Source organism: Synechococcus sp. R55.3, from assembly GCF_047461975.1.
In the GTDB taxonomy this organism is placed as follows: Bacteria; Cyanobacteriota; Cyanobacteriia; order Thermostichales; family Thermostichaceae; genus Thermostichus.
Genome location: NZ_JANSIG010000017.1, coordinates 1 through 44,458 on the forward strand (window position 1 = coordinate 1; position 44,458 = coordinate 44,458).

General features: G+C 58.2%; 43 protein-coding genes, 1 tRNA gene and 1 riboswitch. Of the genes, 28 read left to right on the forward strand and 16 right to left on the reverse strand.

The window, feature by feature from the left end; all coding sequences use genetic code 11:
* Positions 1–460 precede the first annotated feature (460 nt).
* The 3 genes from NW849_RS04350 to NW849_RS04360 all read left to right on the forward strand — a co-directional run bounded on the left by NW849_RS04350 (position 461) and on the right by NW849_RS04360 (position 3,486).
* Positions 461–1,747 carry a serine hydrolase gene (locus NW849_RS04350; RefSeq protein ID WP_414356116.1) on the forward strand — a complete coding sequence of 429 codons (1,287 nt, stop codon included), beginning with the start codon at positions 461–463 and terminating at the stop codon, positions 1,745–1,747.
* Positions 1,748–1,873: 126 nt separating this feature from the next.
* Positions 1,874–3,235 (forward strand): NAD-dependent succinate-semialdehyde dehydrogenase, encoded by a 1,362-nt coding sequence (locus NW849_RS04355; protein ID WP_414356118.1) that lies wholly within the window; start codon positions 1,874–1,876, stop codon positions 3,233–3,235.
* Positions 3,235–3,486 (forward strand): RNA-binding S4 domain-containing protein, encoded by a 252-nt coding sequence (locus tag NW849_RS04360; RefSeq protein WP_414356120.1) that lies wholly within the window; start codon positions 3,235–3,237, stop codon positions 3,484–3,486. The genes NW849_RS04355 and NW849_RS04360 overlap by 1 nt, the downstream gene beginning before the upstream one ends.
* Before the next feature lie 5 nt (positions 3,487–3,491).
* Here NW849_RS04360 and NW849_RS04365 read toward each other — a convergent pair whose 3' ends face one another.
* From NW849_RS04365 to NW849_RS04375, 3 genes are all read right to left on the reverse strand, one after another.
* Positions 3,492–4,019, reverse strand: coding sequence for a hypothetical protein (locus tag NW849_RS04365; RefSeq protein ID WP_414347933.1), 528 nt, complete (start codon positions 4,017–4,019; stop codon positions 3,492–3,494).
* 9 nt (positions 4,020–4,028) lie between these two features.
* Positions 4,029–4,415, reverse strand: coding sequence for a plastocyanin/azurin family copper-binding protein (locus NW849_RS04370; protein ID WP_414356122.1), 387 nt, complete (start codon positions 4,413–4,415; stop codon positions 4,029–4,031).
* 169 nt (positions 4,416–4,584) lie between these two features.
* Positions 4,585–5,250, reverse strand: a complete 666-nt coding sequence (locus NW849_RS04375) for a DUF4439 domain-containing protein (protein WP_414329579.1) — start codon at positions 5,248–5,250, stop codon at positions 4,585–4,587.
* Between the two features lie 277 nt (positions 5,251–5,527).
* Between NW849_RS04375 and NW849_RS04380 the strand changes: the two genes are divergently transcribed.
* Positions 5,528–6,247 carry a WecB/TagA/CpsF family glycosyltransferase gene (locus tag NW849_RS04380; protein ID WP_414356124.1) on the forward strand — a complete coding sequence of 240 codons (720 nt, stop codon included), beginning with the start codon at positions 5,528–5,530 and terminating at the stop codon, positions 6,245–6,247.
* Between the two features lie 40 nt (positions 6,248–6,287).
* Positions 6,288–7,127: a cell division ATP-binding protein FtsE gene (locus NW849_RS04385; RefSeq protein ID WP_414356126.1), complete on the forward strand. Its 840-nt coding sequence runs from the start codon at positions 6,288–6,290 to the stop codon at positions 7,125–7,127.
* Positions 7,128–7,303: 176 nt separating this feature from the next.
* Here the strand turns inward: NW849_RS04385 and metE are convergent, their stop codons facing one another.
* The gene (metE, locus tag NW849_RS04390; RefSeq protein ID WP_011433481.1) at positions 7,304–9,568 is read right to left on the reverse strand and encodes a 5-methyltetrahydropteroyltriglutamate--homocysteine S-methyltransferase; all 2,265 of its coding nucleotides are present in this window, start codon (positions 9,566–9,568) and stop codon (positions 7,304–7,306) included.
* Between the two features lie 456 nt (positions 9,569–10,024).
* Positions 10,025–10,230, reverse strand: a riboswitch (cobalamin riboswitch).
* 518 nt (positions 10,231–10,748) lie between these two features.
* Between metE and NW849_RS04395 the strand changes: the two genes are divergently transcribed.
* The 11 genes from NW849_RS04395 (at position 10,749) to NW849_RS04445 (ending at position 25,162) form a co-directional block, all read left to right on the forward strand.
* Positions 10,749–11,660: a cell division protein FtsX gene (locus NW849_RS04395; RefSeq protein WP_414356127.1), complete on the forward strand. Its 912-nt coding sequence runs from the start codon at positions 10,749–10,751 to the stop codon at positions 11,658–11,660.
* A gap of 61 nt (positions 11,661–11,721) precedes the next feature.
* Positions 11,722–12,324, forward strand: a complete 603-nt coding sequence (locus tag NW849_RS04400) for a hypothetical protein (RefSeq protein WP_414356128.1) — start codon at positions 11,722–11,724, stop codon at positions 12,322–12,324.
* Positions 12,325–12,381: 57 nt separating this feature from the next.
* Positions 12,382–13,563 carry a pyridoxal phosphate-dependent aminotransferase gene (locus NW849_RS04405; protein WP_414356129.1) on the forward strand — a complete coding sequence of 394 codons (1,182 nt, stop codon included), beginning with the start codon at positions 12,382–12,384 and terminating at the stop codon, positions 13,561–13,563.
* Between the two features lie 158 nt (positions 13,564–13,721).
* Positions 13,722–14,522 carry a ParA family protein gene (locus NW849_RS04410; protein ID WP_011433472.1) on the forward strand — a complete coding sequence of 267 codons (801 nt, stop codon included), beginning with the start codon at positions 13,722–13,724 and terminating at the stop codon, positions 14,520–14,522.
* Between the two features lies 1 nt (position 14,523).
* Positions 14,524–15,357, forward strand: coding sequence for a hypothetical protein (locus NW849_RS04415; protein ID WP_414356130.1), 834 nt, complete (start codon positions 14,524–14,526; stop codon positions 15,355–15,357).
* A 294-nt stretch (positions 15,358–15,651) separates the two neighbouring features.
* Complete coding sequence (locus NW849_RS04420) at positions 15,652–17,277, forward strand: peptide chain release factor 3 (protein WP_414356131.1); 1,626 nt, start codon at positions 15,652–15,654, stop codon at positions 17,275–17,277.
* 186 nt (positions 17,278–17,463) lie between these two features.
* Complete coding sequence (locus NW849_RS04425) at positions 17,464–18,699, forward strand: aminotransferase class V-fold PLP-dependent enzyme (protein WP_414356133.1); 1,236 nt, start codon at positions 17,464–17,466, stop codon at positions 18,697–18,699.
* 150 nt (positions 18,700–18,849) lie between these two features.
* Entirely contained in the window at positions 18,850–21,513 is a 2,664-nt protein-coding gene (locus NW849_RS04430) for a TIGR03960 family B12-binding radical SAM protein (protein WP_414356166.1), read from the forward strand.
* A 714-nt stretch (positions 21,514–22,227) separates the two neighbouring features.
* Positions 22,228–24,399 (forward strand): Rne/Rng family ribonuclease, encoded by a 2,172-nt coding sequence (locus NW849_RS04435; RefSeq protein WP_414356136.1) that lies wholly within the window; start codon positions 22,228–22,230, stop codon positions 24,397–24,399.
* Between the two features lie 35 nt (positions 24,400–24,434).
* The gene (locus tag NW849_RS04440) at positions 24,435–25,076 is read left to right on the forward strand and encodes a ribonuclease HII (RefSeq protein ID WP_414356138.1); all 642 of its coding nucleotides are present in this window, start codon (positions 24,435–24,437) and stop codon (positions 25,074–25,076) included.
* 12 nt (positions 25,077–25,088) lie between these two features.
* Positions 25,089–25,162 (forward strand) — tRNA-Arg (locus NW849_RS04445).
* 17 nt (positions 25,163–25,179) lie between these two features.
* On the opposite strand, the gene msrP is transcribed toward NW849_RS04445, so the two are convergent.
* The 6 genes from msrP to gvpA all read right to left on the reverse strand — a co-directional run bounded on the left by msrP (position 25,180) and on the right by gvpA (position 29,833).
* Positions 25,180–26,136: a protein-methionine-sulfoxide reductase catalytic subunit MsrP gene (gene msrP, locus NW849_RS04450; protein WP_414356140.1), complete on the reverse strand. Its 957-nt coding sequence runs from the start codon at positions 26,134–26,136 to the stop codon at positions 25,180–25,182.
* Between the two features lie 324 nt (positions 26,137–26,460).
* Positions 26,461–26,880 (reverse strand): LptA/OstA family protein, encoded by a 420-nt coding sequence (locus tag NW849_RS04455; protein WP_414356141.1) that lies wholly within the window; start codon positions 26,878–26,880, stop codon positions 26,461–26,463.
* Between the two features lie 72 nt (positions 26,881–26,952).
* Entirely contained in the window at positions 26,953–27,288 is a 336-nt protein-coding gene (locus NW849_RS04460; RefSeq protein WP_414356142.1) for a gas vesicle protein, read from the reverse strand.
* Between the two features lie 41 nt (positions 27,289–27,329).
* Entirely contained in the window at positions 27,330–28,214 is an 885-nt protein-coding gene (gvpN, locus tag NW849_RS04465) for a gas vesicle protein GvpN (protein ID WP_414356144.1), read from the reverse strand.
* A gap of 79 nt (positions 28,215–28,293) precedes the next feature.
* The gene (gene gvpC / locus NW849_RS04470; RefSeq protein ID WP_414356146.1) at positions 28,294–29,325 is read right to left on the reverse strand and encodes a gas vesicle protein GvpC; all 1,032 of its coding nucleotides are present in this window, start codon (positions 29,323–29,325) and stop codon (positions 28,294–28,296) included.
* Between the two features lie 289 nt (positions 29,326–29,614).
* Complete coding sequence (gvpA, locus tag NW849_RS04475) at positions 29,615–29,833, reverse strand: gas vesicle structural protein GvpA (RefSeq protein ID WP_011429717.1); 219 nt, start codon at positions 29,831–29,833, stop codon at positions 29,615–29,617.
* 406 nt (positions 29,834–30,239) lie between these two features.
* Between gvpA and NW849_RS04480 the strand changes: the two genes are divergently transcribed.
* The 6 genes from NW849_RS04480 to aroH all read left to right on the forward strand — a co-directional run bounded on the left by NW849_RS04480 (position 30,240) and on the right by aroH (position 33,642).
* Positions 30,240–30,458, forward strand: a complete 219-nt coding sequence (locus tag NW849_RS04480; protein WP_041437389.1) for an Hfq-related RNA-binding protein — start codon at positions 30,240–30,242, stop codon at positions 30,456–30,458.
* A 323-nt stretch (positions 30,459–30,781) separates the two neighbouring features.
* Complete coding sequence (locus NW849_RS04485; RefSeq protein WP_414356148.1) at positions 30,782–31,465, forward strand: V4R domain-containing protein; 684 nt, start codon at positions 30,782–30,784, stop codon at positions 31,463–31,465.
* The gene (locus tag NW849_RS04490; protein WP_414330906.1) at positions 31,462–31,713 is read left to right on the forward strand and encodes a hypothetical protein; all 252 of its coding nucleotides are present in this window, start codon (positions 31,462–31,464) and stop codon (positions 31,711–31,713) included. The genes NW849_RS04485 and NW849_RS04490 overlap by 4 nt, the downstream gene beginning before the upstream one ends.
* 36 nt (positions 31,714–31,749) lie before the next feature.
* The gene (locus NW849_RS04495) at positions 31,750–32,208 is read left to right on the forward strand and encodes a hypothetical protein (RefSeq protein WP_414330903.1); all 459 of its coding nucleotides are present in this window, start codon (positions 31,750–31,752) and stop codon (positions 32,206–32,208) included.
* 269 nt (positions 32,209–32,477) lie between these two features.
* Positions 32,478–33,164 (forward strand): V4R domain-containing protein, encoded by a 687-nt coding sequence (locus NW849_RS04500; RefSeq protein ID WP_414356150.1) that lies wholly within the window; start codon positions 32,478–32,480, stop codon positions 33,162–33,164.
* 103 nt (positions 33,165–33,267) lie between these two features.
* The gene (aroH, locus tag NW849_RS04505; RefSeq protein WP_011433434.1) at positions 33,268–33,642 is read left to right on the forward strand and encodes a chorismate mutase; all 375 of its coding nucleotides are present in this window, start codon (positions 33,268–33,270) and stop codon (positions 33,640–33,642) included.
* A 384-nt stretch (positions 33,643–34,026) separates the two neighbouring features.
* Here aroH and NW849_RS04510 read toward each other — a convergent pair whose 3' ends face one another.
* Positions 34,027–34,428, reverse strand: coding sequence for a hypothetical protein (locus tag NW849_RS04510; protein ID WP_011433435.1), 402 nt, complete (start codon positions 34,426–34,428; stop codon positions 34,027–34,029).
* 181 nt (positions 34,429–34,609) lie between these two features.
* Between NW849_RS04510 and NW849_RS04515 the strand changes: the two genes are divergently transcribed.
* Positions 34,610–35,416 carry a Ycf66 family protein gene (locus NW849_RS04515; RefSeq protein ID WP_414356152.1) on the forward strand — a complete coding sequence of 269 codons (807 nt, stop codon included), beginning with the start codon at positions 34,610–34,612 and terminating at the stop codon, positions 35,414–35,416.
* A 62-nt stretch (positions 35,417–35,478) separates the two neighbouring features.
* Here the strand turns inward: NW849_RS04515 and ppc are convergent, their stop codons facing one another.
* Positions 35,479–38,415 carry a phosphoenolpyruvate carboxylase gene (gene ppc, locus NW849_RS04520; protein ID WP_414356154.1) on the reverse strand — a complete coding sequence of 979 codons (2,937 nt, stop codon included), beginning with the start codon at positions 38,413–38,415 and terminating at the stop codon, positions 35,479–35,481.
* Between the two features lie 273 nt (positions 38,416–38,688).
* On the opposite strand from ppc, the gene NW849_RS04525 reads away from it, so the two are divergent.
* The 4 genes from NW849_RS04525 to NW849_RS04540 all read left to right on the forward strand — a co-directional run bounded on the left by NW849_RS04525 (position 38,689) and on the right by NW849_RS04540 (position 41,745).
* Positions 38,689–39,054: a hypothetical protein gene (locus tag NW849_RS04525; protein WP_414356156.1), complete on the forward strand. Its 366-nt coding sequence runs from the start codon at positions 38,689–38,691 to the stop codon at positions 39,052–39,054.
* Positions 39,051–39,245, forward strand: a complete 195-nt coding sequence (locus tag NW849_RS04530) for a hypothetical protein (RefSeq protein ID WP_414356157.1) — start codon at positions 39,051–39,053, stop codon at positions 39,243–39,245. The genes NW849_RS04525 and NW849_RS04530 overlap by 4 nt, the downstream gene beginning before the upstream one ends.
* A gap of 26 nt (positions 39,246–39,271) precedes the next feature.
* A complete protein-coding gene (gene ribD / locus NW849_RS04535; RefSeq protein WP_414356159.1) occupies positions 39,272–40,384 on the forward strand; it encodes a bifunctional diaminohydroxyphosphoribosylaminopyrimidine deaminase/5-amino-6-(5-phosphoribosylamino)uracil reductase RibD in 1,113 nt (370 codons plus the stop codon).
* A 329-nt stretch (positions 40,385–40,713) separates the two neighbouring features.
* Positions 40,714–41,745: a hypothetical protein gene (locus NW849_RS04540; RefSeq protein WP_414356160.1), complete on the forward strand. Its 1,032-nt coding sequence runs from the start codon at positions 40,714–40,716 to the stop codon at positions 41,743–41,745.
* A 114-nt stretch (positions 41,746–41,859) separates the two neighbouring features.
* On the opposite strand, the gene NW849_RS04545 is transcribed toward NW849_RS04540, so the two are convergent.
* Both NW849_RS04545 and NW849_RS04550 read right to left on the reverse strand, forming a co-directional pair.
* Positions 41,860–42,099: a hypothetical protein gene (locus NW849_RS04545; protein ID WP_414356161.1), complete on the reverse strand. Its 240-nt coding sequence runs from the start codon at positions 42,097–42,099 to the stop codon at positions 41,860–41,862.
* Between the two features lie 49 nt (positions 42,100–42,148).
* Positions 42,149–42,529, reverse strand: a complete 381-nt coding sequence (locus tag NW849_RS04550) for an Npun_F0494 family protein (RefSeq protein ID WP_414356162.1) — start codon at positions 42,527–42,529, stop codon at positions 42,149–42,151.
* A gap of 82 nt (positions 42,530–42,611) precedes the next feature.
* On the opposite strand from NW849_RS04550, the gene NW849_RS04555 reads away from it, so the two are divergent.
* Entirely contained in the window at positions 42,612–42,866 is a 255-nt protein-coding gene (locus NW849_RS04555; RefSeq protein WP_414356163.1) for a hypothetical protein, read from the forward strand.
* A 315-nt stretch (positions 42,867–43,181) separates the two neighbouring features.
* Here the strand turns inward: NW849_RS04555 and NW849_RS04560 are convergent, their stop codons facing one another.
* Complete coding sequence (locus NW849_RS04560) at positions 43,182–44,012, reverse strand: DUF1350 family protein (protein WP_414356164.1); 831 nt, start codon at positions 44,010–44,012, stop codon at positions 43,182–43,184.
* A gap of 188 nt (positions 44,013–44,200) precedes the next feature.
* On the reverse strand, positions 44,201–44,458 hold a 258-nt coding region (locus NW849_RS04565; RefSeq protein WP_414356165.1), incomplete at its 5' end, for a zinc ribbon domain-containing protein.

The window sequence follows — 44,458 nt, forward strand, 5'->3', positions numbered from 1 at the left end:
CTGCTCGACCTCTGTCGAGGGGCAAAGCCCCTATTTTGGGTGGGGATCCCGCATCACCCAATACTATATACGGAGTCATTCGGAACTGATCCACACTAGATGCAGATCCGCTTGAATCATTGCATACCTGGCTCTTCCTCCAGCACGCTGCTTGTTCTGGCCTTGTTCAGTTCACCGTGCGGAGTTGCCACCGATCCCTGTGGTCAAGGATGGGGTTCTGAGCCGCCGGGCCGGGGGATGGTACATCTCGTCACTGCCCCACACTGCTAACGCGGACGTGGAGGCATAGTGTAGTGATGACAGTTTGATGGGCGTTTTGCAATCGTAGGTCAGGTTGGTCAATTTGTGGGTTTAATTAAGCCAAGCTCACCGAAGTTGAGTCGGTGAAACGGTCAGCATTGTCTGTTAGGAGCATGGCGTTAGTACTCCGCACCGCTGTCGGGAAAAGGCAACCGTTCTCATGACCAAAGCAAGGGAGAGGAAAGGCACCGATCCATCCGCGCTAGCGGGCCGTAGGCCTTTGCCAGAGAAGTCGCGGGATCCCCGCCGCCCCTCACAACCTGCCAAGGATACCGTCCCACCTCCGGCGGAGTCAAAGCTGCGAACGGGATCTGGTCGCCTGCTTCCTGCCCCCAGGGGATCCCTGTCGGTTTCCCCTCCTCAACCGCTGCGTCTTGCCCGCCAAAAAGCCATTGCTCGTCTGCGCCAACGGGCTGCCCGGCCTCGCCGCTTGAGACGTTCTCCATCTCTCGGGCAAGTGTTGCTCAGGGGACTGAGCTTAAGTCTCATCCTGGGCCTGACGATGGCGGGCCTCTCGCAACTGCTGCAATCGACCACCGCTGGCCGGACAGAACAGTCCACGACGCAGCTTGGGGATCCTCCCCCGCCGGCATTGCCAAGTGACATTCTGCGGGGAGAAGCGATCCCGGCTTTGCAGGAGCGCTTGGCCGCTTTGGCCGACCAACCGGGCTTGACGGCAGGGGCTCTGTTCTGGGAGGTGGAAACTGGCGCCTTTGCTGGGGTTAGGCCGGATCAGGCTTTTCCTGCCGCCAGCGTGATCAAGATCCCCATTCTCTTGGCTTTTTTCCAGGCTGTGGAAACCGGGCAGGTGCGGCTGGATGAGAGGCTCACCCTGCGGGAAGATCTCAAGGGAGGGGGGGCAGGCGTGCTGCAAACCCGCCCGCTGGGATCCCAGGTTTCTGCTTTGGAAGCGGCCACCCTGATGAGCACCCTCAGCGACAACTTCGCCACCAATCTGATCATCGATCGCCTGGGTGGGCAGGAGGCTCTCAACCAAAAATTTCGGCAGTGGGGGCTACAACACACGCAAATTTCATGGTGGCTACCGGATCTGGAAGGCACCAACACCAGCAGCCCGCGCGACATGGTTTGGCTGCTCAGCCAGGTGGAACATGGGCGCATGCTCAGCCGCCGCAGCCGCGACCGTTTTCTGGACATTCTCTGGCGCACCCAACGGCCCTCCTATTTCCGGCCCAACTTGGGTCAAGAGGTGCGCATTGCCCACAAAACGGGAACCTTGAGCTCCGTGGTGGGGGATGCCGGGATCCTGGATTTACCCAACGGGCGGCGCTATGTGGCGGCGGTGTGGGTGAAGCGAGAAACCCCCAACGACCCCAGAGCTGAAGAGCTGATCGCCAGCCTGTCGCAAGCAGCCTACGAGTTCTGGTCTGCTCCTGGATCCGCCCCGCCATCCCGAACAGACACCACCGGCAGCCCGCAACCCTGAGTCCCCCACTCCGCAAATCTTTCCATATTGCTACGCAACGCTTACGCGAACGCAGTAGCAGTGCGGAGCACTATTCCAGGCAGAGCGCAAATGCCAGAGTGGAGAAACAGGCGTTGAGGGAAAACGATGGGGCACCTGGTCAGCATCAACCCCGCCACCGGAGAGGAATTGGCTCGCTACCCCGTTTTCGACGCTGGGCAGATCCAAAGCTGTATCGCCCAAGCCCACGAGCGGTTTCAGAGCTATCGTCGGATCCCGTTTGCTCAGCGATCCGCCTGGCTGAAGCGGGTGGCAGGGATCCTGGAGGAGCGCAAAGCGGAGTTTGGCCGCCTAATCAGCCTGGAGATGGGCAAAACCTTGGCCTCTGCCGTTGCGGAAGTGGAAAAATCCGCTTGGGTTTGTCGCTACTATGCCGAGGAGGCAGAGGGATTCTTGGCCGAGCGCTCCATCGCCAGCGATGCCAGCCGCAGCGGGATCCGCTACCAGCCGCTGGGGGTGATTTTGGCAGTGATGCCCTGGAACTTTCCCTTTTGGCAGGTGTTTCGCTGTGCCGCCCCAGCCCTGATGGCGGGCAATACCCTCTTGCTGAAACATGCTTCCAACGTGCCCCAATCGGCTTTGACCCTAGAGCAGATCTTTCGGGAGGGGGGATTTCCGCCAGGGGTCTTTCAAACCCTGCTGATCACAGCAGCCCAGGTGGCAGAGGTGGTGGCGGATGAACGGGTGCGGGGGGCCGCCCTCACCGGCAGCGAAGCCGCCGGCTCCAGCCTGGCCCGTTTGGCCGGTCAACATCTGAAAAAAACGGTGTTGGAACTGGGAGGGAGCGATCCCTTCATCGTGCTGCCCAGCGCCGATCTGGAGGCAGCAGTCGCCACAGCGGTCACGGCCCGTCTGATCAACAACGGCCAATCCTGCATTGCCGCCAAACGATTTATCTTGCACAGGGCTATCGCTGAACCTTTCACGGCTGCCATGACGGAGCGATTTCGCCGGCTCAAGGTAGGGGATCCCTTGGATCCGCAAACCGATGTGGGGCCTCTGGCTACCCCCAGCATCCTGCAAGAGGTGGACGGACAGGTGCAGGCTTTGGTGCAAGCAGGAGCCAAAGTCCATATCGGCGGATCCCCCTTGGGAGGGAATTTTTACCCGCCCACAATCCTGAGCGACATCCCCCCGGATCATCCGGTGGCCCACCAGGAGGTGTTCGGGCCGGTGGCGCTGCTGTTCACCGTCCCGGATGTGTCGGCAGCCATTGAGCTGGCCAACAACACGCCCTTTGGCCTGGGTGCCAGCGCCTGGACAACCGATCCAGAGGAACAAGAGCGCCTGCTGGAGGAGCTGGAGGCGGGATCCGTGTTCATCAATGGCATGGTCAAGTCCGACCCGCGCCTTCCCTTCGGCGGCATCAAACGCTCAGGGTATGGACGGGAACTGAGCCGGGAAGGGATCCTGGAATTTGTAAATGTCAAAACCTTTTGGGTGAAGTGATGGCGGAGACTGCTCAAAGGGATCCCCAGCCGGCGACGGATCCTGTAATCAAGCTGGATCAATTCCTCAAGCTGGCGGGGGTTGCTCCCACCGGTGGGCAGGCCAAGCAGCTCATCCAAGCGGGGCAAGTGCGGGTGAATGGTGAGGTGGAAACCCGGCGGGGACGCAAGCTGCGCCCTGGGGATGAAGTGGCCGTGGGAGGTGGAGTTTGGCGAGTGCGCCTGGATAAGACCCCAAAGTCAGATCAGTGAACGGGTCAGTGCAACCGGATCAAAAGAAGCATGGCCAAGGCCCCGATTCCCCCTGCCACCGCAAACTGCCACTCCAGCCCCCACAGCAGGCAGGCAACTCCGGCCAGGATCTGGATCCCACCGGTCATCCAGTAGGGGAGGCGCGGCGGATCCACCAAGCCGTTGAGCCAGTGACCCAGCCCCATTTGCCACAGCCAAAACACCCCCAGGTATGGGCTCAAAGCTGCCAAAGGGGTACGCCCGACAAAGGGCAGCACCGAGAGGATCATGCCCTGGGCGATCACCAACGTCCACACCAAACCCACAAAGTAGAGGTGGGCCAGTCCGGCTGTTCGAAACTCCGGCAAGCTAGTCTGCCGCACCATGTAGCCCAACCCAATCAGGGAAATCACCAGCCACAGCCAGTTGATGTTGGCCTCTTGGTGAAACTGGGTGGCAGCAAACCCAATCCCCAAAAGGACGGCCCAAACCAGGTACACCCGCCGACAAATGTTCCAGAAGGGAAGAGGGGATCCCAGGGGTTCCATTTGCATGGCCTTCACCTAATCGACGACGACAATGCGGCCCACCATGCTGGGGTGGATATCGCAGAAATATTCCTGGATCCCAGCTACTTCGAACACCACCGCTTTGCTCTCGTTGCGACTTAGCCGTCCCGTCCCTTGAAACTGCGCTCCCTCCACAGGAGTAGCCGTGTGGGGGGTGGAATCCAGGTTGGTGAAGGTCACCTTGCCCCCCCGCTTGAGGGTAACCTCCGAGGGCAGGTATTGAAACCCCCGAATGATTACCTCTGCTGCCGCCGTTGCTTCGACAGGATCTCGCCCCGCAACAGAGCTGGCTTGTCGCCACCGATCCACAGCCAAGATAGCCCCCACATTGAGCAGGGATCCCAGCCCACTGAGCAACAGCAACCGCCGCGTCATTGGCATAGGGCTTTCTCCACACAGGTTAGGAAGCGAAAAAAAGCTGAGGCGTTCAGAAGAAGGCGATTGCGACAGCAGTGCAGAGCACTTGGATCTCCAAGCCCCAAGTCCTACAGAGGACGTTGGAAGGCTTTGCAGATCATCGCCTCATCGCCGGCAGGGGTTACCAACAGCTCTACACCTTCAGGATCCAGCGCTCCCGAGTCTCGGCGCTGACAAAGGGGGCAGGCACCACCAGAATGCTGGGGTCAAGGCTGTGGAACACGGCCCGGATTGCAGTGGCATGGGCAACTTCGTTGGGGCCAATGGTGCTGGCGGCAGCCACCAGGTCTTTGTTGGAAAGCTGGGTAAACGCGTCGTTGTAAGCCAAGGCTGCATCAAACTCCAGAGCCAGGGCCAGCTTGGCAATGTTGGCATCGGAGTCGAGATTGCCTTCTTTGTTGTCGATGTAGGTGGAAAGGTCGTAGCTATCCCGGGCCCGAGAGGGGATCCCCCCCAGTTGCCGCACGGCGCCCGCCAGCAGATCCCGGTGCTGTTCGTGATCCTTCAGGTTCTTGGTGGCCACTTCCAACACGATCTTGCCCACCTCAGTATTGCTCAACTTGCCGGCAGCGGTTTTGTAGGCCCAGATTGCCTGCTGTTCCAAGTCGATGGCCGCGTTGAGGATGGCGATGTCGGCAGTGTTGGACTGGGCGGCACCGGGCAGGGTGCGCAATCCAATTGCTCCACCTACGCCCGCCAGCAAACCAGCCAACAACAAGCTGCGGCGGGAGGTTGCAGGGCTGGGATCCCATTCGGCGGCCAATTGAGGCAGAGCGAAGGGAGTCTTTGCAGTCTTCATCTCAAGTCTCCTGTCTCGAAAGATGGCAACCAACCTTCAGGGGCTTGCTCTGGGTCGGGCAATTCCCTCTGGCCTGGTCTGATGGAGATACGCCGTGGATGCCGCCGCGGATGCCTGAGGGAAGAGATTTTCGTGGTCAAATAGCCATGAAATGCCTCTTCGAACTCGCCTCTCCCTCTGGGAGAAGGTCCGGGCTATCTTAAAAGCGTGTCCAACGGCTCCAGTGGGGGCCAGCATTCGGTCGGTAGTGTCGTTATCCATCCATGCGATTCTGGGCGTGAACCTGCACCTTGCTCTGCCGGAGGCCAGCCTACAGAGCTACGCCACCTGGATTGAGGCGCGTATTCGGGAGGGTCAGGGCGCTCAGGTGGTTACCTGCAACCCGGAAATGATCATGCAGGCGCAGCGGGATCTGGCCTTTGCCCAGGTGCTGCAAGCGGCGGAGCTGGTGATCCCCGATGGCATCGGGGTGGTGTGGGCTTTGCGACGGCAAGGGATCCGCGTCCAGCGGGTGCCGGGGATCGAGCTGGCAGAAACCCTGATCCCGTTGGCGGCAGAACGGGGGTGGCGCTTGGCCCTGGTGGGGGGAAGGCCGGAAGTCAACCGGGCAGCAATTCGATATTGGCAAGCCCAGTGTCCTGCTTTGGCCCTCTGGGGCTACCACGGCTACTTCTCTAGCGAGGAAGAAAAAGAGCTTCTGCAAGCTCTCCAGGAATTTCGACCGCAACTGGTGTGGGTGGGGCTGGGATCCCCGCGGCAGGAGCTGTGGATCCAAAAGTGGCGTCCCCTTTTGCCCCAAGCCATCTGGATGGGGGTGGGGGGCAGCTTGGACATTTGGGCCGGCCAAAAACGGCGAGCGCCCCGTTGGTGGCGTGACCATCACCTGGAATGGTTGTATCGTCTCTATCAGGAACCCTGGCGCTGGCGACGCATGTTGGCTTTGCCCAAGTTTGTCTGGCGGGTGCTGTGGGATCCCTCTTCTCGTTTGCGCCCCTAGTCTGCCGGCGCTCTCTCCCTCCTCTGTCTAGGCGCTTACTATGGTGATCGGTCAGCACATCGGCTATCCTCCTCGCTTGTACCGTTGGGCCGGTACGGCTCCGACTCCTCATCTCCCTGCCCCGGCCAATCCAGAGGCCACCCTGGGCTTTTACGGCAGCACTCAATCCGGATCCCTGGAAACCCCGGCCAGCATGGTGTCCTTGCGGGGCGTGAGCAAAGTCTTTCCCAACGGCAACTTGATTTTTCAGGATGTGAACTTGGAGGTGCGCCGCGGCGAGTTCGTGTTCGTAACGGGGGTCTCCGGAGCAGGCAAGTCCACTCTTTTGCGACTGCTCTACGGGGCGGAACAGGCCACCGAGGGCACGGTCATCGTCGATCAAGTCTGTCTATTTTCTTCTGAAGGGCGGCGGCGACCCTACCGCATCCCACCGCGTCCGCTGGCCATGTTGCGGCGGCGCTTGGGGGTGGTTTTCCAAGATTATCGCCTTCTGGCCAACCGCACCCTGGCAGAAAATGTGGCCTTCGTGCTGCGCGCCCAAGGGCTGTCCCCCGCAGAAATCCGCCGTCGCATCGGGCCGACCCTAAAGATGGTGGGGCTGACCGAAAAGCGAGATCACTTTCCCCATGAGCTTTCGGGGGGGGAACAGCAGCGCCTTAGCCTGGCCCGGGCCATTGTCAACATGCCGGTGCTGCTGCTGGCGGACGAGCCAACAGGAAACCTAGATCCGGAAAACTCCCTCTTGGTTCTCCAGATTTTGGAGCGGCTCAATTCCTTTGGGGTGACCGTCATCATGACCAGCCATGACCCCTATCTGGTGGAGCGGGCCGGCCACCGGGTGGTGCGCATGGAGGGAGGGCGCCTGTATGATCTGCGCTGAGGGCTGCCGGGATCCCTATTTTGCTCTCCACAAGCTTTTTGAGATCCCGGAGAGCAGCTTTGCCGGTTGCATCAGCAGACCGTAGGCCCTAAGCCAGCCGCATCAGCACAACAGCGGCACCGCCCGCGGCGACTTGTCAAGCCAGCCCGACCAGTTACATCAGCGGGTCGTGGGCCTTACTCGCGCAGACCCTCAGGTTGGGTTTCCAGAAGCTCCTCCCCTAGCTGATGAGCGGCAGCCACCATATTTTTCAGTGCGGGGATCACCTCCTCCCAGCGGCGGGTCTTGAGGCCACAATCGGGATTAACCCAAGTTTGCTCCACAGGCAAGTGGGCCAGTCCTGTGCGCAGCTGCTGCAGGATTTGCTCAACGCTCGGCACCGCAGGGCTGTGGACATCGTAAACGCCGTTGCCCACCTGGTGACGATACCCAGCCTGGGCAATTTGCAGCAGGGTTTTGTTGTTGCTGCGGCTGTTTTCAATGGAAAGCACGTCGGCATCCAGCCGCTCAATGTGCTCGATGATGTCCCCAAACTCTGAGTAGCACATGTGGGTGTGAATCTGGGTTTCCGGCTTGGCCCCGCCGGTAGCTAGGCGAAAGGCATCCACTGCCCAGCTGAGGTATTCTGGCCAGCGTTCTTTTTTCAGAGGTAGCCCCTCCCGCAGTGCCGGCTCATCCACTTGCACCATCACCGCTCCAGCCGCTTCCAGATCTGCCACTTCGGCTCTCAAGGCCAGGGCAATCTGCAAAGCCTGCTCCCGCCGGGGAATATCAACACGGGGAAAGGACCAGTTGAGCATAGTCACTGGCCCCGTGAGCATGCCTTTCACCGGCTTTTGGGTGTGGGACTGGGCTACTTGGAATTCCCGCACTGTCATGGGTTGGGGGCGAACCACGTCGCCGTAGAGAATGGGAGGGCGCACGCAGCGGCTGCCGTAACTCTGCACCCAGCCGTGTTCAGTGAAGGCAAAGCCTTCCAGCTTCTGGGCAAAGTACTCCACCATGTCGGTGCGCTCAAATTCCCCATGCACCAACACATCCAGGCCAATCTCTTCTTGAATGCGGATGCACTTGGCAATCTCAGCGTCAATGGCTGCTTCGTACTCCGCCTGCGAAACCTCCCCTCTTTTGTACTTAGCTCGCCACTGCCGCACCTCTGGAGTTTGGGGGAAGGAGCCAATGGTGGTGGTGGGCAAAGGTGGTAGCTGAACCTGCCGACTTAGGCGCTGCTCGTAGGGCAGGAATCGCTCGAAGTCCTGGAGCTTGAGGTTGGCCAAAGCCTGGCGCACTTGGGGGTTGGGGGGGCTAAACTGCGCAAAGCTCTGCCATTGCTGCTGGATTTCCGCCTGCTGGGCAGCAGTGTCTTCGCCGTTGAGGGCTCGCGCCAGGAGAGCTACTTCGGCCAGCTTCTGTTCGGCAAAGCTGAGGACATTTCTGAGGGGTTCCGGCAACTGGGCTTCCAGAGCAGCGTCGTGGGGCACAAATTGCAACGAAGCGGAAGGCTGCACCCGTAGGTTGGGAGCTACCCCCTGCAGCTCCCGCAGGCTGGCCAAGACGGTCTCAGGCTGAACCTTCCAGACATTCCGAGCGTCCACTACGCCAGCACCTAGGATCTGGTCAGCCGGAAAGCCATAGGTTCTTACCAGATCCAGGGTGTGGCCACGGGTAAAGTCAAGGCTAATGCCGGCCACCGGCAGTTGCACCACCCAGGGGTAAGTCTCCCCCAGGTCATCGAAGTAGGTGACCAAGTGGACAGGGATCCCGGCGGTTGCCAACTGGCGGTAGCTCATTTCCACAGCTTCCCGCAGGCCACTTCCCTGGCTGGTAACCAAAATGGGATCGTGAATCTGGACTTCTGGGATCCCCAGCTGTTTTAACTCCTGGAGGAGATCCCGGTACAGAGGAAGGAGCTTTTCCAAGTCCGCCCGCAGATCCCCAGATCGCTGGCTAAGGCAGAGCAAAGTCACTGGACTGAGGACAACGGGGCTGGTGCGCTCCCCTAGGATCCCTTGGGCCCGCCGAACTCTTTCCAAAAAATCCCCAAAGTTAGGACTGGGATCGGCTTCCGGCTCAATTTCGGGTACCAAGTAGTGGTAGTTGGTGTCAAACCACTTGGTCATTTCCAAAGCCGGCAGGCCCTCCCGCCCCCGCGCCATGGCAAAGTAGCGGTCTAAACCCGACAGACCTCGGAACCGAGAGGGGATCAGCCCCAGCCAGGTGGCCCAGTCCAGTACATGGTCGTAGAGAGTCTGATCCCCTACCGCAATGTGATCAATCCCAGCTTGTAGCTGAGTCTGCCAGGCTTGAGTCTCCAAATCCCAAAAGGTAGCCAGCAGAGCCTCTGACCCTAGGGCACCACTCCAAAAGCCTTCCAAAGCTTTTTTGAGCTCGCGGCGCTTGCCCATGCGGGCATACCCCAATGTCATGGTTTGTGCAGTCATGTTGTGTGCCATCCCAAATAATGAGTTTTCTAATTTTCCTGCGTTCAATTCGCCCTCAACTGGGATCCCGCCCGCCAAGGAAGAAACCGGCTGTTCCTCTCTTGCCTCTGGAACCCCAACAAAACACTGCCTTTTGCGCAAAAAAGATACTCAACGCAGCCAGCGATCGCAGTGGCTACTTGCCAGCCTACCAATTGAAGTCAGGAAGCCTGACATCTCACTCTTTCCTTCGCGTAGGCGGGCTGTAGATCTTGATAGATCTTGGTGCAACAGCACCCAAAATTTACTCTCTCCCGGCCAACTGGCTCAGAGTCTTGCTTGGGTTCTTGGACTTATTTCTACTGCTGAGGAGTACCGAAAGCTTGTGGGAGCAACGCCGGGAAAATGCTCAGGATAACGAAAGCAGAAACGAGCTAAAGCCAAGACAGTTACCATCTGTACCTCGCAGATGTTGTGAAGTTTAGAAAAACCATCGGCGGGCATTCTGACTGACACGGTTTTGGGGGACAAGATCTGGATCGGCAGCGAATGACTCTAGAGATTTGCTGCAGGACTTCTCCTAAACCGGATCACAGCTGCGGGACAGCGGCAGATTCTCACTGCTCTTTCCCCGTTTCCTCTGGCGGCTGATCCCCGTCAGAACCGATAGCTGAGCTACATCGTATCACGGAGTTCAGAGACGGGAGTAGAGTGCTTCAATCATCACCAAGCCAGCAGCCTTTGGAGCTACCAGACCTCACCTTTCACCCAGCGGTCTTGCAGGAAGTCATCGGAATCCTCTAAGCATCCTCCCCCCCTGCATTGCTCTCAAGATAAGGCAGTGATAGCTTAGCTGCCATAAGTCTTGTCCAGGAGGCAAGGGGGTTTGCTCCTTTTTGCTGAAAAAGCGACAGATCGGGGTTTCTATGGCATCAAGCTTAAAAGTAACTGTGTGGTCTGTGGGCCTCTTCTTGCTGAGCCAGATGTGGGCTGGATGCGCTCAGAATGCTGCTGAGCGGACAGCTTTCGATCCAAAGCTAGCTGGTGGAGCGGGCCGGCCACCGGGTGGTGCGCATGGAGGGAGGGCGCCTGTATGATCTGCGCTGAGGGCCTGCCGGGATCCCTATTTTGCTCTTCACAGGCTCTGTTGAGCTCCAGGGGGCAAGGGTCTGAGCCCATTGATTGTTGGATGGAGAACAGCATGCAATCTCTCTCCCGATTTCTCAATAAAATCCGCTATCTCCTACAGGAGACTTTTTTGGGGTTGCGGCGGGGGGGCTGGCTGAACTGGGCCGCTGTGAGCACCCTGCTGGTGTTGCTGTTCTTGGTGGGGATCGGCGTTGAGCTGTCCTGGGGCGTGGATGCCACGGTGCAGTCGCTGGGAGGACAACTGGAGATCTCCGTCTACCTGGAGCCGGAACGGCAGGGGGTGGAGCTGCAACCTCAGGTCGCCCAACTGCCTCATGTGGCCGAGGTGAAGGTCATCACCAAAGACCAGGCTTGGCGCAACCTTTTGCTGGAAATGGGGATCCAAGACGAGGCGGCCATGGAAACCCAGTTGGGGGAGAACCCCTTGGTGGATGCTCTGCGGGTTAAGGCGGATTCCACCGAAGCCTTGGGGGAAGTGGCGGAGCAGATTCGCCAACTGGAAGGGGTGGATGAGGTCTACTACGGCGACCGCATTGTGGAGCAACTGGCCCAGCTCCAGGACATGCTACGGCTGGGATCCCTGACCATTACCGGCGTGTTGGCCCTGACAGCGGTGGCGGTCATCACCACCACCATTCGCCTCATCGTCATGGCGCGGCGGCGGGAGATCGAGGTGATGCAATTGGTGGGGGCGACAGCAGCCTGGATTTACTTGCCCTTTATTTTGCAAGGGTGCCTGTTTGGGGTGATCAGCGCAGTGGGAGCTTGGGGATTGATCTTGGGATCCCAGCAGTTGCTGCAGGAGCTGCTGGAGCAGTTGATTGCCTTGCCCTTCCTCAAGGTGATGCAGGCAGATCGCAGCCAACTGGAGTTTTGGCTCTTGCCGTCGATGTTGTTGGGGATGGGGGTTTTTCTGGGCACCACCAGCAGCTTGATCGCGGTGCGCAAGTCGGCAGGGCGATGAGCTGGAGGCGATGCTGAGGAAAGCCCTGGATATTCCAATCTGAGGATCGCCATAGGATAAGATGATGGACTCTACTTCCCTGGCTTTCCAAGATCTGGCCGCCATGAACCCATTGCCTCCTCCCGCCCACCCTTACCAATTCCGCGCTTTGGGCCTAGTTAAGGGATCCCTGAGATCGATCCCCAAGGCTTATGCACAGGCAATTTTGGTTGCTTCTGACGGGGCAGAATATCCGGCTACTCCCGGACGCGCCGAGCTTCTTCGCCCCTTCAACCACTGCATCGAGAGTGGCCACACCTACTGGTACTATGTGCAGCCGCAGCCGCGTTCAGGGGGGGCTTTGGGCTTGAGCGTCATTCGCATCTTGGCCCTACCGGAAGAGGAGCAAGACCCAGAGTGGGAAGAAGAGCCGTTTTTGCCTGCCCCTGAAGATGTAGAGGAAGGCTTTAACATCCGCGGCATCGTCCAGCCCCACGATGGCTTTGTTGAGGTGACCGTGCGGCGCAAGCCCCAGGGAACCAAGCAATTTCCCCCGCTGCAATTGCGTTTGGAAGGATTCTTGCCGGGAGCTGTGGCGGGCGAGTTTTGGGATCTGTTGGCAGAGCGAGAGGGCAACGAGCTGTTGCTGGTGGATGGTACCCGCCTGTTGACCGCAGTAGCCTAGCTGTCTAGATTGGCCCCGCTTCAGAACTTTAAAATAAACCAAAGAGCTCCCTGACCGATGGTGTCTGCTGGCTTGTCCCAACGGGTCGCCCATCTATCCCCTTCCCCCACGTTGTCCATTTCGGCTCTGGCTAAAGCCATGCAGGCAGAGGGGCTGGATGTGTGTAGCTTGAGCGCGGGCGAGCCGGATTTCGATACGCCTGACCACATTCGGGCCGCGGCCATCCGTGCTCTGGAAGAGGGCAAAACCCGTTACGGCCCCACCGCCGGGATCCCCGCTCTTCGCCAAGCAGTGGCCGACAAGCTGCGGCAAGAAAACAGCCTGCAGTTCAGCCGTGACCAGATCCTGATCAGCAACGGCGGCAAGCAAACCCTGTTTAACCTGGCCATGGTGCTGCTGGATCCCGGCGATGAAGTGATCCTGCCTGTTCCCTACTGGGTCAGCTACCCCGAAATTGCGGCTTTGGCAGGGGCAAAGGTTGTGCGGGTGCAGACGGAAGAGGCCCAGGGGTTCAAGCTCACCGCCGAGCAATTGCGCCAGGCCCTCACCCCCCGCAGCAAGCTGCTGATTCTCAACTCACCGGCCAACCCTACCGGAGCCGTTTACCACCGGCACGAGCTGGCAGCTCTGGCAGAGGTGATCCTCTCGGCCCCCCATCTGTACGTGATCTGCGACGAGATCTACGAAAAGCTGGTCTACGGACAGGCCCGCCACATCAGCCTGGGATCCCTTTGCCCTGACTTGATGCCGCGCCTGATTCTCAGCAGTGGCTTCGCCAAAGCTTACGCCATGACCGGCTGGCGGGTGGGCTACTTGGCCGGGCCCAAGCCCATCATCGAGGCAGCCATCAACCTGCAAAGCCACAGCACCTCCAATGTGTGTACCTTCGCCCAGTACGGCGCTCTGGAAGCCCTGACCAGCCCCCTATCGGCAGCGGCTGTGGAAAAAATGCGCCAAGAATTCTGGCAGCGGCGGGATCTGATGCTGGACGAGATCCGCACCTTGCCGGGGGTGACTTGCCCAGAGCCGGAGGGCGCATTTTATGTGTTTGTCAACATCGGCCAAACCGGGTTAAGTTCGGTGGAGTTTTGCCAGCGGCTACTCAGGGAACACCATGTCGCTGCCGTGCCGGGAGTGGCCTTTGGAGCAGATTCCTACATCCGCCTTTCCTACGCTGCCGACCGCACCACCCTCGAAAAAGGGCTGCAGCGGCTGCACCGGTTTGTGTCTTCCCTCTGAGAATTCAATCCGAGGATCGAAAAGAACTGAGGAAGCTCAGCTCCCAGCGGCTGGATCCCTGTAGGCCATTCCCAGCGGCGGGATCCCTATCTGAAGTGTGAACACTATTGCTTAACCCTAGCTATAGTGTTAGGGGATGGGCTACGAGGGGATAACTCATGTCTGGCAGAACGGCGCTTGTCATCACCGTTGCCTGTTTGAGTGGGGGATCCGGAAAGACCACAGCCGCCCTCAACCTGGCCATCATGTTGGCCGAGCATGGCAAGACGCTGGCCGTTGACTTTGATCCGCAGGGCAACTTAAGCCAGTGGATGGGCTGGACGGATCTGTCCGAGTCGGCCACCATTGCCGAGACGATTCTGCCGGGGGCGGATCGGGTTCACATTCGGGAGATTATCCGTCCGCCGTTGAATGAGGATCGCCAGGAGCGGCTGTGGTTGGCCCCCAGCGATTACAGTCTCTCGCGGGCCATGGATGCGATCGTGATGGAGCCGGGGCGGGAGCTGTTTTTGAAGCGGGCTTTGCGACCGATTTTGCCGGAGTATGACTTTTTGGTCATCGACAGCCCCCCCTCGAAAGGGTTGCTCACCTACAACAGCATTCTCAGCGCCGATCTGCTGGTGGTGCCGACGGAATGTACCCAAAAGGGGGTGATGGGGGCCCTAAGTACCCTGGTGCTGTTGAAAGAATTGGAAGAGCTGGATTTTCATGTGCCCAAGTTTTTGGGGGTGCTCCCCACACGGGAACAGTGGGTGGGCAACAACCGCACCAAAATGTCGCGGGCCGCGGTGGAAGCCTTGGCGGAAATGATGCAAGGGATCCCCATTTTCACGCCGGTGCGGCAAAGTACAGTGGTGCAGCAAACCAACAGCATGGGCTGGTCGTTGGCGGAGGCGGGGGAAGATCTCCTGGCCCAACCTTATCGTGAGGTCCTCAAGGCTGTGTTGGAGGCCCGCTAACATGGCTACCGCCAAGAAGCCTCCCAAAAAAAAATTGCCCACCGGCCCCACCAAGGCAGATTTGCTCTCGCGCATGGGGGTGAATAAGCAGCCAGAGCCGATGGAACCTGCACCTACGGCTGCCGATGGCGTTGAGGCTCCGCACCGTCCAGAGGACAACAGGGGGACGGATTCCCTGGATCTGCCTCACCCTGCGGCATTAGATGTTGAGCCCGATCCATCTGCCGCCGCCTCGTCCCCTCTGTGCCAGGTTGCCACAACCCCACCAGAGGCAGGACGGATGCCTCTCCTGGCCAGTGTGCTCTCCACACCTGAAGCTCCTTCTCGGGATGCGGATCCCTTGTCCAACTTGTCGCCCGCTCCGGTCGAGGTGGAAAGGGTTGCCTCCTCACCCCAGGTCAGTCTGGCCAAATGGGCCAATACTTCGCTGCCAACTGAAAAGCCAGCCGAGCTTTTGCCCCCTGCTACTGCTTGCACCGACAATGGGGTTCGCCGCAATGGCACCCCCAATGGGCAGGGTGCCCAGTCGGATCCCCGTGAAGCTCTGGATGCACAACTGGGCTTGCAAAAGCTCACCCTCAAATGGTCTGTCGAGAGGGTAGAAAAGCTGGGATCCCTGGAAAGCGCCACCGGGCTACCGGGCGAGATTTTGCTGGAAGTCCTGCTGGATCATTGGGAACAATTGCCCAAGCCCTTGCAGCAAGATTGCCTCCTGCAAGCCCACCGCATTCGCGTCGAGCGGCTGGTGATCAGCCAAAACTTCACCATTGCCACGATTGAGCAACTGCTCTTCACGTCAGCGTTGCGCAACAACAACGAGCAGCATCTGCTTTGAGTTCTGGCCGGTTGGCCTGGGAAATTCCCCCTCAAGATCTCCGCCAGTATGCCAGACAACAGGGATCCCTGTTCCTGTGCTAGGGTCAAAATGGTTCTGTTGGCTTTTCGCGCTTTTCGGCCTGTGCTCTCTCCCCCTCGCTACCTGGCGGCAACCCAACCTCATTATTCTCAAGCGTATTTCCCACTGATTTTCTATTTTTTCCTTCTCCGTATCTCTCCCATTCTTTAGGGGACAACATCGCGGCGGAATCTTCTTTAAGGCGACCAGGTTGTAGTGGAGCGGCAACAGTTGATGAAAGAACTTGATTTGGCCAAAGCTGTAGAGCAACGGCGCACCTTTGCCATTATTTCCCATCCCGATGCGGGGAAGACCACCCTCACCGAAAAGCTGCTGTTGTACGGGGGGGCCATTCAAGAAGCGGGAGCTGTGAAGGCCCGTCGGGCGCAAAAGCGGGCCACTTCCGACTGGATGGAACTGGAAAAGCAGCGGGGTATTTCCATCACCTCTACCGTCCTGCAATTTGATTACCGCAACATTCGTCTCAATCTGCTGGATACTCCCGGCCACCAGGACTTCAGCGAAGACACCTATCGCACCCTGGCAGCGGCTGACAATGCCGTGATGCTGGAAGATGCCGGCAAAGGGTTGGAAACCCAGACCCGCAAGCTGTTTGAAGTGTGTCAGATGCGGGGGCTGCCGATTTTTACCTTTATCAACAAGATGGATCGCCCAAGTCGGGATCCCTTGGAGCTGATGGATGAAATTGAGACAGAACTGGGCCTCAAGCCCTATCCTGTCAACTGGCCAATTGGCTCAGGCGAGCGGTTTACTGCGCTATTTGACCGCCGAACTCAGGAGTTTCATTTCTTTGAGCGGGTATCTGGGGGGCGGCTAAGAGTTCAAGATACCGTCATTAAACTTGGGGATCCGCAAATTGAGGAGTTGATCGACAAGGACTTGTATTACCAATTCAAGGAAGAGCTGGAACTGCTGGATGGTCTCATGCCCACCTTGGATCTAAAACAGGTGCATTCTGGCAAACAAACCCCGGTCTTTTTCGGCAGTGCCATGACCAATTTTGGGGTGGAGCTTTTCCTCAATGCATTTTTGGAGTATTCCTTACCGCCAATGCCTCACGAGAGCACTGCTGGGCTAATCCCGCCCGAACATCCTGAGTTTACGGGCTTCGTCTTTAAACTGCAGGCCAACATGGATCCCCGCCATCGGGATCGCGTCGCTTTTGTACGCATCTGCTCCGGCAAGTTCGAGAAGGATATGGTGGTCAACCATGCCCGACTCAATCGTTCGATCCGTCTATCCTATCCCCAGAAATTGTTTGCTCAAGAGCGCATCTCTATCGACGAAGCTTACCCTGGGGATGTGATCGGCCTGAATAATCCCGGCATCTTCACCATTGGGGATACCATCTACACCGGCCCGAAGCTGCGCTACGCCGGGATCCCTAGCTTTTCTCCTGAGCTGTTTGCCTACTTGAAGAATCCCAATCCTTCCAAGTTTAAGCAGTTCCAGAAAGGGGTAGCGGAACTGCGGGAAGAAGGGGCTGTACAAATCATGTACTCTATCGACGATTCCAAACGGGATCCGATTGTGGCAGCGGTGGGCCAGTTGCAGTTTGAGGTTTTGCAGTACCGCCTTGAAAGTGAATACAACGTCGAAACCCGACTGGAGATGTTGCCCTACACCCTGGCTCGCTGGGTCGAGAATGGCTGGAAGGCGCTGGAGAACATCCCCAGCTTGTTTAACACCCTAGTTGTTAAAGACATTCAAGACAGGCCCGTTCTTCTGTTTAAGAACGAGTGGACTTTACAGCAGTTTGTTGCCAGCAACCCCAAAATCAAGCTCAGCAAAATTGCCCCTATCTCGGATCTCGGCCCAGAATTGGGTGACGGCCAATAGATCAACCTAGGAGAATCCGTCTCAAAGAGCCTTAGGTTCTGACATTCAGTCGAGATGCCATTGGTCTCCACATCAGCGGTGTTGATAGGTGTTGATATCTTCGGATTTCTGAGCAAACCCCTCACACAGATCGCAGCAATTCCCCCATCTTTTTCCTGCATCGTCCAGGGACAGAGGGAGTGAACCATGCCTTTCTTCTCCAACCTGGGATCCACTTCTCCCCACTTTGGCGCTGCCCTCAGTGCTTGTGCGCCACTTTGCGAACGCTCCTTGTGGGGACTGGATCCGCAAGCCGTTTTTTTGAATCACGGCTCCTATGGCGCGACCCCGAAAAAGGTGTTGCAGGCCCAGAGTGTATGGCGGGAACGCCTTGAGGCTCAGCCGGTGCAGTTTATGGGAGAGGAACTTCCTCGAGCCTTGCGGGCGGCGGCAGCAGAACTGGCCCATTTTGTCGGGGCCGAACCCGAAAATTTGGTGTTTGTGGAAAATGCCACCAGCGGGGTGAATGCCGTTTTGCGCTCGCTGCGGTTCCGGCCAGAGGATCAGATCGCCTGCACCAATCACGGTTACGGGGCCGTTCGTCAGGCATTGCAGTACATCTGTGCCCAGTGGGGAGCCATCCCAGTTGAGGCGCAGATCCCTTTCCCCATTGCGGGGCCAGAGCAGGTTATCGCGGCCTTCGAGGCCATCCTCACTCCCCAAACTCGCCTGGCGGTGTTGGATCACCTCACCTCGCCTACGGCTCTGATCTACCCCCTGCCTGAGCTGATCGGCCTCTGTCGGGAGCGCGGGATCCCGGTTTTGGTGGATGGCGCCCATGCCCCCGGAGTTCTCCCCTTGGAGTTGGAAAAGCTAGGAGCCGATTGGTACACCGGCAATGCCCACAAGTGGCTGTTTGCCCCGAAAGGCTGTGCCTTTTTGTGGGTGGCCCCCTATCGACAGGCCCAAACTCATCCTACGGTGATCTCCCACGGCTATGGGCAAGGGTTCACAGCCGAGTTCGACTGGGTGGGCACACGGGATCCCAGCGCTTGGTTGGCCATTTCAGCAGCCCTGGCGTTTATCCAAGGGGTGGGACTGGACAACATCCGTCAGCACAACCACACTCTGCTGCTGCAGGCGCGGCAGTTGCTCTTGGAGGCTCTTGAGGGGATCCCGCCCGCCCCCGAAAAGATGTTGGGCTTTATGGCCACCCTACCCTTGCCGCCATTTTGGCAGCAGTGGATCCCTGAGCTGCCTCTTGGGGAGCGCGCCCGTCGCCTGCACGATTACCTGTGGCACACGTACCGCATTGAGGTTCCGATCATCCCCTTCGCCGGGCAGCTTTGGGTACGCATCTCGGCTCAGGTCTACAACCATTTGGCAGAGTACGAACAGTTGGCGCTGGCCTTGCAGCGTCCGCCGCAGAGTTTTCCCGGTTGAACAGACTTCACGACATTGCAAGTATGGTTGTTTCGCCTACCGGTAACCTGCAAACTTAGAGAGGCAAAGCGCTTTCCCTTGGGTTGGGTCTGCTCGAAGAGTTCGGCTAGAGTCAGATCAGTGGCTGTATTAACGTCTCGGCGGATCCCCATGCTCTCTCTGGCTGCAACTGAACCGCATCTGAGTCCCATCGATCTGGATCGCCTGCTTACCCCTGAGATTCAGCGGCCGGCCCGCTACTTGGGCAAAGAGTTCGGTGCCGTCCACCGTCCTTGGGATTCGGCGCGGGTGCGTTGGGTGCTGAGCTATCCAGAGCTGTACGAGGTGGGAGCTTCCAACCTGGGCCACCTCATCCTCTACAACATCCTCAACGCTCAGCCGGATCAACTGTGTGACCGCACCTACTTGCCAGGCCCGGATCTGGCGGCCCGCCTGCGGCAGTTGGGGATCCCGCTGTTTGCCGTGGAGTCCCGCCGCCCTCTGCGCGCCTTTCACATCATCGGCTTCAGCCTGGCTTACGAGCTGGGGGGCACCAACATCCTGGAGATGCTGGACCTAGCCGGGATCCCGCTCAGGTGGTGGGAGCGGCAGCCCTTTACCCCGGAAGAGTGCCCTCTGATCTTTGCCGGTGGGCCAACCGCCACTTCCAACCCGGAGCCCTTTGCCGACTTTTTCGATTTCTTCGTCTTCGGAGATGGGGAAGAGGTGCTACCGGAGATCGGCAAGGTGTTGGCCGGATCCCTGTCCCAGCCTCGCCGGGCAGTGTTGCTGGAGCTGGCCCAGGTGCCGGGGGTGTACGTGCCCCAGTTTTACGAGGGGATCCCGCCTCGACCCATTGTGCCTGGGGTGCCGGAGCGCGTCCGCCGTCGGGTGGCCCTGCCTCAACCCCAATACTCCGTCGGCCTGGTGCCTTTGGTGGAAACCGTCCACGACCGCCTGGTGATGGAAGTGCGGCGGGGCTGCACACGGGGCTGCCGATTTTGCCAGCCGGGAATGCTTACCCGCCCAGCGCGGGATGTGGATCCGGAAGCAGTGGTGGAGGCTGTGGTGCAGGGCTTGCGGAGAACAGGTTACAACGAATTTTCCCTCTCTTCTCTCAGTTGCTCCGACTACCTTTCCCTGCCGGCGGTGGGAGCGGAGCTGCACAACCGTCTCCTCAGAGAACACATTGCCCTTTCCCTGCCCAGCCAGCGGGTGGATCGCTTTGATGAGCAAATTGCCGCTATCATGAAGGGATCCCGCCGCTCCGGCCTCACCTTTGCCCCCGAAGCTGGCACGCAACGGCTGCGGGACATCATCAACAAGGGCCTCACCGATGCCGACTTGATTCGCGGCATTCGCACCGCCGTCCAAGAGGGCTGGGACAAAATCAAGCTCTATTTCATGATTGGCCTGCCCGGCGAGACCGACGCCGATGTCCTGGGGATCGCCCGCACCGTCGAGATGCTGCAGCGAGAATGTGCAGCCCTGGGTCGCAAGCGGGTGGAGTTTACCCTCACCCTCTCCAACTTCACCCCCAAGCCCCACACCCCCTTCCAGTGGCACCGGGTGGACTACGCCGACGTGCAGCGCAAGCAAACCCTGCTGCAGAAAGAGCTGCGGCGGCTGCGGGGCGTCAAAGCCCACTTCACCGACATCCGCTTCAGCATCCTGGAAGACTTTATTGGCAAAGGGGATCGCTCCCTGGGACAGATGATCGAGCGGGCTTGGCGGGCCGGTGCCGGCATGGATGCCTGGTGGGAAAGCATCGACACCGCCTATGCTGCCTGGGTGAGGGCCTACTGCGGCGAAGAGGTGGATCCTGCCGCCGATCCGGTCGCCCTCTGCGCCCATCTCCCCATCCGGGAATTGGGCCTGGAGGATCCCTTGCCCTGGGATCACATCGATACCGGCATTGACAAGAAATGGCTGCAAAAAGACTACCGCCGCGCCCTGGAAGCCCTCACCGTGGAAGACTGCTCCTTCGAGGGCTGCTCCGCCTGCGGCATCTGCGGCCCCGGCTTCGGCCACAACATCGTCATTCCCCCTCCGCCCGTCCCGCCCTTGCAGAGCAAACCCACCCCCACCCCGGATCCCCTGGAGCCGGAGCCACCTGCCCAGCGTTTCCGCATCACCTACGGCAAAACCGGGGATCTGCGCTGGCTGGGCCACCTGGATCTCATGCGCCTGTGGGAACGGGCCTGTCGGCGAGCGGGGTTACCTCTGGCCTTCAGCGGCGGCTACCACCCCATGCCCCGCCTGGCCAACGCCAACGCTCTGCCCATTGGCCAGGAAGGCTATGGCGAAATCCTGGATCTGGAGCTGCTGGATCGGCCTGAAGGTCCTCTGACGCCTGAGAAACTGCGCGCCCTTCTGAGCGAACAGCTGCCCCCGGAGATCCCCATCCAAGCCGTCCAAGAAATTAGCCTTCGGGATCCCTCGGCCACCGCAGCCGTTTACGCCGCCGAATATCAGCTTACGGTGAGCTGCGAGTTGCCCAAAGCCATTTGCGTCAGCGGGACGGAGTCCTCTTGGCCTGCCTGGGTCACCCAGATCCTAGACGCGCAGGAAATCTGGATTGAAAAAACCTCCAAGTCTGGCAAGTCCTCTCCCTTCAATGCCCGCGCCCTGCTTTACTACCTAGAGTTTCAGGGCCTGACCCCCGAGGGCAGCGCTTGCCTCCTTTACCGGGGCAGTTGCCGCAACGACGGTGCCTACCTGCGGCCCACCCATCTGGTTCAAATGGCCGAGTCATTGGGGTTGCCCCACTGGACACTACAGACGGCAAAGCGGCTGCGCCTGTTGTGGGAGAACCCCCTAGCCGATCCAGATTGAGCACTTCCTCTGGGAGCAACCCAAGGGCTAAGGGTCTGTCTGGGCTGAGGGATCCCACAAGCGCTATAATGCTGCTATTGCTGGCTCCTGTCGCTGTGGGGCTCGCCAGGCATCAACTTGACCAAAGGCGGGGTGAGCAGCAGGCAAAAGCTGGGCCGGATTTTGGAATGGAGACACTCTTAACTCAGTACCCAGGGCAGGTAACAGGCGTGATGGGGTCGAGTCGATAGGCGCAACAAAAAGGTGTGCCCCTTCGACCTAGCCCAGATCTCAATCTTACCCTGAGAAGGTGCTTCTTTCCCCGTGCAAACCCTGCCTTGTTGTGGACTCGGGCTAGGCCGCACAACTGGGGTTCTGCGATGGGCCAGCCTCCAATCTCCCGGAGCGGAGCCGTCTTGCTTTCTGAGCCTATTCAATAATCTCCATGCAAACCTCACCCCATCCATTCATCTCATCCGATGAGCTTTTATCCCCACAGCAGAAGCCCCCTGCTGTACCCACCAAGGCCAGCATTGGGCAGTTTACATAACTCGCCTCACCCATTGGAGAGCAAACAAAGCCAAGCGTCAAAGCAGAGCTGAGGGTAATGGACAGCCCCATGATGAGTCAATCCTGGTCAAAGAAACTTAAGCGGATCCCGGCAAAAGGACAACACCTCGCCAGAATGAGGGTTCAACCCGTAACCGCGTGCCCTTGGGGCGGGGAGGGAAGTTAATGCCCAGGCAGATTGTCATTGCCGAGCAACATCGAGTGGCAGCCGTCTTCGCCGAAGATCAAGTGCAGGAGCTGATCGTCGCCAGCGGCGCTCACCAAGTGGGAGACGTTTACGTCGGAATCATCGAGAACGTTCTGCCCAGCATCGATGCCGCTTTCGTCAACATCGGCCCTGCAGAGCGCAATGGGTTTATCCACGTCAGCGACCTGGGCCCGCTGCGCCTCAAGCGAAGTCATGCCTCGATTTCTGAGCTGGTCTTGCCGCAGCAAAAGGTGCTGGTACAGGTGATGAAAGAGCCTACCGGCAACAAAGGGCCAAGGCTTACCGGAGATTTGGCCTTTCCAGGGCGGTATTTGGTGTTGCGACCCTACGGAAAAGGCGTTCATCTGTCCCGCCGCATTGAGGATCGAGAAGAACGCAACCGTTTGAAGTCGCTGGCCATTTTGATTAAACCCCCGCAGATGGGCCTGTTGGTGCGCACCGAAGCGGAAGGTGTGTCCGAAGAAGCGATGATCGACGACCTGGAGCAATTGAAGAAACTCTGGGAAGATATTCAACAGCAGTATCAGGCAGCACGGGGGCCGGGGCTACTCAACCGGGATGACGACTTTATTCAGCGGGTGCTGCGGGATGTTTACTCCGACGATGTGAACCGTATTGTGACCGACTCTGCGGCAGGAGCGAAGCGAGTCCGTAGCTATCTGCAGGGCTGGAACAAGGGCCAAATGCCCCCTGGTGTCGTTGTCGATGTCCACCGCGAGCCCACCCCCATTCTGGAGTATTTTCGGGTCAACGCGGTTATTCGGCAGGCGCTGCGGCCACGGGTGGATCTGCCCTCTGGTGGCTACATCATCATCGAGCCCACCGAGGCCCTGACGGTAATTGATGTTAACTCGGGCTCCTTCACCCAATCGGCCACTTCTCGGGAGACAGTGCTGTGGACAAACTGTGAGGCGGCTACCGAGATTGCCCGCCAATTGAGGCTGCGCAACATTGCCGGTGTGATTGTGGTGGACTTCATCGATATGGATTCCCGCCGCGACCAGTTGCTGGTTTTGGAGCATTTTAACAAGGCCCTCTCCAGCGACAAAGCTCGCCCACAGGTGGTCCAACTGTCGGAATTGGGGCTGGTGGAGCTCACCCGCAAACGGCAGGGGCAAAGCCTTTACGAGATCTTCGGCTATTCTTGCCCCACCTGCGAGGGGCTGGGGATCCTAGCCCGCTTGCCGGGGGCCGAGCCAGGGCATCTGTTAACAATAGAAAGCGGCCTGACGGTAACGCTACCCACCGAGGCGGAAGGAGGGGATGAGGAAGAGGCCGGCCCGATCCTGCCCCGCGATGGCAACCCCCAACGGGCACGCCTGCGAGTGGGGAGCGATGGGCTGTCTCGAGGCGATAGCCGTGCGCTGCTGCGGCGGTCGCGCTCTGCCCCCGGACAACGACGCCCCAGCCCGGATCCCTTTACGACTTCAGACGATCTGGAGGAAGAGCCACGGGTTGAAACGGGACGCAAGCGTCCCCGTGAAGACTGGGGGGATCCCCGCACTGGCCAGCGCCTCGTTGCCCGGAGCCTGGATACTCCTGTAGAAGAGGAAGCCCCAGAGCCGATGCAACTGCCAGGGGGCGGAGCAGACCTAAAGCGTCAAGAACCCCGCCGTTCTGGCCCTGGGGAAGAGGCAGAATCCGCCTCACGCAAAGATCACACTTCCCCAGCCCGCACCGTTCGCGCCAGCGGGACGGAGTCCTCAGAAGGCCGTCCGGCTCCGGTACGGCAAACCGTCACCGTGGAGATGACCCCGTTACAACAACGGGTCTACTCGGAGTTGGGGCTGTCGCCGCTGTTGCTGCTTGACCAGCCGCCGCCTTGGGGCCGAGACACGGCGGTTAGGGTGGTTCTGCCGGGAACTCTAGAGGCGGAAAGTCCGCCCAGGATGGAGACTGAGGCAACTTCTCAGACAGAGGAGTTTGCACCCGAACCGGATGCCTTGCAGGAGAAGGAGCCGCTGGACAACCTCTCTCCACCCGAACTTTCTGAACCCGAAATCCCTTCTGCTGAATCGTTCGTGCCAGCAGTGCAGAGCAGCTTGGCCGAGCCAGCCGCGGAACTGGGGATCAGCCCTGCCCAGCAATCTCCAGCAGCCTCCAGGCGACGGCGCTCCCGCAGCAGTTAGGCGCTGCTCTCAAGCCCAGGGGCAGGCATGGGAGTATGGTGGAGCGGGCAAGGCCGAGTTTGATCTGGGAGGGATCCCTTTGGCAGCAAGGGATCCTGCGGGTGGCGGGGGTGGATGAGGTGGGGCGGGGAGCCCTGGCTGGGCCAGTGGTGGCGGCGGCGGTGATTTTGCCGGCCCAGATGGATCCCAAAGAACTGGAGGGAGTGAGGGATTCCAAACAACTGCGTCCGCAGCAACGCGCTCAATGGGCGGAACGGATTCGGCAGGTGGCTTTGGCTGTGGGCGTTGGCAGTGCCTCTGCTGCTGAGATCGACCGGCTCAACATTCGCCAGGCCACGGTGCTGGCCATGCAGCGGGCTTTGGCCGAGTTGGATCCAATCGAACACATTTTGCTGGATGGATTGCCGCTGGCCGAGCTGGGATCCCGGCAAACGGCCCTGGTCAAGGGGGATCACATCAGCCTCTCCATTGCCGCTGCTTCAGTTGTGGCCAAAGTCTGGCGAGATGCCTTGATGCAGAGCTGGGATCGGCAGTACCCCGGCTACGGCTGGCGCACCAACGCTGGCTATGGCACGCGGGAGCACCGACTGGCGTTGCAGAACTTGGGGCCCACCCCGCAGCACCGCCGCAGCTTTGCCCCCTTGGCAGAACTGAAAGTCAGCAGATATGATGGTTAATGCAGTTGCATTGCCCACGTAGCTCAGTGGACTAGAGCACTGGGTTCCGGTCCCAGGTGTCGGAGGTTCGAATCCTTTCGTGGGCGTCTTCAGGCATATAAGTTCAGCCATATAAGTGGGCAACATACTCTCCGTACCCGTTGTAGGGCAAGGTGGGAACGATTTGCCACTGGGAACGGGATCCGAAACCGATCAAGACTTCCTGCTCCTGTGACCAACGGGGGTGGGGCACTCTGGGATCCACATTGGCCTCAAATCCATACTCCTCAGGGGCGAGGGTATTCCAAAACGTGGAGGGTTGACGGGCCAAAAACTCGATTTTGACGATGGATTTTCCCCCCTTAAAGCCATACTTCCAGGGAACTACCATGCGAATTGGCGCTCCGTGCTGTTTGGGCAACGGCTTGCCATAAACGCCGAGGGCAAAAAAGGCCAACTCGTTGGCCATTTCCTCGATCCGCAACCCTTCCGTGTAGGGCCAAGGCAAGTTGGGGGGCCAGATTGGGCCAGGCATAATTTCCGGATCGTAAAAGGAAGTGAAGCGGACAAATCGAGCCGTCGGCAAAGGATCCACCCGTTCCAGCAACAGCCGCATCGGAAAGCCCAACCACGGCACCACCATCGCCCAGGCTTCCACACAGCGAAAGCGATAGATGCGCTCTTCGAGGGGGAAGTTAAACAGATCTTCCAGGCCCAACCGCTGAGGATGCCGCACCAGCCCGGTAATCTCGACAGTCCAGGGATCCGTGGGCAAAGCCTGTGCAGCCCGCCAGACGCGCTTTCCGGAGCCAAACTCGTAAAAGTTGTTGTAACGAGTGGCTACAATCTCCTCGGTGACGGGCCTGCCCACATCCGAAAAGTGGGGGTTGAGTGGGATCCCCCTCAGCTCTCGTTCTACCGAGGGAGCAGCTCCCCTGCTGCCAAACCCAAAAATAGAAAAACTGGCTCCCACCCCAACGGATCCCAGTTGCGCTAGAAATTGCCGCCGGCTGAAAAACATCTCTTCTGGAGTGACCTGTGCCTCTCGTTGCCAGGGGTGAGGAACTCGGATCCCGAACATCCATCAGCCATCCTTTGATTCAGAGTCAGGGAAAAAGTCTGCCGCCCGAACTACTACATCCTAAATGAATTACTACATCCTAAACGGATCTAAGCCGACATTCCCCGAGCTCGTTTCCAGCGCTGCCCCATGTGTAGTCATTTCAAATGTAGTCATTTCAAACAGCAATGAAACGATTTGTTATGTCTGTCCCTGGCTCCCCTCTCCTTTTGAGAGAGGGGTTGGGGGTGAGGGAAACCCTGCAGGCTGGGATGATCGGTGACGAAATCACGGTATAGCCGTGTTGGCTGAGTCCGTGCTGCTGGAAAAAAGTGTGGGGATCAGCTAAGGGCTTGAGGTGGGTTCCGGCAAAACGTAAATAGACTCCACTTGCCGCCCTGCCGATGGCACTGCCTGGATGGTGCCCTTGTCGATGTGGTAGATGACCTTCTCTGCTTGCAACTGATTTTCCCCTTGGTTGATGATGACTTGGCCCTCCAGCTCAATGCGTTGCTCCTGGCTGTAGTAAACAGCTCTTTGGGCACGGGCCGTAAGCCGCTCGGCAGGAAAACTGAGGGTGACATTGCCGATGGCCGTAAAAACCCCTGTGTTGGCGTTGGCCTCCTGCACATCGGCGCTGATGCTGATGGCACGGGGATTCTGACCCCAAGCCGGGATTCCAAGGGCCAGCACCACACCCACAGCCCAGCCCAGCGTCCCTAGCCGCTGCCAACCCTTCCGGTCAAACGCCATCTCCAAAGCCATGCCCCATCACCCCGTCAAACCACCCCAGCAGCCAGTCTAGCTTCTCAATCCTGGTCATAATGGCGGGGCAGCCTACTGATCCGTTCCCTTTCCCCCCTGGGGCAGAGCTTGGGCAAGCTGTCTTTCCAATTCGGCAACGCGCTGCATGAGCTGTCGGTTGGCTTCCAGCAGCTCCCGCGCCTGGCTGTTGAGATAGGGATCCGATTCCCACCAATTGATGCCGATCTCCTTGGCCTTATCCACCGAAGAAATCAGCAGGCGAATGCGCACATTCAGCAACTCCACATTGCCCACCGAAACGGTGATGTCTCCGGCGATCACAATGCCCTTGTCCAGCACCCGCTCCAGCACATCGGCCAGCGAGGAGCCATGAGTAGCCGTGGTCAAGGGTTGAGAGCTAATCGGCACAGGGTTAATCGACCTCCAAAGCGTACCAACAGGCAAAAGACTCAGCCAGGCAGTTGGTCTAGCAGATAATTCAGCAACTGGGATCCCTCTTCATAGCGCTTGCCAGCCCGGGGCAACAGCACATCCGCACACAAAGCGCGAAAATCGGCATTCTCTTTGCTAACTGCCAGCTCATGTTCCTTGACAATGCGCCCGATCATCAGACAACTGCGCAGGCTGGGGTGGCGCGTCAGATCCAGCTTGCGGCGAAAAGCCCGCACAATGTGGACGATCTTGAGGGCGTCGGGGCCGGATAAGCCTATTCGCGAGGTGAGAATCTCCTTTTCGGTCTCGATGTCCGGTTCCCCCATATCGATGGTGATCATCCGATCCAGCAGCGCATCTTGGGCCTTGTGAACCCCAGTGTATTCCTCCGGGTTAGAGGTAAAAATGGCCCGGAACTGGGGATGCACCCGCAGATATTCCGAGCGGTTGCTGTCCGGCGGCAACACCAGCAGCCTCTCCTCCAGAGCACTCAGGAGAGCATTGTTGGCCTCAGGGCGGGAGCGATTGAACTCGTCGTAGATGAGGGTAAACCCCTCTCGGCAAGCCAAGGTGAGGCGGGCATCCACCCAGCGCTGCTGCACATCCTCCTCCGTCTTCACCACCGAGTGAATGAAGTTGTCCACCACCCGCCGATGGGTAAAGCCGGTGCGCCCCCCAATGAGGTCGGAAGAATCGAAGCGGTCATCCCCATAGATCAGCATGATGGGGCGGCCCAGCAGGCTGGCCAGGTGCATCGCCAAAGTGGTTTTGCCTGTACCCGAAGGCCCCCGCAAGTGCACCGCAAAGCCCGATTGCAAATAGCGCAAAGCGCGGCGAGTAATCCGCTCAATATAGGGGGTGTTCACGAACTGGCGGGGACGCGCCTGCAGAACCGTGGCCATAGAGATACCCAACCTCTTTGCTGCCCTAGACTCTTTTGCCTTGACTATAGCCCGGATGTTCTCCCTGCGCTCTGTTCAACTAAACTGCGACCGCCCCCGACACCATGCGCCGCAACGTGACCAAGATTTCCGAGGGATCCACCCCCAGATCCACCGCGCCGCGGGCCAACAAATCCCGCACCCGTTCCCGATCCCCAATTACCTGCAGCAGGGTCAAGTTGGGATCCTGCGCTTGTAGATCACTCACATACTTGTTGACATAGTCAAGGATGGGATCCACCTGTTTCTCAACAGTAGGCGGAACTTCAGGGGGTTCAGGCGTTATTAAACCCTCCGAGGGCTGGGGCTGGGGAACAGAGACGGGAGCAGGCGGCTCCACCGGGGCTTGGTCTTTGGCTACGGGCGTTGAGTCAGAGGCAGATATTGGCGCCTCACCGGCAATCTCAACGGAACTGCCAGAACCTTCACCGGAAATGGAGACCTCAGGTTCTGGGGCGAGGACAGGGATCCCATTGCCCCACACCTGCTTATGCAACTCCGCCCGGAAAGTGGCCAGGGATCCCCGCAGGGCCTGGGCCTGAGCTTGCTGTTCCTGGGCCATCTGAGCCAGCTCCTGTCGAGCCATTTGCCGGAGAGCCTGTACCCACTGCCGCAAATCGGCGCAAAAAGACTGCCGCGCTTGCTGAGTTTTGTCGGCCATCGCCTGCCGAGCCTGCGTATAGGTGCTCAGCAAATGCTCCACAGCCGCAGTCAAGTTAGCCCGGAAAGCCTGCAATTGCTGCCGGCTGACTTCCAATTGAGCAGCCCGTTCCCGCTCCAGGCAAGCAAGACGCTCTGCCACCGACTTGGCCCGCTGAGCCGCCGCTTCCGAACGGGAGCATTCGTCCAGGGATCGCCTCACAGCCCGCTCCTGCCTCAGTTTCTGCAATTGGCTGCGGGTTTGCTCCGTCTGGTGCCGTATTGCTTCTTGTCGTTGCTGGCGGCGCTGCCCTAGCTCGGCCACCACAGCTCGGTGCTGCTCTAGGCGCTGCTGCCGGGATCGGCTTAACAAACTTCGATTCTGAGCCACCCGCTGGCTGCGGGCCATGGCCCATTGTTCCTGCAAACTCATGATCTCCAATCCCTCACGTCGTTTTCAATGCTTGGGTGGATACAGCTTCTCTGCCTGTTCCCAACTCGATGGCACTGCCAACCTGTAGCTCAGTGCGGCTGCAAGACTCAATCCTCGAACAAAACCCGCAGAAGCAAGGCAGAGACCGGCGGTGGATCCCTGCCTCGCTTTCCGACGGCTAGCTTCCTACGCCTCCGCCCAGAGAGCATAACTCATCCAACCATTGCGATGCTCAAGGCGAGAGGGTTGTGGGCACTTTCCTTGGTTGAGTGATTTTGGTTAGGCAGATTTAGACGGCAGGAGCAGCAGCAGTAGCCGTCAGACCCACAGCCTCAGCGTATTTCAGGTAGGTTTCCACGGAAGCCACAACGACGCGGGCTTCAATGGCCAACAGCTCGATCCCAACCAAAGAAACCCGCACCCAGGCATCGACCACGATACCTTTATCCAAGATGCGATCGATCACTTCGGCCAAGCTGGACGAGGAGTTCACTTTCTCTACTGCCATAACGATCTCTCCTGCACTGATACTGCTGATACTGATGAGGGTTGAAAAGGACAGACAACTCGGCGGCAAAATGGCATGTAGAAGGGATCCCAGCTGAGGATTCACCTTCCCTAGGGCGACAGCCGCACCCTCTATCACCCTAGCCCTATTGTGCTGGCTTTTTTCGGGGAGAACACCCGTAGATTCGCTTAAAAAAGACGGCGAACTCGAAAGGTTTACCGCTTTTCTAAGCGCCATCCCCCCTACATAGTACTCGCCAGCAGAAAAAATGGGCAAAGATGAGGGCGAGTTTTGAGCCCAAGTTGTGGAAGTGTGGTGGAGGGGCAGTGGGAAGCGGCAGGGATCCCCTATACTGGGGGCAGTGGGCTTGCTGACATACCGTTTCTCGCTGGCTGATAGGGCTGTCGTGACCGATTTCAACACCGGGATCCCGAGCGTGCGTCGCCTGCAGAAGGTCATCAAGGATCGGGAAACCCTCGAGGTCAAACTCAATACCGGAGATGTCTTCGTCGGCCAGTTGCGCTGGCAGGATCCCGATTGCCTCTGTTTAGCCGATGCCGAGGGGCGGGAGTCGCTGCTGTGGCGGTCTGCCATTGCTTTCATCAAGGTCAGGCCTCAGTCTTAAGTACTGCTCCGGATCCCTGTACAGCTCTTCTTCCCAATTTTTGAATAAATCTTTACAACAACTCAGGGCTTTTCTGTCTCCCTCTGAGGGCAGTTTTCTCCAGTTGACCCACTCCTGCTGGGTTTTTGGAGCGGTTGACTACCCTGCCGTCGCCCTGAGTCTATCCCAAAGCCGTCCCCCATTGCTCCGCAACGCTGTTGCAACTGCGTCAGCGGGCCGTAGGCCTTGAGGACGAGGCTTTAGACCCAGTTTTTTGGTAAAAGTGCCAATTAAGAAGGGTATGATAAGGAGTGTTAAAAAATCTGATCTCTCCTCACCCAACCATGACGACTGCCCCCATTGAGATACCTCTTCAGCCTGCCGCCCAACGGCATAATCACTACAGCCGCGAAGACTTTTTTCGCTTTGACCTCTCCCAGGGATCCCTTGTGGACTGGACGGGTGCCCGCAATGTCTTGGTGAGCGAAGACTTTATTCTGGGCTTGCAGCAGGGCCTGGAAGAAGAAGTGGGAGATGCCTCAGCTTCTCTGATGTACACCATTGGCCGAGAGTGGGGACGCAACGATGCCCTCCATTTTTCCCGCTGGTTTGAGGAGGAATATCGGCGCCAGCCCAAGCAGAGTAATCTCATGTTTCTCTTGGAAACCTGGTGGTGGCCTCTGACCTCCCAAGGATGGGGGCGCTGGGAGGTAGAAACCGAGAGTCGGCGGCAAGGGTTTATTTTCATCAACCTCTTTGACTCCGCCGTGGCCCGCACCCTGGGGGATGTCGGTAAACCTGTCTGTCATCTTTACGCCGGATTATTTGCCGGCTTTTTTAGCACCATGGTGGAACGGCAGCTCAACTGCATCGAGATCCAGTGCTATTCTATGGGGGAAAGCTACTGCAAGTTTTTGCTCGGCAGCAAAGATCGCATCGATGCGGCTGCCTTCTGGCTGAACGAAGGGGCCAGTGCCAGCGAAATTGCCCAAAAATTGCGTTCAGGCCAGGGAGTAGCCAAGGCATGACCTGGAAGATTACTTTAGAAGATTCGGTGCAAAGCTTTTTTGCCCGTCTAAATTGGGATAACCGCCCCCTACAGATGCGCTCTCTGCCAATGCCTTTTCTGCAAGTGCGGGAGCATTTTGGTTCCATCCCCTGGGCGGGGGATCCCCTGAGTTTGGCTGCGCATTCTCTGGGATCCCTGTCGGCAGCACCAGAACCCGAGCCGGCAGAAGAACAGATCACCTTGGCAGATCTGTTCAGCTTGTTTTGAGTCTCCTAGCACCCACTGACATCCGGAAGAAGCGAGATGGTAAGCCCCTTGGAGCAGATGCTGATCGAGTCGGAAGCCCGCTACCTCAAGCCAGAGGAGCTGGAGCATCTGAAGGCCTATGTTCTCGGCTGGCCAAAACGACAACATGTGTACCGAGTTTTGCGGGAACGGGAGAGCCAGGTGGTGAGCAAAACCCTAGATGCCCTGCAAAAGGAGATGCCCGACCTTTCTCCCCAAGTGTTGGATCTGTGCCGGCGACACCTGCTGTTGCTGCTGCGTCACAGCGCTATGGCCATGTTGCTGCAGGACGAAAACCTCCTGAAGGAGCGGCTGATCGAGTGGATGGAAGAAGAGGTGCGCCTGTACGGACTGCAGAGGGTTTATGAGGTTGCCTATCGGATTTTCCAGCAAGAGCTGAGAGACCATTTGGCTCCTGGAGAGTTGGAGTTTATCCGCCCTTTGATCACCCAGGTACAGGTGGCCTTGCTGTTTTAGAGCTAGATACTTTTTTGTTTTTTGCATTTTTCGGTGCTAGAGCGCTCTATCTCAACTAGCCGGAGACTTCAGTGTCGTTGGAGTTAATGTTAGCGTTGTAGTAAATCTGCCCAAGGGGTATTCAATTGCTGGAGGGATCGCCATAAGATTTGGAGCGTAAACAACCGTTCTCCCAGCTCAACAACCAACGAACTGTCAACTGCACCCTGCTCCTATTTGGATGCTTAAAGCTCAATAACGACTTGGATTGGATAACCAGGGGATCCCTTATGACCGGCACTAGCTCTATCTCCAATGGCTCAGTCAACTTCGATCCCTACACGCCCGTTTTGGCCAACTACTACACACCCAGCGCTTATCTGCGAAGCGATTTGGAATCGGGCTTACTGGAAAGTCGCCACGGTGAACGTCTCTTGGCCCTTCCAGAAGCATTGCTGCGGGGCATCTACACGGGCCTGGAATACGAGACTGGCCAGGCTGCTCGTTTGGTATTGCGCAACTGTGGTCGGATGTGGGGCAAGGAGTTTTTCCGCCGTTTTGCCCAAGAACTCTCCGACTACTACCAGAAGCCTTTGGCCGAGCTGGAGATGGGCCTTTTCCTGCAAAGTCTGAGACAAGCTTGGAAAACTCATGGCTGGGGATTGATCGAGATCGACTGGACTTACAAAGATCAAGGAGTGCTGGTGGTGTCGATTCGCAATTCTCCCTTCGCTGCCGTCACGCCTCCCCATTTCAAGCGGCCGATGGGCTTTCTGGAGGCAGGGCTGTTGGCCACCTGGTTTAGCCAGCTAACCGGCCAGGATTTGCTCTGCGTGCAAACCGCCAGCGAGGCTTTGGGAGCGAAGAGCAATTTGTTTGTCGTAACCGCTGCTGCCCGCCTCAAAGAGGGAGAAGCCTGGGTGGACTCCGGCCTCAGCCACGAGCAGATCCTGGAAAAGCTCCTGCAGCCCAGCTAGGCGATGGGGGCTGGTTTTCCCCAGAGGGATGGGATCCCAACAGGGATGAGTCTGTATAATTTTCTGGAAGCGAGGCGAGCTCAAGCGCACGAGGGTGTGGCCATTGGGGTGGCGAGTCAGAGCAATTCGGGGAGCCATCACCGTACCTACAAACAGTGCCGAGGCCATTGGCGCGGCGGTGGCTGAGCTGCTGGATACGCTAGAGCACCGCAACGCCCTCGATCCGGCTGAGTTGGTCAGCGTTATTTTTTCTGTTACTCCTGATTTAAATGCAGCTTTTCCCGCCCAGTTTGCTCGTCGTCGCCCCGGTTGGGAGTCGGTGCCTCTGTTGGATGTGCAACAGATGGAGGTGAGCGGCGACTTACCCCGTTGCATTCGGGTTTTGATCCAGTTGAATACTCCACTTGCTCAAGCGGACATGCAGCATGTTTATCTGCGAGGTGCCCGCGAGTTAAGGCCAGATCTCAGCACTGTTTGATCGATCCATACAGCACCAGCACAGGGTTGACACTCTCACCGACTAAAGTCGGGGGATTTCTACACTGGAGGTGGGACAGTCTGTTGCCATGGGCAACATGGGGCATGATGGATCCCGGATTTGCCCCGCTTATTCTGGGGGAAAAGAATGGCTTAACTCAAGTTGATCCGGGTCGTATCACTACTGATTTGGGAAGGCGCAGAACATCCAGATTCACTCATAGACTTACTTGGACTTACAGTCATTTTAAACAGGTATGAAACATTTCCATCCAGCTCCCCTTTCTTTTTAGGAGATGGGGTGATGGCAGCGGCACAGAGCACTTGGGGGGCTTCTCAATTAGCTTAAAATGACTCTACTTAAGATAAGAGTAGATCTGAGAGCTCAAGGAGACAGCTTTTCTCGCAGACGGTTTTCCCACTGTTGCAGTTGCTCTTGGCGAGCGGCCACCTCTGCTTCGCGACGGCTCAGCTCTTGGCTTTGCCGAGTCAAGGATTGCCGCCAGCTTTCAATCTCCGACAGATCCACCAGACTGTGGGTTCGGGATAGGTTGTGCAACATCTCCACCAGCTTCATGGCTGCCTCTTCCGCCCGCCGTACCTGCCGCTCTTCCGAAAGCTCAACCAGCAGCAACACCCCAATGTTGTAAGGGCCAACCTCTTTGCAGGTGACCCCTTCTGGCTTGCGCAGCGGCATCCAAACACCGTCCTCGGCCTGCCGGGCCAAGAGCTGCAGCTCCCCCTGGCCGAAGAGACTTTTTTTGTGTACCCGTGCCAGATACAGCATGGAACATGCAGGAAGATGCTGCCGATTTTAGCACCGATCCCTTTTATTGAAGAGGGATCCCGTCCCTACACCCAAACCTGGGTTTTGTTGTCCGTGCCACCAGGAGGATCAATGCTAGGATCGGCTGTGGAATGGATAAGGCTCAACGCTCTCCCGTCTTCATCGTTTAGGGATCCCTGGCATGTTTCTCACCCAAAGCCCCTACTTTTTGATGGCAGCGCTGGTGGCGATTGCCAGTGGAGCCATCTTCGCGGTTCGGTTCATCAAGCGCGAGGCCTCCGCTGAGTACGACGTGATTTTTGCCACGATGGGCCTGATCTATTCCGTCTGCTTGCTCTTGGAAGGTCAGCGGCTCATCCCGTTGCTGTTCTTTGCGCAGGTGTTGCTGGCGGTGATGGCCGGCTGGTTTGCCATCGAAACCTTCCGTTTGCGGATTCTCTTAAGCGAAAAAGCACGGCAGGTGGGCGGGGCTCGTCCGACCGTTCGGCGGCAAGGCTTCAGCCGCACCTATCCCCCGGATGGCTATGCCCAAGGACGCACGGTTTCCACTCGAGCCGAGGGATCCCGTATCCGCGATACATCCTCTTACAGTCGCTCCATTCCTGGGCGCAGTGGTGAAGATCCTAGCCGTCGCCCCAGGCCCCAACTGACCGGCGATACCCGTGTGCGTCCACGCCGCCGACCCGAAGGGGATGAGTATTACGAGGAACCAGGGGTCCGCCCGCGTCAGGATACGGACTACGATGAACCAGCACCGCCGCCAGAGGCCCGCCGCCCCCGTCGTCCTGCCACCGAAGAGTATCCAGAGGATGTGGATGTGCAGGAAGAGCGCAGCACAGGTACAGCTACTCGTCGCCGTCCCCCACGGTTGCCCCAAGACCAAGGGGAAAGCTACGCAGATGAACCCCCCCGCCGTCCTTCCCGCCGCGTTGTCGAAGTAGAGCCAGTAGAGGTGGAGCCAGAAGAGTATGATGACGATCTGTTCTGATAGGCTCTCAATGCCGATCTGAACTTGATAGAAGCAGCGCCAGGGTCAATTAGTCGGATCCCTCAGCCTGTGTTGCGCATCCCGGCGGCAATGCCGTTAATGGTAAGTAAAGCTCCACGCAGAAGTTCAGCTCGGTCGTAGCGTGTTCGTCCGGTGCGGGATCCCTGACGCTCCCGCAGGCGCTTGAGGAGAGAGACTTGAATAAAGCCCAAGGGCACAATAGAGCGGTTGCGCAACTGCACCGAGCGCTTCAAATAAGGGTCGTTCTCCAACAGTTCCCTGTGGCCCGTAATCTGCAACACTATTGTGCGAGTACGGTGCATTTCTTGGGCAATACACTCAAACAGCTCCATCGCCCGCTCTAGACGCTCTGGAGAGCTCATCTCCCGCACGTAGTGACGCGCTATTTGCAGATCCACTTTGGCCAGAGTCATCTCCACTTTGGAGATCACCATGCGGAAGAAAGGCCATTCGCGATAGAGGTGCTGCAGGTGGTTGAGGTTGTGCTCGCCCCTGGCCACGTATTCTTGTAGGGCGGTGCCAACCCCATACCAGGCCGGCAAGAGAAAGCGGCTTTGCGTCCAACTGAATACCCAGGGAATGGCCCGCAGGGATCCGATGTCTTTTTGGCTACCGCTGCGGCGGGCGGGACGGGAGCTGATCTGCAGTTGGCTGATCTCTTCAATGGGGGTGACCTCGTGGAAAAACTCCACAAAGCCCTCCTGCTCGTAGACCAGGTTACGGTACACCTGCCGGGAGCGCTCCGCCAAGGATTCCATCAGGCGCGACCACTCGTGCAGATCGTTGGGGTAGGTGCGCAGTAGGCTGGCCTGGATCACGGCGCTGGTGACGGTTTCCAGGTTAAAAATGGCTAGATCCTGGAGGGAATACTTGGAGGCCAACACCTCTCCCTGTTCGGTAATTTTGATGCGGCCCCCCACACTGCGCCCTGGCTGAGCCAAGATGGCCTCGTAAGCCGGGCCCCCTCCACGGCCCACCGAACCGCCCCGGCCATGGAAGATCTGCAGCTTCACCCCGTAGGATTCGGCCACCGTCTGCAGGCGTTGTTGAGCCTTGTAAATCTCCCAGTTGCTGCTCAAAAAGCCGGAATCTTTGTTGCTATCGGAGTAGCCCAGCATCACCTCCTGTAGATTCCCCTGCTGAGCCAAGTACTGGCGATAGAAAGGGATCTCCAGCAACTGCCGCAAAACTTCCGGGGCCCGCTTCAGGTCTTCGACGGTCTCAAACAGCGGCACCACCGCCAGGGATCCGCGACCACTGATGGGATCGTAGAGCCCCACCTCCTTGGCCATCAGCAGCACCTCCAACAGGTCGCTCAACTGGCGGCTCATGCTGATCACATAGGTTTGGCAAATGGCCAAGCCGAATTCCTGCTGCATGCGGCGCAGGGTGCGAAAGGTGGCGATCAGCTCTGCTGTCTTATCGGAAAAGGCAATCTCCAGCGGTATCAGAGGCCGACGGGTTTGTAGCTCCTGCAGGAGAAAGGCGGTTTTTTCCTCTTCCGTCATCTCGTTGTAGGGACGCGGCAAAATGCGCAGGTACTCGAAAATCTCCGTGAGAGCGGCTTCGTGGTAGCTGCTGTCTTGGCGGATATCCAGATGGGCCAGGTGAAAGCCAAACACCTGCACCTGCTGAATCAAATGATCCAGCTGACGGCAGGAAAGGCCGCTGTTTTTCAAGCTTTTCTGGATAAGCTGCAAGTCGGCCAGAAATTCTTCTGCGTTGGCATAGGCGTTGTCCACGGGGGGAGGGGTGGGCAAACAAGCGGAGTCGGCCAAGTTGCGATTGCGCTCCCGCGTTAACTCCAGCCGCCGCTGGATGTAGCTGAGCTTGAGGCGGTAGGGCTCTTGGCGGTATTGCAGCGAAAACGATTCGTAAACCTCAGGCATGAGGCGGTGATCCTGCTCAAGGGCATCCAGCAGTTGGCTGTCCACATCCCCCCAGTGCAGGGAAATGCTCAGGGTTTTGGTGAGAGCCTTCACCGATTCGATGTACTTGCCCAGGATGAGGTTGCGCTGATAGCGAGCCGTTTGCCAGGTAACATCGGCGGTGACGGAAGGGTTGCCATCCCGATCCCCGCCTACCCACGAGCCGAAGTTGCAAAATCCTGCCGGCGGTGGCTCGACGCTGGGAAAAGCTTTTTTCAGGCTGCGGCTGAGGTACTCGTGCAGCAGGGGGATGGCCTGAAACAACACCTCTTCAAAATAGTGCAAAGTGTAATCGACTTCGTTCAAAACAGTCGGCTTGGACTGATGCAACTCGTCGGTGCGCCACCAAAGCAAAACTTCTTCCGCCATCTGTTCTTTTATCATCTGGGCCTGCAAAGGCTGGGTTTGTTCTGCCCAATCCAGTTGGCCGAGCAAGCGAGAGAAAGCTCGTTGCTTCTCGCGAATGGTGTGGCGGACGATCTCGGTGGGGTGGGCGGTAAAAACCATGCGAATGTGCAACTGCTCCAGCAATCTGCGCAGTAGGCCCGGCGGCACCCCTTGAGCCCGCAGGTAAGGGAACAGCCGTTCAAATTTTTCGTTTTCTCGCACGGTACGTTGTTGGCTATCCACCATGCGCATGTCCGAGTCTTCTGCCCGTTCGTAGTGCTGTTCAACAATGTTGATCAACTGGAAGAAGAGGGCAAAGGCCCGTGCCGTTTGGATGGTGGCGTCGAGGCTGAGGTACTCGATAATTTGTAGTACCTCTGGGATCGGGTACTCCAGGGCTTGTCCTTCTGGGGAACACATGGAACGCAGTCGCTGCAACAGATCCACCAGAGACTGACCGCACTCCTGCAGGATCACCGATTCCCAGAGTTCTTCCACCAATTGCAGGCGACGGTTCAACAGGTTGTTCCTGCGGTTGAAGGCTTCGTTGACTTGAAGGGAATGGGCCAAGGGATCCCGTTCCCCAAACAGGGATGCCTCCTTCAGCCCGTTGGCAGAACCCGCTGCCCCCTCTGCAGCGGTCAGGTGGGGGGAAGAGGTCATGAAGGCAGCTCCTAGAATAACCATCCCAATATTAGAGCCTGTTTGTCGAAACGGCAGATGTAGCAGGTATCACGCTCAGATTGCGGTCTTCTCCGCGTCGGATTTTGTAGTTGAGCCTACAAATTGCAAGAAAAAAGTGTTTTACCTTGCCGCAATACCGGTCTAACGCCTTGTTGACAGGAGTTCTGGTGGCTGCCACCCTGTTTATCAACGCACATCTGCTGGATCCCGACCAGGGATTGGACGAGATCGGGCAACTGGGTTTTCACGTCGGTGGGGGATTTTTGTCTGCCGGCGGATGAGGCGGGGATCCGCTCAGGGGTGACCACGGTGGTGGAGGCGGGGATCACCTTCCCGGCGTTTTGTGCAACGGTGGTGTCAACTGCCCAGACGCGGGCTTATGCTTTCATCGATCCCTCTCTCCTCTACATCGCCACTTCGGATTTCATCGCCCATCGCCTCAGGCTGGCTGTGGATTGGAAAAATCAAGATCTGGATCGGGCCAGAGCAGTGATCGAGACCCATCGCCAGGTGGTGGTTGGCCGCAAGGCTCGTCCCACCCTCAAGCTGGGAGAGAGGGAATCACCCACGCTCACTTCCGCTCTGATTCTTGGCGAAGAATATGCCTGCCGATCATGATTCATCTGGGCCGCTTCCCGATGGATGAGGTGTTGGATCCCTTCGATTTGTTGGATCGCCTGCGTTCGGGAGAGATTGTCAGCAACGAACAAAAGGCCCGCGCCCGCGACTACGCATTGCAGGTGGTAGAGCTAGAATCCAAGGCAATTGCAGCTTTCAACCGCAAGCTGGCAGCCTTGTCACCGGCTTGAGCCGCTCTGGAGCGGATGCCCATTTTATGATTTCGGATCAGCAGTGGATGGAACGGTGTCTATCCCTGGCCCGTTCCACACCTCAGCGTCCCTCTCCCAATCCGCGGGTGAGTTGCGTGATCGTGCAGGGGGATCGGGTGGTGGGGGAAGGCGTTCATCCGGGGGCAGGGCAGCCCCATGCGGAGGTGTTGGCTCTGCAACAGGCGGGATCCCTGGCCAGAGGGGCAACGCTCTACGTCAACCTGGAGCCCTGCAACCACTATGGCCGTACCCCTCCCTGTACCGAGGCCATCCTAGCTGCCGGGATCCGGCGGGTGGTGGTGGGGATGCAGGATCCCAATCCCTTGGTGGCTGGCAAAGGGATCCGCCGCCTGCAGGAGGCGGGGATCGACGTGACGGTGGGAGTGCTGGAGCGGGAGTGCCAGGAGCTGAACGAGGGGTTTGCCTTCGCCATTGTGCGGCAACAGTGTTTCGGCCTGCTGAAATACGCCATGACCCTGGATGGCAAGAGCGCCGCCGCCACCGGCCACAGCCGCTGGATCAGCAACTCTCCGGCGCGGCAGTGGGTACACCAACAGCGGGCCTGGCATGATGCCGTCATCGTTGGATCCCGAACCGTTTGGCAGGATAACCCGCGCCTCACCTGTCGCCTGGCGGAGTTGCAGGGATCCCAGCCGTTGCGGGTGGTCCTCAGCCGTTCCCTGAACCTACCTCCCGTCGCCCATCTGTGGCAGGTGGAAGAAGCGCCGACGTTGGTGATCACAGAAGCTGTGGCAACCCATCCTTTGTGGGGATCCCTGGCCAAGCAGGGGGTGGAGCTGCTGCATCTGCCCCAAGTAACCCCCTCGCGGGCGGCACAGGTGCTCTTTCAGCGGGGGTGTCTGAGTGCCCTCTGGGAATGCGGGGGCACGCTGGCCTGGGCAGCCCTCAAAGATGGGGCGATCCAGAAAGTAGCCGCCTTCATCGCTCCCAAGATCCTGGGGGGAGCCGATGCGCCAACCCCGGTAGCAGGCGAGGGGATCCCTGATGTCAACCAAAGCTGGCAACTGGTGGAGCCGCGGCTGGAGACCTTGGGGGATAACTGGCTAATTACCGGAAAGATCTCCTCTTCAGTTGGCCGCAGTGACTTACTACAGTAACCAGCTTTCAATTGCCATGAGGTTTCTGAACGAACAGGCTGCTGTCTTTTCAATGTAAATGGATATACTCATCAGAAAAACACAACATTTCTGCACAATAGGGTTCAGAATTGAGCTAAATTGTGCTAAGCTAGTCGGCGTTCTGGGGAGTCAATAACATTTGGGTAAGGTTAGCAAAATCAAGCTATAGGAATCTATCAAGATTCTTCTGAGGTGAGCCTTGTAAACGGCAACGACCTTGTTCAGCCCTTCTTTGCTTGCCCAGTGAGCAGTTTGAAAGCTCTCCTGTCCCGTTTTCAGGTGCAAATCCCAGGATAAGGAAGGGCATTGTGTTGAATCTTTTTGCCAGCCTGCTGTTTGCATCCGCTTTCATCAGCCCCTCGGGAAACGTTGTTATCGAAGGGGATTCGGGGGAATGGGTTTTCGCCGATCATCAAGCTCTGGAAGGGCTTACTCTAACCCTTCTCATACGGCCTGGAGAGAGCTTGGCCTCTTGGAGAGAAATGCTCTCCGTCATGGACGTTCATGTCGAGGGATCGCCGCGCTTTCTTGCCAACCACATGCGGGACAACCTCCTGGCCAACTGTCCCCAAACGACTTGGGAGTTCCATCGGGAGAGCGAAGAAGATGTGCTCTACGAGTTTCGCAGTGCTGGCTGTCGTGGAACGGTGAGTGGAGTTGAGGAACATGAGATTGGCCGGATCACCCGAGGCCCAAGCGGCAGTGTGCGCATTGCCTATGCCGCAAAGCCAGAGATGACGTCCGAAGTGCGAAGCCGCTGGCTGAACTTACTGGGCAGCGAGGTGGGGACAGCTCAGGGTTTTCCCATTCGCAACCTCGGCGGGGCGATTGCACAGCCTTCTTCCCCGGTTTCGGAAGCCCCAACCGCAGAGCGGCAGATCGCCCGGTGGCTGCAGGAAGCAACCGATGCCCTGAAGCAGCAGGAAGATTTGCTGGCCGAGCTGGATCGCCTGGGTCAGGCTGCGCAGGCGGATGCCCGTGCCTACAGCGGAGAGATCCCCAAAGGGGCGGGGCTAAGGACAATCGGCCTGTACCGAGGTCGGGGGGACGGCAGCCCTGGCGAGGCCACAACCGAGTTCAAGACCACTGACACCTTGATCTGGGCCATCTTGCCGGTGGGCAACCTTCCTGTCAACGCCAAGGTGGAGATACTCTGGTACTACGAGGGCGGAGAAGCCGGGGGCGAGCAACTGATCCGCAGGCTAGATGTTCCCTGGGATCCCTTGGCCGATACCGTGCGAGGCTTTCTGAGCTTCAGCCAACCCTACACCGGCCGCTACCGCGTCGAGATTCATGTCAACGGCGAGAAGGTGGGAGTTGGCCGCTTCACAATCCAATAGTCTCCTGCAAGAAGTACCCCTCCTACGGGGTTACACAGGCTTGGGGGTGGACAATCTCCATCACCAACTCCGACGGGGTGAAGACTGTTGTGCTGGGATCCAGAGGGGGGCTTGCTACCCTCGACGAGTTCTGCATATGGGCCTGACTTTGAGGTTGTAGATAAGGCTGGTGCGGTATTGCAACAGCAAATTGCGCAGATAAAGGGGCAAGTTGCGTCGGTAGAGGGAGCGGGTTTTGCGGTAGATAGACTTGCTGCGCCGGTTAATTGCTTGGCTGCGCCGCTGCAAAGAGGTTTGGAGTGGACGTTGGAGTGCCAGGGATCCGGGCACACGCATCAACCTTGGCCGTACCATATCCCCCCTCGAGAGCGGCGTTGAAAGTTGGATCCAGTGTAGGGGATCCTCAGGGGAGCAGCCGCCAGCGGGTCAGCCTATTCTGCAGGCGGTCTGCCCAGCTTGCCGAGATCCCGGCAAAAGCTTCATCCCTCTCCAGATCTTGCAGCAACTGCCGACCCAGAGGTGCCAGACGATACCGATCCGTGATCCCCTGCCCATCCACTTCCCGTCGCAACAGCCCTACCTGAATCAGCCACATCAGCTCCTGATCCACCCGCATTTCCGATAACGGGCGTCGGCTGTAGCCCGCTTGAACGCCGGCCCAACCTGCAATCTTCGCTGGTGGGATCCCTTTTGTGCTCATGGCCTGCAGCAAGGGCAACCGAAAAGGGCTGCAAATCCAGGCACGCCAAGCCCTTCTGTACACTGACTCAGAGTCATGGAGCATGAGGGACAAGGGGAGTCCTTATGTTCTTATTCAATTCTGTCAATGGCCGTTGAGCAGCAGGCTTGTTACAATAAATTACGATATGTTGATCATCCTTGCCATTGTTGTCCTCCTGGGATTCTGGGCGCTGCGCTTGATGGAGCAGGCTTTTCAGAGTCAGGAGTTCTCGCGCATGTTGGCAGGGACACTGGTGGCTGTGGCTGCCGGCGGCGTCTTGACCTGTTACTTTCTGATGAGCGATACCCTTCAGATGTTGTTTCATCTGCAAGCGCAACCTTCCTCCCCTTACTCTTACTCTCAAGATCTGCTCTCCGATTTGAGCTGGCTTGATCAGTAAATGGGCGGTCATGAGCTACACCAATGCAGTAGCTCCGCTAGCGAGGTTGTGACGCAGCTTTTATAGTCGTTTTAAGCCGGAATGAAACATTTCCATCTAGCTCCCCTCTCTTGCTGGGGGTAGGGCGGCAGCGGAGAACGCTTAGGGAGTGTTTCAATCTAGTTTGAAATGGAAGGCCAAAGTATCTGGGGTTATGGCATCCTCCTGCATCCGCAAGGATGGAGTAGCAAGACCTGCCGCCCGCTTGCTAACAGTGAGCGGGAGAAATCCTGCAAGCTGTGAAAAAATCCGTTGACTTGAGCCGTGGGAAGAATGTCAATGGGCCAATTGGGTTGCCAGCCAGGCTCGGATGCTTCGGATCATTTGGTGGTTGGGGGCCAGTAGGTTCTGGTAGATCAACTGTCCAAAAGCATCGATGGGGCTGAACTCCTCCCCGACTTGGAAAGGATAGCTAAAACCCAGTGGAGTGAGGTGATCCCCCTCGAGATGCTGCCACTCGGTATAGCCTTGATACTTGCGGCAAAGCTGTTGGTAGAGCAGAGGAATGTCGTCAATATCATCCTGTCGAAATTCTACGAGCAGGTTGTTTCTAACCGGATACTGCTCCTCAATTAAGCGGTTGGTTTCTGTCGGGGAAGGCTCGAACTCCAACCACAGGTTCACAGGCGGCGAGGAGGATCCCATCCACATCCGCCACAGATCGGCAAGCTGTTGTTGAGGCCAAGCTTGGGCCAACAGCCGCAGCAATGGCAAAGCCCGATCTAGCCCGGCATTGCTGTAGGCCAGGAAAATATTGCCTCGCCGCTGGGATCCCAGAGAAGGAACGGCCAGACAAGAGAGGATCTGCAACTTACAGCCCAGGCTATGACCCAAACCAAACAGGGGCAACTCCAGCAAACCCTTGCTTTGCAGGCTTCTGTGCAAAGATTGGGCTGCGTTGAGCGCCAGTTGGGCGTGATCGATATCGGTGGTGTAGGGGGTGGCAACAACGGCCATGCCCATACGGGCCAGTTCTTCCAGCAGGCGGCTGTAGAACACTTGCGGGGCAGCTCCCACAAAAGCTCCACCCAGAAAGTGAACGACAGCGCGGGGTTGAGGGGGCAGAAGAAACCAAGTGTGCCCATCGGTTTGCCAAGTTGGTGCCATGGTGTTGCAACCTCGCCTGCGAGTTTGTTGAAGCTTTCCCCATAACCCAGCGCTCGGCAGATCCCACTTTGCCCACTTTACGCCGGTTCCCCGCGCTGGCCAGCCCCTGGAACTCATCCTAATGGACATCTTGCCCAGACATGGGGATCCCCAGTTAACTTCTGATGCAGCAGGCAAAACTGATACATTTACGCTGAACACTGCTGAGCATTACTGCTCAACGGTGAAGCGATAGCATTCTGTCCGTCTCCGAACAGAAAGGCGGTATCCCGCAAAGCTCTGAGCATAACACCCAGAGCGCCTTGCCAATCTCGTGGTAGCCTATGGTTGCACTTTGGGCATCTAAACACCTTTGCGCCACCCAACTTAGTGTGGATGTGCCCGCACTTGGTACAGGTTTTGCTGGTGTACGCTTCCGATACTTCCACGACGACCACGTTTTTCTT

Excerpts from the sequence above, each read along its gene's own strand:
- NW849_RS04350 (WP_414356116.1), top strand. The coding sequence starts at position 461 with ATGACCAAAGCAAGGGAGAGGAAAGGCACCGATCCATCCGCGCTAGCG.
- NW849_RS04355 (WP_414356118.1), top strand. The coding sequence starts at position 1,874 with ATGGGGCACCTGGTCAGCATCAACCCCGCCACCGGAGAGGAATTGGCT.
- NW849_RS04360 (WP_414356120.1), top strand. The coding sequence starts at position 3,235 with ATGGCGGAGACTGCTCAAAGGGATCCCCAGCCGGCGACGGATCCTGTA.
- NW849_RS04365 (WP_414347933.1), bottom strand. The coding sequence starts at position 4,019 with ATGCAAATGGAACCCCTGGGATCCCCTCTTCCCTTCTGGAACATTTGT.
- NW849_RS04370 (WP_414356122.1), bottom strand. The coding sequence starts at position 4,415 with ATGCCAATGACGCGGCGGTTGCTGTTGCTCAGTGGGCTGGGATCCCTG.
- NW849_RS04375 (WP_414329579.1), bottom strand. The coding sequence starts at position 5,250 with ATGAAGACTGCAAAGACTCCCTTCGCTCTGCCTCAATTGGCCGCCGAA.
- NW849_RS04385 (WP_414356126.1), top strand. The coding sequence starts at position 6,288 with ATGGTGATCGGTCAGCACATCGGCTATCCTCCTCGCTTGTACCGTTGG.
- metE (WP_011433481.1), bottom strand. The coding sequence starts at position 9,568 with ATGACTGCACAAACCATGACATTGGGGTATGCCCGCATGGGCAAGCGC.
- NW849_RS04395 (WP_414356127.1), top strand. The coding sequence starts at position 10,749 with ATGCAATCTCTCTCCCGATTTCTCAATAAAATCCGCTATCTCCTACAG.
- NW849_RS04400 (WP_414356128.1), top strand. The coding sequence starts at position 11,722 with ATGATGGACTCTACTTCCCTGGCTTTCCAAGATCTGGCCGCCATGAAC.
- NW849_RS04405 (WP_414356129.1), top strand. The coding sequence starts at position 12,382 with ATGGTGTCTGCTGGCTTGTCCCAACGGGTCGCCCATCTATCCCCTTCC.
- NW849_RS04410 (WP_011433472.1), top strand. The coding sequence starts at position 13,722 with ATGTCTGGCAGAACGGCGCTTGTCATCACCGTTGCCTGTTTGAGTGGG.
- NW849_RS04415 (WP_414356130.1), top strand. The coding sequence starts at position 14,524 with ATGGCTACCGCCAAGAAGCCTCCCAAAAAAAAATTGCCCACCGGCCCC.
- NW849_RS04420 (WP_414356131.1), top strand. The coding sequence starts at position 15,652 with ATGAAAGAACTTGATTTGGCCAAAGCTGTAGAGCAACGGCGCACCTTT.
- NW849_RS04425 (WP_414356133.1), top strand. The coding sequence starts at position 17,464 with ATGCCTTTCTTCTCCAACCTGGGATCCACTTCTCCCCACTTTGGCGCT.
- NW849_RS04430 (WP_414356166.1), top strand. The coding sequence starts at position 18,850 with ATGCTCTCTCTGGCTGCAACTGAACCGCATCTGAGTCCCATCGATCTG.
- NW849_RS04435 (WP_414356136.1), top strand. The coding sequence starts at position 22,228 with ATGCCCAGGCAGATTGTCATTGCCGAGCAACATCGAGTGGCAGCCGTC.
- NW849_RS04440 (WP_414356138.1), top strand. The coding sequence starts at position 24,435 with ATGGTGGAGCGGGCAAGGCCGAGTTTGATCTGGGAGGGATCCCTTTGG.
- msrP (WP_414356140.1), bottom strand. The coding sequence starts at position 26,136 with ATGTTCGGGATCCGAGTTCCTCACCCCTGGCAACGAGAGGCACAGGTC.
- NW849_RS04455 (WP_414356141.1), bottom strand. The coding sequence starts at position 26,880 with ATGGCTTTGGAGATGGCGTTTGACCGGAAGGGTTGGCAGCGGCTAGGG.
- gvpN (WP_414356144.1), bottom strand. The coding sequence starts at position 28,214 with ATGGCCACGGTTCTGCAGGCGCGTCCCCGCCAGTTCGTGAACACCCCC.
- gvpC (WP_414356146.1), bottom strand. The coding sequence starts at position 29,325 with ATGAGTTTGCAGGAACAATGGGCCATGGCCCGCAGCCAGCGGGTGGCT.
- gvpA (WP_011429717.1), bottom strand. The coding sequence starts at position 29,833 with ATGGCAGTAGAGAAAGTGAACTCCTCGTCCAGCTTGGCCGAAGTGATC.
- NW849_RS04485 (WP_414356148.1), top strand. The coding sequence starts at position 30,782 with ATGACGACTGCCCCCATTGAGATACCTCTTCAGCCTGCCGCCCAACGG.
- NW849_RS04490 (WP_414330906.1), top strand. The coding sequence starts at position 31,462 with ATGACCTGGAAGATTACTTTAGAAGATTCGGTGCAAAGCTTTTTTGCC.
- NW849_RS04495 (WP_414330903.1), top strand. The coding sequence starts at position 31,750 with ATGGTAAGCCCCTTGGAGCAGATGCTGATCGAGTCGGAAGCCCGCTAC.
- NW849_RS04500 (WP_414356150.1), top strand. The coding sequence starts at position 32,478 with ATGACCGGCACTAGCTCTATCTCCAATGGCTCAGTCAACTTCGATCCC.
- NW849_RS04510 (WP_011433435.1), bottom strand. The coding sequence starts at position 34,428 with ATGCTGTATCTGGCACGGGTACACAAAAAAAGTCTCTTCGGCCAGGGG.
- NW849_RS04515 (WP_414356152.1), top strand. The coding sequence starts at position 34,610 with ATGTTTCTCACCCAAAGCCCCTACTTTTTGATGGCAGCGCTGGTGGCG.
- ppc (WP_414356154.1), bottom strand. The coding sequence starts at position 38,415 with ATGACCTCTTCCCCCCACCTGACCGCTGCAGAGGGGGCAGCGGGTTCT.
- NW849_RS04530 (WP_414356157.1), top strand. The coding sequence starts at position 39,051 with ATGATTCATCTGGGCCGCTTCCCGATGGATGAGGTGTTGGATCCCTTC.
- ribD (WP_414356159.1), top strand. The coding sequence starts at position 39,272 with ATGATTTCGGATCAGCAGTGGATGGAACGGTGTCTATCCCTGGCCCGT.
- NW849_RS04545 (WP_414356161.1), bottom strand. The coding sequence starts at position 42,099 with ATGGTACGGCCAAGGTTGATGCGTGTGCCCGGATCCCTGGCACTCCAA.
- NW849_RS04550 (WP_414356162.1), bottom strand. The coding sequence starts at position 42,529 with ATGCTCCATGACTCTGAGTCAGTGTACAGAAGGGCTTGGCGTGCCTGG.
- NW849_RS04555 (WP_414356163.1), top strand. The coding sequence starts at position 42,612 with ATGTTGATCATCCTTGCCATTGTTGTCCTCCTGGGATTCTGGGCGCTG.
- NW849_RS04560 (WP_414356164.1), bottom strand. The coding sequence starts at position 44,012 with ATGGCACCAACTTGGCAAACCGATGGGCACACTTGGTTTCTTCTGCCC.